Origin of the sequence: Sporosarcina sp. ZBG7A, from assembly GCF_000813425.1 — a bacterium.
GTDB lineage: Bacteria > Bacillota > Bacilli > Bacillales_A > Planococcaceae > Sporosarcina.
This window is the reverse complement of the sequence record NZ_JWIB01000023.1, coordinates 1-53,997: the sequence shown is the minus strand read 5'-3', so window position 1 is coordinate 53,997 and position 53,997 is coordinate 1. Positions and strand designations below refer to the sequence as shown.

Genomic DNA, 53,997 nt, shown 5'->3' with positions numbered 1-53,997 from the left:
CCAACATTTGATTTAGAACCATTTTTTCAAAATCCTTACTTCTTCGTCTCCATAAAAACTCACTTGAAAACACCTCTCTCAAACAACGTCTTATCTGTTCGTTTGTGATATACTTATAGGAATGAATGAAGCGAAAAGAAAGGGGAGCGGACGGTTGAGTTATCAAGCTTTTTACCGGGTATACCGGCCTCAGACATTCCACGAAATGTCAGGACAGAAACACGTAAAACAAACACTTCAAAACGCTCTCCTCCATAACAAAACGACCCACGCCTACTTATTTTCAGGTCCCCGCGGAACTGGAAAGACGAGTGCCGCTAAAATTTTTGCGAAGGCATTGAATTGCGAGAACGGACCCGCCAAAGAACCGTGTAACGAATGTGAGACGTGCCGAACGATCACAGAAGGATCGAATACAGATGTAATTGAATTTGACGCAGCGTCCAATTCTCGTGTTGAAGAGATGCGGGACATCATTGAAAAGGTCCGATATGCACCGGCTTCTTCCAAATATAAAGTCTACATTATCGATGAAGTGCATATGCTTTCCAATTCAGCCTTCAATGCGTTGTTGAAAACGTTGGAGGAACCACCTGCACATGCGGTGTTTATCCTAGCGACAACGGAGCCGCACAAACTGCCGCTCACAATTATTTCTCGCTGTCAGAGATTCGACTTTAAGCCTATTACAGCCGTTGAAATTGTGGAGCGCATGACGCACGTTTTAAAAGATGCAGACATTGAAGCTGACGCCAGCGCACTAAAAGTAATCGCGCAAGCAGCTTCAGGTGGGATGCGGGACGCACTCAGCATGCTGGACCAAGTTGTCTCTTTCAGTGGTGATCGAGTCACTGCAGAAGAGGCGCTACTCGTCACAGGATCTGTTGGGGAAGATATCTTCCACCAGCTTGCAGAAGCTTTGCTCACGAAAGATGCTGGTGCTGCACTGACATTGTTGAATCGTCTCATTGCAGAAGGAAAAGATGTCTCACGTCTAGCGGAGGATTTAATTACGTTCTTCCGAGATTTACTGTTATTGCGGACGGCGCCTGATCTTACAGACTTACTGGAAGTCGTTTCGGGTGATGAACGTTTCGTTGCCTTAGCACAAGCATTTGAGCCAGATACTTTGTACGCTTATATCGACATTCTAGGAGAAACCCAACAAGAAATGCGTTTCTCTAATCATGCGAAAGTGTATATTGAATCTGCATTATTGAAGATGGTGCAAACGCGCGGCACTTCTAATTCAGGAACAAGCGGAACAGCAGCTTCTCCTGAACTGGAGCAAAAGATTGCTACACTGGAACGGATTGTTGGAGAATTGCAGCAACAACTTGCTAACGGCGCGGGACATGCTGCACAAGCGGGCGAGAAAGCACCAACTGCACGCAAAAATTCATCCAATAATGCCCGTGCATATAAGATTCCGACCGGTAAAGTCCATCAAGTACTCAGTTCTGCGACTAAGCAGGACATTCAAGTGATCCGGGAAGAATGGGCACGCATGATGCAGACGATGCAACGTTCGCATTCCGCACTTCTAGAAGAAACAGAGCCAGTAGCAGCATCGGATAGCGCGTTTGTGTTAAAATTCAAATATGAAATCCATTGTCTCATGGCGTCTGAAAATGCATCCCTCCGTTCAGGTCTTGCGGAAGCGTTGCGTCAACAAACAGGCAAAGCCTACGACGTAGTTTACGTCCCTGAAGAGGGATGGCTTAAAGTTAGAGAGGATTTCATCCGTAAGAGTGGGATGTCTAAGCAATCATCTCAAACAGAGGAGAACTCCGCGACTAGCGGTGAACCAACTGATGTTTCAGGGTCTGAAGAACCCCCGGCGTTCCTTGATGGCGCCGAACTGACACAAGAAGACCCGGTCGTGTCGGAAGCAGAAAAAATATTTGGTAAAGAATTTATTACCGTCCATGACGAGTAACTTAACTTAAAGAGGAGGAAACAAGAATGCGTGGTATGGGAAATATGCAAGGTATGATGAAGCAAATGCAAAAGATGCAAAAGCAAATGGGTGAAGCTCAAGAAAAACTAGGTGAAGAGCGTTTAGAAGGTGCAGCAGGCGGCGGTATGGTGAAAGTGATCGTCTCAGGCGACAAAAAAGTTGTCGAAGTCATCGTGGACCCATCAGTCATCGATCCTGAAGATGCTGAAATGTTACAAGACCTGATTGTTATTGCAACTAACGATGCAATGGAAAAGGCAGAAGAATTAACGAACTCTACGATGGGACAATTCACGAAGGGATTGAACCTTCCAGGGATGTTCTAGGAGGCAAAACCATGCATTATCCTGAACCGATATCTAAACTGATTGACAGTTTTATGAAACTGCCAGGCATCGGCCCGAAAACTGCGGGCCGGCTGGCATTTTTTGTGTTGAGTATGAAGGAAGATACAGTGCTCGACTTTGCGAAAGCATTGGTTGATGCCAAACGTAATCTAAGATTTTGCTCCGTGTGCGGACATATTACAGACATCGATCCGTGTCATATTTGTCAGGACCAGTCGCGAGACCGCTCCCTCATTTGTGTAGTCCAAGATCCGAAAGACGTTATTGCCATGGAGAAAATGCGTGATTACAAAGGACTTTATCATGTTTTGCATGGTGCAATTTCGCCAATGGATGGTGTGGGCCCAGAAGACATTAACGTCCCCGACTTGCTGAAACGTCTACAAGACGAGGAAGTCGAAGAGCTAATTCTTGCAACAAATCCGACGATTGAAGGCGAAGCGACTGCTATGTACATTTCGCGCCTCGTGAAACCGTCTGGCATTCCAACGAGTCGAATCGCTCACGGGTTACCAGTTGGTGGAGATCTGGAGTACGCCGATGAAGTGACGCTGTCTAAGGCATTAGAAGGGCGGCGCCAACTGTGAAGCGGTCCGGTGGACTATTCCGTCGGAAGCACAAGTTAAAACGAGAATATGATGAAAAGTTACGGACATTGATGGTAGATACACGAGAAGAGTGGGAACAGGCGAAATCGATTGAAAAGTATGCGGATGATTTCGATCAGGAAATCGTGATTCGAAAAAAAATCGCTGAAAGCAATCATTTCTATTTGTACAAAGAAGCTAAAATTAGAAATCTTGGCATCGAGTGAACTAAACAACGATTGCTTTGCATAGACTGCTAGTAGTCTATTGTAAAGGGGGCAACTTCTGCTATGAAAGTTGCTATAATTCTTGCACTCGGTGTTGTCCTGCTCTTCGTTCTGCGTTTGACCAAGCCCCAACTGCAAACAGCGGCTGAAAAACTGTCCATTTTATGGTTTAGACTCGCTTTTGCGTTTTTAATTCTATTCATCCTCAACATCGCAGGCGGGTTTGTTGGGTTGTACGTGCCGATTAATATTGGATCAGGCTTTTTACTGGCAGTGCTTGGTATTCCAGGATTGGCTTCTTTACTAGTCCTGGCAGTTTTCCTGTAAGGATGAATAGTTGAAAGATGTCCTACCACGAAGTCAGCCAATGTGTGCTGACTTTTTTTACATAGAAGATGGAGCAGTATCTCATGAGGAAGGAGGAGAAACGAATGGATCATACAAAAAAACCTGTAGTGGAAGCACTACAGACCTTTCTAGGGTCACAGCCTGTATCTTTTCATGTACCCGGACATAAGCACGGCTTGCTTTCTGGACTACCTGAGGATCTTAAAGCTGCACTACGATACGACGTAACGGAATTGACGGGGCTGGATGATCTGCACGCACCTACTGAAATGCTCGCAGATGCACAAATGATGTTGGCGGATGTATATGGAGCGGATCAAAGCTTTTTCCTAGTAAACGGTTCTACAGTTGGCAACCTTGCAATGATCCGCACAGTTTGTGCACCGGGGGATACATTGCTCGTACAACGCAACGCACACAAATCCGTGTTTCATGCAGTAGAGTTGGCAGGTGCACAAGCTGTTCTGCTTACACCGGAGTGGGACGAAGCAACTTGCACAGCAGGCGCAGTTTCAGCAGCAACTGTTGAAGAAGCGTTAGAACGGTATCCAGATGCAAAAGGCGTAGTGGTTACATACCCGACCTATTACGGAACAACAGGTAGTGACTTGCAGACAATTGTTGAAAAATCGCACGAAAAGGGTATACCTGTACTGGTAGATGAAGCGCATGGTGCGCATTTTGTAGTAGGTACTCCATTTCCTGCACCTGCGCTTAGACTCGGTGCAGATATTGTTGTTCAATCGGCGCACAAAACATTGTCCGCGATGACCCAAGCATCTTTTCTACACGCAAACTCACAGCTAGTAGATATAGACCGATTGACGCGCATACTTTCCATGCTACAAACAAGTAGTCCATCGTATGTGTTGCTAGCATCTCTTGACGATGCCCGGGCGATGATTGCTACCTATTCAGAGGATGACAAGCAAGCATTTCTCGTATGGCGTGGTGAATTTATCGATCAGCTCGGTAAGATTAAAGCGCTTGAAGTGATCGAGACAGAGGATCCATTGAAAATTCTGCTACGACAAAAAGAAGCATCCGGCTATACACTTCAGCATTCATTGGAAGAGGTGGGGGTCTATACAGAACTCGCAGACGAACGACAAGTGTTATTCGTACTTCCTTTGCTACCTGAAGCGATTTCATACCCAATTCAATCCATTTGCGAAGCAGTCGAGTCAGCGGTACAACTTTTGGAAAGAGACTCTGTGCAGGTTCCTGAAAAGGATGAATCGAATGAGGAAGAGTCACGTAAGTTGATAATTACAACGAGTTCCCATTCAAAAAAAGATACGGAATGGGTGCCTGCAGAGTCTGCAAATGGATTTCAAGCAGCTGCAGCAATTATTCCCTACCCACCAGGAATTCCACTGGTCTTAAGCGGAGAGCAATTGAATGCACAACTAATTCAAGAGGTATGTCATATGATGGATTCAGGGGCAAAGTTTCAAGGAGCAGTTCGAGTAAATGGACCAGCAACGGAATTTGAAGTGTTGAGTGCACAAGGAGAAGATTGGAATGGCTAAAGGATTATTCATCACATTCGAAGGACCAGAAGGCGCAGGGAAAACGACGGTCATTAAAGAAATTTATAACCGTTTGCAACAACAAGGAAAATATTCGGTTTTAACACGGGAGCCTGGCGGAATCCGAATTGCAGAGAAAATCAGAACGATTATTTTAGATAATGATCATGAAGAAATGGATGGTCGGACAGAGGCGTTATTGTACGCAGCTGCAAGACGACAACATCTTACCGAAAAGGTCATCCCTGCTCTGGAAGAGGGTGCGATTGTCCTTTGCGATCGGTTCGTTGATAGCTCTCTCGCGTACCAAGGGTATGCAAGAGGTCTAGGAATCGATGAAGTGCTCGCGGTTAACGAATTTGCGATTAATGGACTCATGCCTGACCATACAATTTACTTTGACTTATCCCCGGAAGCCGGTTTAGCAAGAATTGCAGCGAGTGGTGACCGGGAGCAAAATCGTTTGGATAATGAAAAGCTGCAATTTCATAAAGACGTCGCAGAAGGTTACCGTCTCGTACAGAAACGGTTTCCAAAACGGATTCAACCCATTGATGCCAGTGGTTCAGTAGAAGAAGTTACAGAAATTGTCTGGAAAACGATTGCATCATTCATTTCTTAAGGCATTTCATGATATAATAAAAGAAAGCGGAAAAGGAGAGATACCTCGTGAAACTTATAGTGGCAGTAGTACAAGACCAAGACAGTAATCGACTTTCATCGGCATTGACGAAAGGTGACTTTCGTGCAACGAAATTGGCAAGTACAGGCGGATTTTTGAAATCAGGGAACACGACGTTTTTGATCGGTACAGACGATAGTCTTGTCCCGAAAGCGTTGGACCTCATTCGAGATAACTGTCGTTCGCGTGATCAAATGGTAGCTCCCGTCTCACCAATGGGCGGAAACGCTGACTCCTATATCCCATATCCAGTTGAAGTTGAAGTCGGTGGCGCAACGGTTTTCGTTCTGCCAATTGAACAATTCCGTCATTTCTGATTCATATCGGAGTGAATTTTAATGAAAGTTAATAATGAGTATCGCACGGGTCTCGATAAATTGCGTAACGACCCGTTAAAGTCTCCTCAAGGTGGGGAGCGATTTGGTCAAATGGTTCAAAAACAGGAATCACGCCTGCATGGAGAACAGATTACTCGCCTACTTGGCGACATTTCCAGCGCAGGTGACCGGCTTGCCCGGTCTCGTAACTTGCGGGATATGGCTAAATTTAAAATGCTCGTCAAACGTTTTCTAAAAGAGTCTGTCGAAACCGGTCTAGGTCTGAAGCAGTCACATACGTGGAACCAGTACGGAGAAGGACGGCGGCTGAAAATTGTTGAGACAATTGACCAGAAGCTAATCGAATTAGCGGAACAATTGCTTCAAGATGAAGAGTCATCCGTGGAACTTCTCGCTAAAATTGGTGAAATCAAAGGACTTCTCATCAATCTATATACATGAGGACGTTTTCTGATACATAAGAAAACGTCTTTTTTATACGAAAGGGGGCAGCCGTATGGAAAATCAGTTAAACAGTCGAATCGCTACCGAACAGCCGGCAGTTGCTGCTAGATTCAGTGCTGCCTACCGCAATCATCGGATTGGTCATGCTTATATATTTGATGGTGAAAAAGGGATTGGGAAACAAGAGGCTGCATTATACTTCGCCCAATTATTATTGTGTGAGCAACCAAACGAGAATGTTCCATGTGGAACATGTAGCGCCTGCAAGCGCGTTGCTTCAGGAAATCATCCAAACATTTTAACGATTGAACCTGATGGTCAAGACATAAAAAAAGAACAAATGGCAGGATTACTCTCAGTTATGACGAAAAAGGGATATGAGAGTGGACGCCGTATTTATATGATTGATTATGCTCATCGAATGAATACAGCCGCAGCTAATGCACTTCTCAAATTTTTAGAAGAACCTGAAGGAGATGTAACGGCAATACTGCTGACAGATGCCTATCATATGGTATTGCCTACAATTCAGTCTAGATGTCAGCGTATCTCTTTCCTTCCACCACAGCGGGAACAGCTGTTGGAAACCTTGAAAGCTGAAGGGGTTTCTCCATCACTTGCAGCTACGGTAACTTCACTTACTGCAGATTCAACCCGTGCTGCTGAACTGGCATTAGACGAGCAGTTTGTAAGTTTGCGAAAAACAGTGGTAAAATTAGTTCAAGCCATCGATTTGAACGTGACAGATGCATTATTACTCATCCAGTCTGAATGGGCACCATTCTTGAAAGAAAAAGTAGATACCGAGATGGGGCTGGACTTGCTTCTGTACATGTACCGTGATATTGTGGCGAAGAAAGCGGGACTGTCTGCAATACCCGCATACCCGGATTTAGATGAATTCATAACCAGTCTAGCAATGAAAATGACTTATGATCAGTTGTCCACAATCTTGGAATCAGTTTTGCAGGCAAAAAAGCAATTGCATCGCAATATGCACCGGACGCTTTTAATGGAGCAATTGGTGCTCAGTATGCAGGAGGGGTTATTCGTTGTATAACGTTGCAGGAATCCGCTTTAAAAAAGCGGGTAAAATACATTATTTTGACCCAATGGACTATGACTTGAAAGTCGATGATTACGTAATCGTCGAATCTGCACGTGGTACAGAGTATGGGAAAGTGGTTAGCATGATGGTGGATATGGATGGTTCAGACTTAGTTCTGCCTTTAAAGAAAGTGATTCGTCCCGCCAGCAAAGAGGATAAGGATAAGGTGGAAGAAAACCAACTGGATGCCCAAAAAGCATTTACTACATGTGTCGCCAAAATCCAAGAGCACAAACTTGATATGAAACTTGTCGATGTGGAATATACATTTGATCGTAATAAAGTGATTTTCTATTTTACAGCTGAAGGTCGAGTCGATTTCAGAAACTTGGTGAAGGACTTAGCATCTATCTTCAGAACTCGGATTGAGCTACGCCAAATCGGTGTAAGAGATGAAGCTAAAATGCTTGGCGGAATTGGTCCTTGTGGCAGAATGCTTTGTTGTTCTACATTTTTAGGTGATTTCGAACCGGTTTCTATTAAAATGGCAAAAGATCAAAATCTATCATTGAATCCTTCAAAGATTTCGGGGTTATGTGGAAGATTGATGTGCTGTTTAAAATATGAAAACGATGAATATGAGGAAGCCAAAGCACTCATGCCTGATATTGGTGCACGTATTGAAACGCCAGATGGCTCAGGGAAGGTTGTCGGTCTAAACTTACTTGAGCGTTTGCTGAAAGTGAAGTTAACCGACCAAGACCAAACACTTGAATATGCTTGGGAAGAACTGTCGAAGAAGACGGGACAGCCCGTCAATTGATGAAGTGATGAGGTGACAAAGTTGAAAGAAGGGAACTTTCTCGATAAGGTAATCGAATACGAACAACAACTCGACTCTATGCACAAGCAATTCCGTGAAATAATCGGTTTTGTTGCCAAGATGACGGAAGAAAACCATTCACTTCAACTTGAAAATCATCATCTGCGCGCACGTCTGGACGAGTTGGATCAACAAGCTGCTACTGACAAAAAAAACGCAGAACGCTCGCAACGGGCAGACGTTGGCGAAGGCGTAGACAATTTGGCTCGTATTTATAATGAGGGATTCCACGTGTGCAATGTCCATTATGGAAGCACCCGTAAAGGTGAAGATTGTCTGTTTTGTCTCTCGTTTCTAAGTAAACAAAATTTGTGAATTTTAGCCGATCCCTATTACTATCTAGGTGTCGGTTTTTCTATATTATGAAGTCACTATTCTCTTAAAGGAGTATCCGATGGAACCAATTGAATTACGAGGTGACGAACGCCTCGATTACTTACTTGCAGAAGATCTGCGAATTATCCAGAGCCCATCTGTTTTTTCATTTTCACTAGATGCTGTACTTCTGTCACGTTTTGCTTATATGCCCATAAGACGCGGAAAAATCGTGGATTTGTGCGCAGGTAATGGCGCAATTCCGCTGTTTTTAAGTGCACGAACCTCAGCGGATATTATAGCGGTGGAGTTGCAAGAACAACTAGCGGATATGGCAAGTCGTAGTATTGCTTATAATCAGCTGGAGCAGCAGATTACAATGCTATGTGACGACGTCATTGGTATCGCCTCTAAAATAGGGTTTGATCAATATGATGTAGTGACATGCAATCCACCGTACTTTAAAGCGTATGAAAATAGTGAACAAAATCAAAAAGAACCGCTGACCATTGCTCGGCACGAGGTAAAACTGACTCTCGATCAAGCGGTTCGTTCTGCGAGTGAATTACTTAAGCAAGGCGGGAAAGCAGCATTTGTCCATCGTCCAGGAAGGTTACTGGATATTATAACTTCGATGAGAGCGAATCGGCTGGAGCCGAAGCGTATTCAATTTGTATATCCGAAAGAAGGAAAGGAAGCGAATACGTTGCTAATCGAAGCGACGAAAGATGGGAAGCCTGATTTGAAGATACTTCCGCCGCTATATGTTTATCAACAGGACGGTACGTATACTGAAGAAGTGAGGAAATTGTTGTATGGAACAGAAGCATGACCATCTGTTTTATGTACTTGAATGTAAGGATGGTTCCTACTACGGAGGATACACAACGGATATAGAACGTAGGGTTGCCATGCATAATTCAGGTAAAGGAGCAAAATATACGAGGGCAAGAAGGCCTGTTCGTTGCATTCATCACGAAAAGTTTGAGACGAAGCGGGAAGCGATGCAAGCTGAGTACCGTTTCAAACAGTTGACGCGACCCGCTAAAGAACGGTATTTGGAACAAGAGGAGGCAGGGGAATGATCACACAAAAAAGTGCGGAATACGAGAAGGGTGTACTGTATTTAGTTGGTACACCAATTGGGAATTTGGAAGATATGAGTTTTCGTGCTATCCGCATTTTAAAAGAAGCAGACATGATTGCGGCTGAGGATACTAGAAATACTGTGAAGTTATCGAATCACTTTGAAATTGACACGCCTTTCATGAGTTACCATGAGCACAATCTAGAGGTGGGGGGGAGAAAGATTTTAGAGTTGTTGGCAGATGGTAAAACCGTTGCGCTCGTGAGTGATGCCGGGATGCCTTGTATTTCAGATCCTGGTGCTGATATTGCAGAAAAAGCAATCGCAGACGGTTATGCAGTCGTACCTGTACCTGGACCGAATGCAGCCATTAGTGCATTAGTTGCGTCGGGTATTCCTGCGCAGCCCTTTTTGTTTTTCGGTTTTTTAGATAGACAGAAGAAAAAACGTCGTATTCAGTTGGAAGCGTTACAGAATCGACAAGAGACTTTACTCTTTTACGAGGCCCCTCATCGACTGAAAGATACGTTGCGTGCATTGAAAGAACAGTTTGGACCGAATCGGCGTATTACACTTGCGAGAGAACTAACAAAACGTTATGAAGAATTTGTTAGGGGTACAGTTGAAGAGGCACTTAACTGGGCAGAGTCAACAGAGATTCGCGGAGAGTTTTGTTTAGTCGTAGAAGGCACAGATGAGGTGAAATCAGAAACTGAGGAAGTATGGTGGAGTGCGTTAACTCCGGTTGAACACGTTGAACAATTGATAGAACAAAAAGGATATACATCAAAAGAGGCAATTCGTGAAACCGCAGCCGATCGGGGTGTGAGTAAAAGGGAGATTTACCAGGCATATCACGTTGAATAAAAAAATAACATTTGTGCCTACTTGAATAGGCACAGATGTTATTGAAATAAAATCATTAAATCAAGACATTTTGTCTTCGATTTCAGCAATAAGTTGCTTAGCACCTTCAGGACTAAGAATCAGTTTACCATCGATGAGTGTTAAGTTGTCATCTGAAACTTCTCCAGTTACTGAGCATGTCATGTTAGGCATGTATTTCTTCAAGATGATTTTGTCGTCATCCACATAAATTTCTAGTGCGTCTTTTTGAGCTATGCCGAGTGTCCGACGTAATTCGATAGGGATAACTACACGACCAAGTTCGTCGACTTTACGTACGATTCCAGTAGATTTCATATCAGGTTTCCTCCTAAAGTAAAATGGTGATTCGTCAGATTTCGACATTTTTCTCTTGTCTGTCTATTATCATACCAAGTCTTCCAATTAACGTCAATAGCGAAGCCTATAAACTATTTAATGAATAATAGATACATGAAAAACGCACATAAATGTGAATGAAAGTTGCAGATTTTGAGTGGCTAGAAAGTATTTTACATAAAACTTTCTTAAAATTAAAAAGAGGTTGACTTTCCGTGTTACTCACTTTATAGTTGAAAATAATTCTTGCACAATCGAATAGCAATACATCACTTTCTTATCCAGAGAGATCGAGGGGCAGGCCCTATGACATCTCGGCAGCGGGTTCATTACACATGAACACTGTGCCAATTCCTGCAAATGCTTTATGCATTTGGAAGATGAGAACGGAGATGGTTTCATATTATATTGAAGCCCTCTTTTTTCTCGTTCTAATGAGAAAAAAGAGGGCTTTTTTCGTTCAACCAAAAGAAAGTTCGATGACTGCGCTCATTGCTGCACAGAATCATTACAGTAAGAAAAGGGGGCCCAGCATGATTGAATTTAAACAGGCGGTTAAGACATTTAAACTAGGAAAGCGAGAGGTGACGGCGGTTAAGGACGTGAGTTTGTCCGTTGCACAAGGAGAAATCTTCGGAATTATCGGGTTTAGTGGTGCAGGGAAAAGTACATTGCTTCGACTCGTTAATATGCTGGAGCGTCCGACCACGGGTTCTATACAAGTACAAGGAGTAGACCTAGCAACACTTTCTCAAAAAGATCTAAGAAAGCTTCGTCGTCGAATCGGGATGATTTTTCAGAACTTTAATTTGTTTACATCCCGAACGGTTGCAGGGAATGTGGCATACCCACTAAAACTTGGGGGCGTAGCGAAAAAAGAAGTGACTGCGCGAGTAGCAGAACTATTGGACTTTGTGGGACTGTCTGATAAAGCGAATGATTACCCGGAACAACTTTCCGGTGGTCAAAAACAGCGGGTGGGTATCGCAAGAGCACTCGCTACATCGCCTGATATATTAATTTGCGATGAGGCTACCTCAGCTTTAGACCCGGATACGACAGCTGACATTCTTAGACTACTAAAAAAAGTGAACAAGGAGCTTGGAATTACGATTCTACTGATCACACATGAGATGCATGTCATTCAAGAAATATGTGATCGTGTCGCTGTGATGGAGGATGGAGAAGTGATTGAAACAGGTTCTGTATTCGACACATTTACAAATCCACAGCATCCAACGACAAGACGTTTCATCCAGTCAGTACAACAGGATCGACCTTCAAATGCATTGCTTAAGGAGTGGCGTGCAAAGGGAGGGAAAAAACTGTATCGAGTGATTTTTAAAGGTGAAGTAGCTGGCGATCCAGTTCTCTCAAGGCTCACTCAAAAGTTTGGTGTGAATTTCAACATTGTTTATGGATCCATACGTGAACTGCAGGAGAAGTTTTTTGGGAATTTGTTAGTTTCATTCGATGGAGATGAGCAATCTGTAAGCCTACTAATTGCTTCATTGAAGGAAAGCGTAGAGATTGAGGAGGTTGCTGTTCATGAAAGTTGATTGGACCACATTTTGGCCAAGAATTATAGAGTCGACCGGTGAGACAGTTCTCATGGTCATTGCAACGCTCATCTTTGGCTCAATATTAGGAATAAGTATCGGTTTACTGCTTTACGTAACGAGAAAAGGAAATATTTTAGAAAAGCAATGGGTGTTTCAAACATTGAATATCCTCATCAATATCATTCGCCCGATTCCCTTCATTATATTCCTTGTTGCATTAAGTCCTGTTACAAGGGCAGTTGTAGGTTCCACAATCGGAACATGGGCGGCTATCTTTCCAATGACGATTGCAGCCTCTTTTGGAATCGCTAGGATTGTGGAAAATAACTTGGTAGGAATAGATCCTGGTGTTGTGGAAGCAGCTAAAGCGATGGGTGCAAGCCCTTTTCAAATCATTTTTACAGTTCTAATACCAGAGGCTCTCGGTCCTCTAATTCTTGGTTTAACATTTGTAACAATTAGTTTAATCGACTTCTCAGCAATGGCAGGTACCGTCGGAGGAGGGGGATTGGGACACGTCGCAATGACATACGGATATCAGCGTTTCGATGGAAGTGTCATGTTGGTTACGGTAGTCATTCTAATTATCCTTGTCCAAGTCGCTCAATGGATAGGAAACACGTTTTCCAGAAAGGTTATGAGACGTTAGTTTTTTGATCAAACACATACTTGGAGGAGATTATAAAATGAAGAAAGCAATTATCTACTTAGGAACTATTTTACTGTTATTAACACTTGGAGCTTGCAGCCAAAAGACATCGGGACAAGAAAAAGATTCGAAAACGGTGAAAATTGGTGTGACGGGGTCAGATGGTGAAGTATGGCCAATCCTTAAAGAGAAAGCTAAAGCAGAAGGAATTGAAATTGAACTCATCGAGTTTGCCGATTACACATTACCGAACCAGGCTTTAGCAAATGGAGATATTGACCTAAACTCATTCCAGCACATTGCATTTTTAAGTCAGTTCACAAAAGAGAATAATGCAGACTTAACACCAATTGGTGCCACAATCATTGCTCCGATGGGGATTTACTCAGAAAAGCTGAAGTCAATTGACGATATTGAAGATGGAGCACGTATCGCAATCCCAGATGATCCATCTAACCAAGCACGCGCTTTGAAATTACTAGAATCCGCAGGCTTGATTAAACTAGCAGATAATTTCGGATTGTTCGGAGATCCGTCGAAGATTGTCGAAAACCCAAGAAAACTCGACATTTACCCAATAGTAGCCCAACAAACTCCGCGCGTACTGCCTGATGTTGCCGCGTCTGTCATTAATAATGGAGTAGCTGGGCAAGCAGGGTTTGATCCGGTGAAAGATCCTATCTATTTAGAAGACAGCAGTGATGAAAATACATTGCCGTATGTAAATATCTTTGCAGCTAGGTCAGCAGATAAGAACAATGAAACCTATCAGCGAATTATTGAGCTGTATCATGAAGAAGATGTGAAAAAAGCGGTGGAGGCAGATACAAATGGCGGTTCTGTCGTAGTTGATATTTCAAAGGAAGAGTTACTAAAAGTCTATAAAGGACTATAAGGGAGGAAAACTATTATGAGCACAATTATTTCTAATCGTGATGTTATTGTAAATTCAATTGAATCGAACCGGGATCTATACATTCAAACGAGTCAAGAAATCCATGCCACACCTGAAATCGGCAACCAAGAATTCTTTGCTAGTGAGAAACATGTCAAGCTATTAAAGGATGAAGGTTTTGAAGTTACAACGGCTGTTGCTGGACATGAAACATCATTTTACGCGGTGAAAGACAGTGGTGTTCCAGGACCCACCATCGCTTTTCTTGCAGAATACGATGCACTCCCGGGATTAGGCCATGCGTGCGGGCATAATATTATTGGTACAACTAGTGTAGCTGCTGGGATTGCTTGTTCAAAAATACTATCCGAGAGTGGAGGACGGATCGTTGTGTTGGGGACGCCTGCTGAAGAAGGAGGCCCGAATGGAAGTGCAAAAGGAAGTTTCGTCAGACATGGCTACTTAAAAGGTGTCGACGCAGCACTTATGATTCATCCATCTGGGAAAACAGCATTGACGAGTGAGACATTAGCTGTTGACCCGCTAGACTTCCATTTTTACGGAAAGTCTGCACATGCATCAGGTTCACCTGAAAAAGGAATCAATGCATTGGACGCGGTTATTCAACTCTTTAATGGAATAAACGCACTTCGTCAGCAGCTTCCATCGGATGTAAGAATCCACGGAATCATTACACATGGTGGAGATGCTCCTAATATAATTCCGGAATACGCATCCGCACGATTTTTCATCCGAGCGGAAACGTGGTCAAAAACCGAGGAAACTTCTGCTAAGGTTCGAGCTATAGCTGAGGGTGCAGCACTTGCAACAGGAGCTAAAGTTGAAATAAAACGATTCCAAAATGAAGTCAAAGATTTTGTATTGAACTCTGTATTAGATGAAGTTTTACATGAGGAATTAGAAACGTTCGGTGAAGTCGTTCATACTGATAAGAAAATAGGTAAGGGTTCTACAGATGCCGGGAATATTAGTTATGAGGTTCCGACTGCGCATCCTTATATAAAGATTGGCCCAGATGACTTAGTTGCCCATACGGATGAGTTTAGAGAAGCCGCAAAATCACCTGTTGGAGATGAAGCGCTCATAAAAGGTGCAAAGGTTTTGGCGTCAACGGGCTATAGACTGTTAACAGACGCTGAGCTTCTGCATCGTGTTAAGAATGAATTTGAAAAAAGTTTGAAAGAAAAACAATAAGGTCACTTATAAGAAATTCATCTGTTAAATTGAATCGAGACTAACAAACAGTTTATTCTTCCTTATTCAGGGAAAGAATAAGCTGTTTTTGAATTGGAGATAGTTAATAGTAAAGGGAAATCCGCTCTTTATTTCAAAAAAGGTCTGGATGTGTCAAGGGTTCAAGGATTACATTGCCCAGAATAGTATTTGAAAAACATTTAAATGATAGTGAAGGTACGGATTTTCTGTGAAATCGATACAATCTTTACACACCTCACCATAGCTAAATTATCAGAAGTTCGATAAAATGAAATAATCGATAAGGGTACAGGAGGAATTGCAGTGGCTGAACAGAAAAAGACATTTTATATTACAACACCGATTTATTATCCAAGTGGTAAATTTCATATTGGTACGGCGTATACAACCGTGGCATCCGATGCGATGGCACGTTACAAAAGACTCCGGGGATACGATGTACGCTTCTTGACGGGAATGGACGAGCACGGACAAAAGATTCAAGAAAAAGCAGAAGAAGCAGGACGTCCTCCTCAAGAATACGTCAACGACATCGCTGACTATGCAAAACGTATATGGAAGTTGATGGACATTACGTATGATGACTTCATCCAAACAACAGAAGAGCGTCATAAAAAGACTGTCCAGAAGATTTTCCAAAAGTTTCTCGATAATGGAGATATCTATAAAGGGGAATACGAAGGGTGGAAATGTATTCCGTGTGAATCCTATTTCACTGAAGCGCAGCTAGTGGATGGGAATTGTCCAGATTGTGGGCGTCCTGTAGAACGCATAGCTGAAGAGTCATATTTCTTTAACATGAAAAAGTATTCCGATCGCCTTCTTCAATATTACGAAGAAAATCCAGGGTTCATCGAGCCGGAATCTCGTAAAAACGAAATGATTAATAACTTCATTAAACCGGGTCTTGAGGACTTATCCGTGTCGAGGGTTTCCTTCGACTGGGGCATTAAAGTGCCAGGAGATCCGAAGCATGTCATTTACGTATGGGTCGATGCGTTAACCAACTACATTACATCACTTGGATACTTGTCGGATGATGATTCGCTATTTAACAAGTACTGGCCAGCTGACGTTCAAGTGGTTGGTAAAGATATCGTTCGATTCCACACGATTTACTGGCCGATTTTCTTGATGGCATTAGACTTACCTCTGCCGAAGAAAGTATTTGCACACGGATTCATCATGATGAAGGACGGTAAAATGTCCAAGTCTAAAGGAAATGTCGTCTATCCAGATATGCTTGTAGAACGTTACGGCCTGGACGCGACTCGTTACTTCCTATTACGTGAACTACCGTTTGGTCAAGATGGAACGTTTTCTCCAGAATCATTCGTTGAACGAACAAATTATGATTTAGCCAATGACTTAGGAAACTTGTTGAACCGCTCAGTTTCTATGATAAACAAATATTTTGATGGTGTGGTGCCTGTTGAACTCACAGAGCCAACGGAGTTTGATGAAAGTCTTCAATCCGCAATGACATCTACTGTGCAAAAGTATGAAGAGTCTCTTGAGAAAATGCAGTTCAGTATTGTGCTTTCCGAGCTATGGTCACTCGTATCCCGAACGAATAAATATATTGACGAAACGTCACCTTGGGTTCTTGCAAAAGAAGAGGCAGATCGCGGAAAGCTTGCCTCTGTAATGGTCCACTTAGCACAGTCACTACGCCATATCGCGGTGATGTTACAACCATTCATGACTGAGTCACCGAAAAAGATTATAGAGCAACTCGGCTTAGACGAATCCCGATTGGCATGGGACACGTTAGGCGATTTCAATACTATTCCAGAAAACACGAAAGTTATTGAAAAGGGCGTACCAATTTTCCCTAGACTGGATAATGAAGTTGAAATTCAATACATTAAAGAACAAATGGCGATTACCGCTCCTAAAGAAGCAGAAAAAGAAGAGCCTAAGGAAGAAAAATTGGTGGAGGAATCTCCTGAAATTACAATTGACTCATTCAATGCCATCGATTTGAGAATTGCAACGGTAACTGCGTGTGAAAAAATACCGAAAGCGGACAAATTGTTGAAGTTGCAAGTCGACTTAGGTTATGAGCAGCGACAAGTAGTTTCAGGTATTGCTGAACATTACGATCCAGACCAATTGGTTGGACAAAAAGTAATTGTGGTAGCTAATTTAAAACCCGTTAAATTGCGGGGCGAATTGTCTCAAGGGATGATATTAGCTGGTACGTCAGACGGAGTGTTAAAACTCGCTACAGCAGACGCATCTCTTGCAAATGGATCGCGTGTAAAATAATATAGGACAGCGGCTTTCTTCGGAGAGCCGCTGTTGTCTTTTGTTTGTAACCGTTTTGTAATGAAACTGCGATGTTTGTGTAAAGACAGGACAGTACACTATAACTTATGTGAGGCGATAGAAATGTTAATAGACACGCATGTCCATTTAAATGATAACCAGTATGAACAAGACATAGACCAAGTTATTCAGCGCGCACTTGACGCAGGTGTTGAACGAATGGTTGTTGTCGGTTTTGACCGCCCCACCATTACCAGAGCAATGGAGCTTACAGAAAAACATAGCTTTATATACGCGGTGGTCGGTTGGCATCCGGTTGATGCAATCGATTGTACCGAAGAAGATTTACAATGGATTGAAGAGTTAGCGGCACATCCGAAAGTTGTTGGAATCGGAGAAACTGGACTCGACTATCATTGGGATAAGTCACCGAAAGAGGTTCAGCAAGAACTGTTTCGAAAGCAAATACAACTTGCTAAAAAAGTGAATTTGCCGATTATCATTCATAATCGAGATGCAACAGCGGATGTCGTACAAATCTTGCAAGAAGAAGAAGCCGGAACAACGGGTGGCATTATGCACTGCTTTAGTGGAAGTGTAGAAACTGCTAAACAATGCATAGATATGAACTTTATGATTTCTCTCGGAGGCCCGGTGACATTCAAAAATGCCAAGATGCCGAAACAAGTTGCGACTGAAATTCCTCTCGAGTATTTGCTTGTAGAAACAGACGCACCGTATCTCGCACCCCATCCACATCGTGGTAAAAGAAACGAACCTGCATATGTTGCACTAGTTGCAGAACAAATCGCAGAACTAAAAGGAATATCACTCAAAGAGGTAGCTCAAATTACTACTCAAAATGCTATGAAATTATTTGCCATCAACTGACTTGATTTGCCGGGAGAATCACCCATTCTTTGAAGATAGGTGACTTCCGGCATTCCTATGCGGGAAAGTTAGAACGGTTGACAGCGTGAAATTGAGCCTATATAATCAGCCGAGTGAATAAGGAGGAGATTTTTTTCATGACGAAACGTACCATGGGAAACCAATTCTTTCAATCACTGAGGATACAAAAAATCGCAGCTGGCATAGCGATACTAGCGATTTTTATAACTGTTCTTTCTTTTGCTTTCTACGAAGGCACGAAGAAAAACATCACGCTTGAAGCGGGTGGCGAAACAGTAGAATTTAAAACACACGCGAAAACAGTTAAAGATGTACTGGCACAGCGTGATATAGAGATTGGGTCCCACGACGTAATTTCACCCTCAGCAACAACATCCATCAAAGATGGAATGACGATTGATTGGAAACAGGCAAAACCCGTTGCAATAAATATGAATAACGACTCAACGACGATTTGGACGACCAAGTCTACAGTAAAAGACATCCTTAATGAAGCGGGTGTGGAACTGGGAGATCATGATTCAGTTGAACCAAGCCTAGAGAGTAGAGTTGGTAATTCAGATGAAATATCGATTGACAAAGCCTTCCAAGTTACACTTAAAGACGGTGAGAAGTCTACAAAAGTATGGTCCACTTCGACTACGGTCGCTGACTTTTTAAAGAACGAGAACATTCAACTTAGTGAGTTGGATCGATTGGAAAGTGATAAGGAGCAAATGCTGCTACCGAAATCTGTTGTCTCAATTGTTCGTGTGGAAAAGGTCACCGATGTAGTGGAAGAGCCGACGGATTTTGACGTGAAAACACGTACTGACGATAGTTTACTGAAAGGACGAGAAAAGGTTGTCCGAGAAGGTGAAAATGGTAAAGTCAGAAAGAGATTCGAAATCGTCAAAGAGAACGGAAAAGAAGTATCACGTAAGCTTATGCGTGAGCACGTTGTCGCACATCCAAAAACTAAAGTAGTTTCTGTAGGTTCGAAAGTTGCGCTTGCAAGTGCAGCACCGAAATCTTCTACTGTGAAGACTAGTGTTTCACGTGGAAATGGAAGTGAGTCCGGCAAAGTGATGTATATGAACGCAACTGCTTATACAGCACATTGCACGGGATGTAGTGGGATTACGGCTACTGGCATTAACTTAGCTGCCAATCCGAACTTGAAAGTCATAGCAGTCGATCCGAGTGTCATTCCACTCGGTTCAAAGGTATGGGTTGAGGGCTACGGCTACGCAATTGCTGGCGATACAGGTGGTGCTATAAAAGGCAATCGTATCGATTTGCACGTACCTAATGACGCTGTTGCCAAAAAGTTCGGTAGACGTCAAGTAAAGATCAAAGTATTAAAGTAATAGCACGCCGCACATTCTATAGAGGTAGGTCCAACAATCCGCATGGCTTGAAACAAGCCATGCGGATTGTTGTGGTATTTACGTATTCTGTACAATAATGGGTACAGCCGTTAGAATTGAAGAAGACTTATTTTCAGGAAAGAGGAATACAGTGGATATAAAAGAAGTTATCGTCGTCGAAGGAAAGTCTGACACGATTGCCATAAAGCGGGCAACTGGAGCAGATACCATCGAAACTAATGGTTCAGCAGTCAGTCAAGAAGCCCTTACTAAAATTCGTCATGCTCAAGATACTCGTGGGGTTATTGTATTTACGGATCCGGACTATCCTGGTAGAAGAATCCGAGCAATCATCGAACAACAAATTCCAGAAGTTAAGCATGCCTTCTTAACAAGAGATCATGCGATTGCGAAGAACGGAAAAAAAGTTGGAATTGAGCATGCCACGGATGAGGACATTAGAACTGCTCTCCAAGCCGTCTACACAGTTGATACAACTATAATAGAAGAAACACCGCGCGAACTACTAATTGAAGCACGTTTAATTGGGCATCCTGAAGCTAAAAAGCGCCGTGATCGCTTAAGTGAGCTTTTGAAAATTGGTCATGTGAATGGTAAAGGACTCCAAAAACGGCTTACCATGTTTCGGATTAGTGAAACTGTGCTCATGCAGGCACTTTTAAAGATAGACGAGGAGGAACAAGAATGGTGAAAGACATCGCAACCCCCGCAAGAACAAAGGAAATTCTGGAAAAGCACGGATTTTCTTTTAAAAAAAGTTTAGGGCAGAACTTTTTGATCGACCCGAATATATTAAAAAACATCATTTATCATGCTGGTATCGATAAGCGATCGGGTGTCATCGAAATTGGACCGGGTATTGGTGCACTTACAGAACATATTGCACGTGCAGCAGGTAAAGTTGTCGCTTATGAAATAGATGATCGTTTGCTACCAGTTTTAGAAGATACTCTTTCTCCCTACTCAAACGTCACAGTCATTCATCAAGACATACTTGACGTTGATTTAAACGCGGCTATTGACGAACAATTCTCAGATGTTGATGAAGTGACCGTCGTTGCAAACCTCCCATACTACGTCACGACGCCGATCATTATGAAGTTTTTGATGGGCAAGGTACCCATTGAGCGAATGGTCATTATGATGCAACGCGAGGTGGCTGATCGTATCACTGCTGTTCCGGGCACAAAAGCGTATGGATCTCTCTCGATTGCGATTCAGTATTATATGGACGCAGAGGTTTCGATGGTTGTCCCAAGAACGGTGTTCATGCCACAGCCTAACGTAGAGTCTGCTGTCCTTCGTTTGTCGAGAAAAGCACACCCACCTGCTTCAGTTATTAATGAAGAATTTCTATTTCAAGTGGCGAGAGGATCTTTTGTGCAACGACGAAAGACCATCTTAAATAACTTACAAACATCTCTTCCTCAAGGAAAGGCGAAGAAGGAAGCAATCATAGCTGCACTCACTGAAGCAGGAATAGATCCAGTCAGAAGAGGAGAAACTCTTTCTATTGAAGAATTCGCGAACCTGTCGAATGCTTTGTATGAGGAGTTTTATAGTAGCGAAAAGTAAGGCATCCTGAAGTTATGACTATTTTAAGAAAAAAAGAATGTCGAAAGGTGAGAAATTGCTATAAAAGGATTGACAAAGAGGATTTCAACCTGTTAAAATTTAAATTTTAATTGACAGAACTTTTTAACTGTGTTATGATAATACACAGTGAGGTGGAAGCGACGTGCCAAAAACATTAGCGGACATTAAAAAGTCATTGGATGCTCACTTAGGAAAACGTCTGCACCTTCGTGCAAACGGCGGTCGTAAAAAAACGATCGAAAGAGCTGGAATCCTTCGTGACACGTATCGTGCGGTATTTGTAGTGGAACTTGATCAGGACGAAAATGCGTTTGAACGGGTATCATACAGCTATGCGGATATTTTAACTGAAGCAGTTGAAATAACGATACTGGACGGTGGAGACACCACAGCGTTTGAGATTAAATAGCACTTTTATCATTTTTGATTTATTTTTAAACAAAACACCTCCTACTTTCCTTTGAAAGTAGGAGGTGTTTTTTTGTGGTTCATGTTCATACTACACTTGTCAGCCAAGAAGGAGGAAACCTAAATGGCGAGAAGAAACGGCGTAATGTCTGAGCAACTTAAAGAAGAGATTGCAAAAGAACTTGGATTTTACGATGTGGTTCAACGTGAAGGTTGGGGAGGCATCAAGTCTCGAGATGCGGGCAACATGGTGAAGCGCGCAATTGAGATGGCAGGACAAGGTATGGCGGATAAAGATCGACCACAATAATGTTCATTGGACCTTGTACGACCCAAATCCAACGTAAGGCTGACAAAAGGGGCTGTTGCTATGCACACTGTGTGCCTTGCACGGCTCTTTTTTTGTATTCAACCATTGTTTTTTTATCGAATCTAGGCACTTTTAAACCCTCCTATGGTAAAATAGTGAGCAATGAAGTTTGAATGGAGGCAGCCAGATGAGTATGGTATCTGAAAAAGCGCCAGCTAAAATAAATTTAACGCTCGATGTCCTACAAAAACGTCCGGACGGTTTTCATGAAGTTGAAATGATAATGACAACAGTGGACCTAGCAGATCGTATTTGGTTAAAACCTTTAGATCGAGGCATTACAATCCGTTCTTCGGAACGGTTTGTACCGAATGATAAACGCAATCTAGCGTGGCAAGCAGCAGACATTCTAAGGAAAAAATTTGATATCCGAAGTGGTGTGGAAATCACTCTCGACAAAAACATTCCGGTTGCTGCAGGCTTAGCGGGTGGTAGTTCCGATGCAGCTGCTACCTTAAGAGGATTAAATAGATTGTGGAATCTTGGACTCTCATTGGACGAGTTAGCGGTACTCGGTGCAAGTATTGGTTCGGACATCCCGTTTTGTGTGTATGGCGGAACAGCACTTGCTTCCGGACGCGGTGAACAAATTCAACACTTACCCGTTCCACCGAATTGCTGGGTTGTGTTAGCAAAGCCTCCTATCTCAGTATCGACTGCAGATATTTATGGGGGTCTGGACATTCGAGGTATTCAGCATCCTGATACTGCGGGCATGATGCAGGCACTCGCTTCATCCGATTATCAAACGATGTGCAAGAAGGTAGGCAATGCATTAGAGCCGGTCACGATGCGTCTACATCCCCAAGTAAGTGTACTAAAAGATCAAATGTTGAAGTTTGGAGCGGACACAGTACTGATGAGTGGAAGTGGTCCTACGGTGTTCGGACTCGTTCAACATGAATCCCAGGTCGCTCGTATTTATAATGGACTAAAAGGATTCTGTCCCGAAGTTTATGCAGTTCGAATGATGGGGGAACGTATCAACCTTGCTTGAAAACGGACGATTGTGGTAGTCTGAAGTTATAATATTCGGGTTTTAGGAGTTGTTGGATATGAAATGGAAGAGGAGTGAACGTCTCGTTGAGATGACACGCCATCTGTTGGAGAACCCTCATCAACTCATTCCGCTAACGGTTTTCTCAGAACGTTTTCAGGCCGCAAAGTCATCAATTAGTGAAGACCTGACGATTATCAAAGAGACATTTGAAGAAAGTGGAACCGGAAAGCTATTGACAGTTTCTGGAGCTGCTGGCGGGGTGAAATATATTCCGTTGATGTCTGATCGAGCGGTGCGAGAGGTGATCGCACAAATGATCGAAGAATTGAGTCACTCTGACCGGTTATTGCCGGGAGGATACTTATATTTGACTGATTTACTTGGGAATCCGCAGCTGATGGACAAAGTAGGGCGAGTGTTTGCCTCAGCTTTCTCGAATCACAAAATTGACGTTATTATGACAGTAGCAACGAAGGGTATCCCAATTGCCCAAGCGATTGCCCGTCATTTGAATGTTCCTGTTGTGATTGTGCGGAGAGACAGTAAAGTGACAGAAGGATCGACAGTTAGTATTAATTACGTTTCCGGATCGACCCGAAGAATCCAAACAATGGTGTTGTCAAAGCGTAGTATGAAAAGCGGACAGCGAGTCTTATTGACGGATGATTTCATGAAAGCTGGAGGTACAATGCTCGGTATGCGCCACTTGGTTGAAGAGTTTGACTGTGAACTGGCAGGTGCTGCCGTACTCGTTGAATCTGAACACTCAGAAGAGGTCCTTGTCGAAAACTACCGATCTCTCGTGAAGTTGTGCAAGGTGAATGAGAGAAATCGAACAATTGAGCTGGAAGAGGGAAACTACTTTTTGGAAGGTGGAGATGAAAGATGAATTATGTAGCTACTGATCAAGCACCGAAAGCGATTGGACCTTATGCACAAGCAGTGAAGGTGAATGGTTTGGTTTACACGTCTGGCCAAATTCCGTTGCAAACAGATGGGGAAATTGCAGGGACGACGATCGAAGAGCAAACGAACCAAGTGTTTGAAAACTTGAAAGCAGTGCTTGCAGAAGCGAACTCATCTCTATCTCAAGTGGTCAAAGCTACGGTTTTCATTAAAGACATGAATGAGTTTGGCGCACTTAACGAAGTCTATGCAAAGCATTTTGGAGATCACACGCCAGCGCGTTCAACAGTAGAAGTGGCGCGACTTCCTAAAGATGTAAAAGTTGAAATTGAAGTTGTTGCAGTTACAGCAGAATAATAGAAAACGTTCCTTTAAGGGGACGTTTTTTTGTGATTCAATGAAATTTTAAATTATCCGAAAAATTTAAAATTGCAAAAAGGGATTTTAAAAGATTTGTAGAATGGTTACAGCATACAGTTTTCACGAAAGGGGAATGGGAACGAGTATGCAAGTTACTAATGTTCGCTTACGTAAGATAGAGACCAATGGGAGAATGCGCGCAATCGCTTCAATTACATTTGACGAAGAATTTGTCGTGCATGATATACGAATTATTGAAGGGAATGACGGTCTGTTTGTTGCAATGCCAAGCAAACGAACGCCGGACGGAGAGTTTAGGGATGTAGCGCACCCTATTAATCCTGCATCGCGGACAAAGATTCAAGATGCCGTTTTAGATGCATATTTTGCAGATGAGAAAGAACCAGCTTTAGAGGAAGTAACTGTTTAAAAGAGAAACTGTCGATGAATTGTCACAGAGCCGCCGCCATTTTGCGCAGCGGCTCTTTCCACGCGATTCTGACTAACTTTAAATAGAAAAAGATATTAATAATAGAATATTGACTTCAACTTGTCAAGTAGGAATAGTTGAAAAATCCAACCCACTCAGCTATAGTCATATATGAAAAAATAGATGGAGGACGACTCATGACACATACATATGCAATTGTTTTGGCGGCTGGTCAAGGCACACGCATGAAGTCCAATTTATATAAAGTGCTTCACCCCGTTTGCGGTAAACCTATGGTTGAACACGTGATTGATCACGTAAAAGGTATAGGGGCAGACCGAGTAGTAACTGTCGTTGGCCATGGCGCGGAACTCGTTGAAGAGACGCTAGGTCAAAAAAGTGAATATGTCCTTCAAGCTGAGCAGCTTGGGACGGCACATGCAGTTCAGCAAGCAGAAAACCTATTAGGTGACTTGGAAGGAACTACACTCGTTATTTGTGGAGATACACCGCTAATCCGTTCTGAAACAATGGAGGCACTTGTGAGTAAACACAAAGAACTTGGTGCGAAAGCGACTATTCTTACTGCGATTGCAGATAACCCTACTGGATACGGCCGAATCATCCGGGGCGACCAGGGACAAGTCCTTCGCAATGTGGAGCAAAAGGATGCAACACCTGAAGAACAAGCAGTCACTGAGATCAATACCGGGACGTATTGTTTTGATAACCGCGCTCTTTTTGAAGCACTCAAGAAAGTGAAGAATGACAATGCGCAAGGTGAATACTACTTACCGGACGTAATGGGCATACTTCAATCTGAAGGAGCACTTATTGGTGCTCACGTTTCAGACGATTTCAGCGAAACACTTGGTGTCAATGATCGTGTCGTACTTGCGCAAGCCGAATCAGTTATGCGCCATCGCATTGCAGAGAAGCACATGCGGAATGGAGTTACAATAATTGCTCCTGACACAACAGTGATTAGTGCAGATGCGATCATCGGTCGAGATACGGTTATTCAACCAGGAACAATTATTGAAGGCCCGAGTGTAATTGGTGAAGAGTGTACCATTGGACCGAATAGCCACATTGTGAACAGTGAAATCAGTAATCGGACATCGATACATTCTTCTGTGGTCAAGTCGAGCAAAATCGGATCGGATACAACAGTGGGACCGTTTGCCCACATCCGTCCAGAGACAGATCTCGGTGATCACGTGAAGGTCGGAAACTTCGTTGAAATTAAGAAATCTTCATTTGGACATGGAAGTAAAGTATCACATCTAAGTTATATCGGGGATGCGGAAGTTGGATCTGCTGTTAATATTGGTTGCGGCTCTATTACGGTTAACTACGATGGAAAAAACAAGTTTAAAACGACGATTGAAGACGAAGCATTTATCGGCTGTAATTCGAATTTAGTAGCACCTGTCACAGTAGGAAAAGGCTCTTACGTTGCTGCAGGTTCAACGGTTACTAAGGATGTTCCACAAGATTCACTTGCAATTGCACGGGCTCGCCAGGAGAATAAAGAAGGATATGCAACAAAACTAAATTCTAAACGATAAAACAGGAGGTCCATCATGGGCAATGAATATCCGAATCACAAACTGAAACTTTTTACGTTGAACGCAAACGAACCTTTAGCGAAAGAGGTAGCTGATGTAATTGGACGACCACTCGGCGAATGCTCTGTAAAGCGTTTCAGTGATGGAGAAGTTCAAATTAATATCGAAGAAAGCATCCGGGGCTGTGATGTTTTCGTAATTCAATCGACATCGTATCCTGTAAATGACAACTTAATGGAGCTCCTTATTATGATTGACGCATTGCGTCGAGCATCTGCCCGGACGATTAACGTTGTTATGCCCTACTATGGTTACGCACGTCAGGATCGTAAAGCTCGTTCACGTGAGCCGATTACAGCGAAACTTGTTGCAAACTTGCTTGAAAAAGCTGGAGCAGATCGCGTAATTGCAATGGACCTTCATGCACCACAGATTCAAGGATTCTTCGATATTCCTATTGATCATTTGGTTGCAGTACCTTTGCTATCAGATTACTTCAAAAACCAGGGATTCAAGGGTGACGATATCGTGATCGTTTCGCCAGATCATGGAGGAGTAACACGAGCTCGTAAAATGGCAGACCGTTTGAAAGCTCCAATTGCAATTATCGACAAACGCCGACCAAAGCCGAATGTCAGTGAAGTGATGAACATTGTTGGGCAAGTAGATGGTAAAATTGCAATCCTGATCGATGATATCATTGACACAGCGGGTACAATCACTGCAGGTGCAAATGCAATTATTGAAAGCGGAGCTAAAGAAGTATATGCATGTTGTACACACCCAGTGTTGTCAGGACCTGCTATTCAACGCATTAATGACTCAAAGATTAAAGAACTAGTCATTACAAATACGATTGAACTTCCAGAAGACAAGAACTCACCAAAAATCAAGCAACTATCTGTTGCAAAACTTATGGCTGATGCAATTGTACGTGTCTTTGAAGAGAAGTCGGTCAGCACTCTATTCGACTAAGCCGACAACATAGCTAACTGTGAACGTGCATGAAATGTTTTGGAACGTCTTGTAACGGGTATTTACTATGTAAGAAAACTTTTATATACAAAGGGGATTAAACATATGAGTACAGCATTACAGTCAAAAAAACGAGAATCTGCACCACAATCAGCATTGCGTCAATTACGTCATGAAGGAAAAGTTCCTTCTGTCGTATACGGTTTTAAAACAGAGTCAACTTCAATCACTGTTGAAGAACGAGACCTCATTAAAACGATTCAAGAACATGGTCGTAATGGAGCGTTCAAATTAGACGTTGATGGGAAGAAAGTAGACGTCATCTTAAGTGACTTTCAGGCAGACGCATTAACAGGGAAAGTCGAACATGCTGACTTCTTGGCAATCAACATGTCTGAAGAACTTGAAGTAGACGTTACAATTCACCTCTCAGGAGAGTCTGTTGGTGAAAAAGCAGGCGGCGTTGTTCAGCAGCCACTTTGGGAAGTGAAAGTGAAAGCGAAGCCTTCTGATATTCCAGAGCACATAGATGTGGATGTATCTAAATTGGATATCGGTGAAGCTATTCAAATTTCAGACTTACGTGCAGGCTCGAATTTTGAAATCCTTAACGAAGACGAAGAAACAGTCGTTCTCATTTCTGCTCCACGGACAGCTGAAGAACTAGAAGCGCTCGATGAAGATACTGCTAGCGAAACTGCAGAACCTGAAGTTGTAAACGAGAAGGATGAAGACCAAAAATAATCACCAAGAGCGCACGGCAACCCGTGCGCTTGTTTTTTCGTTTGTCGATTTTTTCTAAAGAAAGTGAGTAATTAGATGAAAATGATAATTGGACTCGGAAATCCGGGCAAACAATATGCGTCGACCCGCCATAACGTTGGATTTCAAGCAATCGATTTATTGGCAGAGCAATTAAATGCACCTGCTATGCAAACAAAATTCAATGGAATGATCACTACAGTTCATGTGGGATCGGAAAAAGTCATGCTCGTAAAACCATTGACGTATATGAACCTATCCGGTGAATGCGTACGCCCTCTTATGGACTATTACGAAATAGATGATGACGAGATTGTCGTCATTTATGATGATCTAGACCTGGCGCCTGGAAAGTTACGTCTTCGTGCGAAGGGTGGTGCGGGTGGACATAACGGTATGAAATCTTTGATTGCCCATATAGGAACAAACGAATTCAATCGAATCCGTGTCGGTGTCGGCAGACCTGATGGACCTATCAGTGTCGCAGATTATGTACTAAGTGCATTTAGCAAAGACGAACAGCCGCTCATTCAGGAGGCTGTGGTGAGAAGCGCATCCGCTTGTCGTGCGTGGTTAGATCGCCCGTTTCTTGAAATAATGAACGAATATAATGGAGCTTAAGCATAAGTCATTCCATCCATGCCTATACTTGTACAAAAAGAGAGGCGGTCTACTGGGTGATTTCTTATCGTTGTAAACATTGCCAAACGGAAATCGGCTCGATTCCGTTCGCGTCCGTCGAGGAAACGATCCGAGACTTATTGAAGGCTGATGAAACGAACGAGGAGCGCTTTGTCGAAGTATCTCATCATGGCGGGCTTGAAGTTCGTTGTATTTGCGAACAGTGTGAGCGTGTGATGCATGCGACTCCAGAGTATTATACAGTTGAAAAATGGCTTCAATAAGAAGCCGGGCTTTGGCACCTCTTCGAGGGTGTGCAAAGCTTTTTGTGCTTATGCATTTCAGGGAGAAAGGGACGGATTCGAATGGATTCACTAGTAAACTATTACGAAACGACTTCGGGAATTGAGCGATTGACGAGCGAACTGAAACAAGGACGAGATCGTCAATTGCTGACTGGGTTGACGGGCGGTGCAAAAACGCTTCTATTCAAAGCACTACAAAAAGATACGAGCCGTCCAATGCTCATCGTCTCGCCGAATATGTTGCAGGCACAGCGTACATATGAAGACCTTGTCAAGCTGTTGGGCGAAACCCAAGTCCATTTATATCCCGCAGAAGAGCTAGTTGCCGCTGACTTTGCTTTTGCCAGCTTTGAACTGCGTGCGGGACGAATTGACACACTCAATCATTTGGCAAAACACCGTGAAGGCATTTATATCACACCTGTAGCGGGTCTGAAAAAAATTGTTCCTTCCAAGGAACGGTGGGAAAGCAGCACGTTATCTGCAGCAATCGGTGATTCGATTCAAACAGAGGAATGGCTCCGGCGCTTGATAAGTATGGGATACTCCCGACAAGATATGGTCACGGCGCCGGGTGAATTTGCCCTCCGTGGCGGTATTTTAGACGTCTACCCACTCACTACGGAAGACCCTGTACGGATAGAGTTATTTGATACGGATATCGATTCTATTCGTACGTTTTCAGCTGAAGATCAGCGCTCGACAGGAAAACTAGACCAAGTGACTCTCTTACCTGCAACCGAGTTCACCTGGTCTGAAGAGGATCTCAAGCAGATTGCAGACAAGCTTGAGGGAGCTCTTTCAAAAAGCTTGAAGAAAGTAAAAGATGAACATGTAAAAGAGAACTTACTGCTATCTATCTCAGGAGATATAGAACTGATGAGAGCCGGAGTTCAGCCGGAGAATATGGTAAAGTATGCTGGTTTTGCGGGAGACCAAGTAGCGGAACTTGGGAGTTATCTGCCTGAAAATGCGCTTGTCATATTTGATGAAATCAATCGCATACAAGAAACAGCTGCAACTCTTGAAAAAGATGAAGAAGAATGGCGCATGTCTCTGTTGGAAGAAGGAAAAATCGTTCATGATGCTAAACTCTCGGTATCATTCATCGAAGCCCATGCAGCGCTGAACACAAAAACTATATACATGTCTCTATTTACAAGAAGTCTGCCTGGAATTACGGTGAAAGAAATCATTTCCTATTCGTGTAAACCGATGCAGCAATTTCATGGTCAAATGAATTTGTTAAAATCGGAAATGGAACGTTGGCAGCAAAATCAGTTCAATGTTTTCATCCTTGCTGAAGGGAAGGAACGTGTCGATCAGGTCCACTCAATATTGAGCGATTACGATATAGATGCGACAGAGAACGGGGTTGCGACAAAAGAAGGAATGATCACTGTTCTGGATGGAAGTCTGCATGCGGGCTTTGAACTTCCGTTGCATCGCCTTGTGGTTCTTACGGACGGGGAGCTATTTAAAGGGAAACCTAAACGGAAAACACGTCCACAAAAAGCATCGAATGCAGAGCGTATTAAAAATTATTCCGAAATCCAACCTGGCGATTACATCGTTCACGTCAATCATGGTATTGGTAAGTATTATGGAGTCGTCACACTGGAAGTCAGTGGGATCAGTAAAGACTACCTCGATATTCGGTACCGTGGAGAAGACAAGTTGTTTGTCCCTGCCGATCAAATTGACTTAATCCAAAAGTATGTTGCTTCCGGTGATAAGGAACCGAAACTCCATAAACTAGGCGGAGCAGAATGGAAAAAGACGAAAACGAAAGTCACTGCCGCAGTTAAAGATATTGCGGATGATCTCATTAAGCTCTATGCCGAACGTGAAGCACAAAAAGGATACGCGTTTTCAGAGGACGATGACCTTCAACGGTCGTTTGAAAATGCTTTTCCTTATGACGAAACCGAAGATCAACTTCGCTCGATTGTTGAAGTGAAGAAAGATATGGAAAAAGAGCGCCCGATGGATCGGTTATTATGTGGAGATGTAGGATATGGCAAGACGGAAGTTGCAATTCGTGCTGCTTTCAAAGCAGTATCAGACGGCAAACAAGTTGCCTTTCTTGTACCGACGACTATCTTAGCGCAGCAACACTACGAGACTATGAAGGCCAGATTTGCAGATTTCCCGCTAGAAGTATCGTTGTTAAATCGCTTTCGTTCCAAGAAACAACAAACCGAAACGAAAAAAGGACTTAAAAATGGAACAATCGACGTAGTAGTTGGAACCCACCGACTACTTTCTAAAGACGTGGCCTATCAAGACCTAGGACTGCTGATTGTTGATGAAGAGCAGCGGTTCGGTGTTACGCATAAAGAAAAACTGAAACAGTTAAAGACGAATGTTGATGTCTTAACGCTAACTGCAACTCCTATTCCACGGACGTTGCATATGTCGATGATTGGGGTCCGAGATTTGTCCATTATCGAAACCCCACCTGCAAATCGTTTTCCAGTTCAGACGTATGTCATGGAAAATAACCTTGCGTTAACACGTGAAGCGATAGAACGTGAGATGTCTCGAGGGGGACAGGTATTCTATTTGTATAACCGTGTGGAGGATATGGCGAAGAAGGTCGATGAAATCCGTCAACTTGTCCCTGAAGCGCGCGTTGGATTTGCTCATGGTCAAATGGGGGAAGCGGCGTTAGAAGAAGTCATTCTTAGTTTCTTGGAGGGGGAATACGACGTTCTCGTTACCACAACGATTATTGAAACGGGAATCGATATCCCGAACGTCAATACGTTACTCGTTCATAACGCAGATCGAATGGGATTGTCACAGTTGTATCAGCTAAGAGGGCGAGTTGGACGTTCGAATCGGGTAGCGTATGCGTATTTCCTATATGAGCGTGACAAAGTCCTAACGGAAGTTGCTGAAAACCGCCTTCAAGCGATTAAAGAGTTTACGGAACTAGGGTCTGGTTTTAAAATTGCAATGCGTGATTTGTCTATTCGAGGAGCGGGTAACTTACTTGGCTCCCAGCAACACGGATTCATCGACTCTGTCGGATTTGACTTGTACTCGCAAATGCTTCAAGACGCGGTTGAGGAGAAACAAACGGGTATCTCCAAAGAGGATCGTCCTGATCTAGAGATATCGCTCCCAATCAACGCCTATCTACCGGATACGTATATTAAGGATGGCTATCAGAAAATCCAAATGTATAAACGTGTCAAAGCAATTGAGGTGGAAGAAGACTTTAATGAGTTGTGGGATGAAATGACGGATCGTTTCGGAGATCTGCCATTTGAAGCCGAATTATTGCTTCGTGTTGGTCGTTTCAAGGCATGGGGGAAAGCAGCAGGAGTGGTGTCGATCAAAAAACGACAAACTATGATTGAAATTCGCTTTTCATCTGAAGGAACCGCAAAAATAGATGGAGCCAAACTTGTTTCGGAGACGCTCAATTACGGTCGAGCTGTCGGTTTCACAATGGATAATGGAACTTTGCTCATTACAGTCGATGATCGACGATTAGGACAGCACACGGAGTTCGATATATTGGAAGCAATTATGCAACTTTTACAAGATGCATCGAAGGAAACAACTGAAGTTGATGCCGAATAGAGCCACCCCTGCATAAAATGCCCATGTATGAACCATACTGAAACCGTAGCGCGGATTTCATATGGAAAGTGAGGCATCATGCATGAAGGCAACCGGTATCGTCCGCAGAATCGATGACTTAGGAAGAGTGGTCATCCCGAAAGAGATTAGACGAACACTTCGGATACGAGAAGGAGATCCACTCGAAATTTTTACAGACCGTGATGGGGAAGTCATTTTAAAGAAGTATTCCCCGATTTCAGAGCTCGGCCAGTTTGCAGTAGAATATGCAGAAACCCTATATCAAACACTTGGGACTCCCACACTCATCAGTGATCGGGATGAAGTAATTGCTGTAGCGGGGCTTGCGAAAAAAGAATACATGAATCGGCAAATCTCCGCCGATGCAGAAGAAATGTTAACTAAGCGTACAATGATCACTGAAAAGATGGAGAAGACCGTTGAATGGGTACCTGGACAAACCGAACAGGTAAAATCGTATTGTGTGACTCCCATTGTCGTAAACGGCGATACGATTGGGGCCATTTACCTTCTCTCGAAAGTCCATTTCATTGGTGAAGCGGAACAGAAAACTGCTGAAACGGCAGCTCTGTTTTTATCGAAGCAAATGGAACAATAATGCACCTGCACAACCTGAGTACATCGGGATGTGCAGGTTTTTTTGTGCGTATCTTGTCATGCTGTCGTTTCAAGCTTCGAATGGTATAATGGACACCATCTACAAGACGAAAGAGGATTCAGTATGGCAGCATCGGAATGGAATATGAAAACATTCATGAAAGGTGCCTCGATTTTAACAATATCTGCACTGATTGTGAAACTACTTGGGGCTGTCTATCGCGTACCTTTTCAAAACCTGGTCGGGGACAAGGGATTTTATATTTACCAACAAGTGTATCCTTTTATCGGGATATTCATCATCTGGACAACGTATGGAGCAGCAGTTGCAATCTCCAAGTTACTGGCGAGTACTCAACTTCCAGAAGAACGACGTGCCATTTTAAAGTTATCTTTTGTATATTTAGGCGTGTTGAGTATCGTCGCTTTCATCACTCTGCTTGCGGGCGCGTCCTGGATAGCCTCTTTGATGGGGGATCCTGAGTTAGCACCTCTGTTACAAACTGGCGCATATGTACTGCTTATTATGCCGTTTCTAGCGATATATAAAGGAACCTTTCAATCCCGTGGAGAAATGGTACCTATAGCAGTGTCTGGTGTCGGGGAGCAAGGAATCCGTGTTGCGATTATTCTTATCGGCACATGGATGGCAGTTCAATCAGGCGCATCGCTATACGAAACTGGGACGATAGCCGTTTGGGGAGCGGTCATCGGTCAAACAGCTGGGGTTGTACTGCTTTTTTTATGGAGCCGCAAGTCGGTGAAGGCGCCGGCTATCGCATTTCCTATTGATAAGCGAAAAGTAATAAAAGAGCTCACGCTGATCAGCTTAAGTGTCAGTGCAAGCTCACTTATTTTACTGCTGTATCAGATGGCGGATGCGTTTACAATTTTGAATTTATTGACAAATCATGGTGTTCAAGAAGAAGCTGCTATGACAGTAAAAGGTGTGTACGATCGTGGGCAACCCCTCGTTCAGCTCGGTAGCCTCATTGCTACAACGCTAGCAATGGCAATTGTTCCGCTCATTTCACACCATACAACGATGTCTGGCGGACGAAGCGCATGGCCATTTGTTCGTTTGACCTTCCGTGTAGCAATTTTGTTTGGGTGGGCAGCGGCAGTAGGACTCGCAGCTCTGTTACCGCAAGTAAACGTGTTGCTATTTGAAACGAGCGAAGGATCATTTGCACTTGCTGTGTTTTGTGTACAGATATTCTGGCTGTCGCTTGTGTTGCCGTTATGTGCAATCTTGCAAGGGGCGGGTTTAGGAAAAGTACCAGCAGGGTTACTACTTGTTGGGCTTGCTATGAAAATCGTCGCGAACGTTCTGCTCGTTCCCTTATATGGAATAACGGGGGCTGCATTCGCTGGAAACATTGGATTTGCTGTGACTGCAGCAGGGTTGCTCGTCTACTTTAAGCGCATGTGGCCAGAGCGGCTAGCCCCTGGACGTTTTTACGGCTGGATTTCACTTGCAACGATAGCCATGGTTGGTGTGGTTGAGTTGTGGTTATGGATTAGTAGCACTTTCACTCTAGGTGAAAGCGCGAGGCTAGCTGCAGCACAGTCTGCATTTCCTGCAGTGGTGCTAGGGGCGACGGTGTTCCTTATAATCATTATGAAGTCTCGTGTCCTCGCAGAAAAGGACTGGTACTTACTGCCGTTCGGAAAGCGATTGGCACGAGTGCAATTATTATTGACGAAAAAGAGAAGGTGAAGGCATGTATCCAATTACGATTGTAGGACTTGGTTCAGGTGAACTGGATCAGCTGTCTGTGGGAGTTTATCGGAAACTAAAGGCTGCACAGACACTCATTGTTCGTACAGATCAGCATCCAGCTGTGGACGAATTGAAGGCAGAAGGCGTACAAATGACGAGTTTTGACAGTGTGTATGAGTCCCAAGATGCGTTTGAAGCCGTTTATGATGAAATCGTTGCGAAGTTACTAGTGATGGCAAAAGAGAAGCCAGTCACTTACGCAGTGCCCGGTCATCCGCTTGTTGCGGAGCGTACGGTTCAATTGCTCATTGAGCAGGAAAAAGCGGGACAGGCTGTACTCGACATTGCAGGAGGGAATAGCTTCCTAGATCCAATATTTGCTGCGCTTCGAATTGATCCGATTGAAGGATTTCAGTTAGTAGACGGCACAGAATTACGTCAAGACGATGTGCAGATGCGTCAGCACGTGCTGATCGGCCAAGTGTATGATGCGTTTGTTGCTTCTGATGTAAAATTAACGCTGCTTGAAAAGTATGGAGTTGACCACCCCGTCACGATTGTGACAGCTGCAGGGACGTCTGCTGAAGAAGTGCGTACCGTTCCTCTAGTTGAACTAGACCGAGAAACACGTATCGATAATTTAACGACCGTTTACGTGCCGCCTGTTGTTGAACAGACGGATCGTTTGAAAGAATGGCAGACATTCCGCGAGATTATTGCAAAACTACGGAGTCCTGAAGGATGTCCTTGGGATCGCGAGCAGACACATGAATCGTTGAAGCGATTCATGATTGAAGAGGCACATGAAGTGTTGGATGCGATCGACCGTGAAGATGATAACGACCTAATTGAAGAATTAGGGGATGTTTTGCTGCAAGTATTCTTGCATGCCCAAATCGGCGAGGATGATGGATACTTCACGATGGAGGACATTTTGCAGGCGGTTGGCGATAAGATGATTCGCAGACATCCGCACGTCTTCGGAGAAATTGAAGTGGCGGATTCTGATGAGGTCTTGAAAAACTGGCAAGACATTAAGAGTGAAGAGAAACCGAAGAAGAATTCATTGCTAGACGGACAAACGTTGTCCAGTTCTTCTCTACTAACGTCTTTCAACTACCAGAAAGCCGCTGCGCGAGTCGGATTTGACTGGCCGGACGTTGCTGGTGCATTCGATAAGTTTGAAGAGGAATGGCAAGAATTCAAAGACGAAGTGGTAGGCGGAACTCAGGACTCGCGGACAGACGAGCTAGGGGATGTCTTTTTCACACTTGTGAACATCGCACGATTCTTAAAGTTGTCTCCAGAAGAAGCGATGCAACACGCCAATCAGAAATTTAATAATCGTTTTTCTTATATTGAACGTTCTGTAGCTGCAGGTCGTGGGTCGTTTGAAGATTATACGGTGGATGAACTTGAAGAATTTTGGCAACAAGCAAAACGATTAGGGGGAAACTAGAATGAGACTCGATAAATTTCTAAAGGTGTCAAGGTTAATCAAACGTAGAACTCTTGCGAAACAAGTAGCTGACCAAGGTAGGATTACAATTGATGGAAAAGTAGCGAAAGCATCGTCGGACGTTGCACCGGGGAATGAACTTGCGATTCGCTTCGGCCAAAAGATCGTTACAGTTAAGGTAAACGAGTTGAAGGCATCTACGAAAAAAGAAGATGCGGCGATGATGTATACGATTGTGAAAGAAGAAAAACTTGAAAAAGTCGATCCGGAGTTCGTGGATGACGAAGACTAATTGGACATGACAGGAAACTTCCTGTCATGTTTTTTGTTGTACGTGCATAGGATGGCAGTGTACAAATCAGACAGGGGGACAGACTATGCAAACTCAAACTGAAAGCCCAGCTTACACAATTCCATCCGGTGATCACGTTGTGACCATGCGGAACCGTAAACGAATGGATCTTACATCTGTTAAAACGATTGACCGGTTTGACCAGGAAGAGTTCTTAGTCCGCACATCGCAAGGGATGCTTACCATTAAAGGAGAAGAATTACGCATCGTTCACTTGGATGTGGACAAGGGACTTCTCACACTCGAAGGCTCTGTTGCCACGCTTCAGTACGATGAAGAAGAGACTGGTTCACGTAATTTCCTCCATAAATTGTTCGGATGAGCATATCCGCGCAGTTTGTGAGCTTACTTGCAATGATTGGAACAGGAATCATTGCAGGTGCATTCATGGATATGCTTGGAACGGGTATTGCCAATACAGGGAAAGCGTCCATTATTCGCAGAAGAGCCATTTGGCTTGAAACAATTGGGTGGTTACTTGCCGGATGCTTCGCATTTGCTGTGTTGTTCGTCTTTCGAGATGGGGCGTGGCGGATGTACGACCCGCTCGCCCAGCTGTCGGGATTGTTGTTGTATGCAACAGTATTCCACAAACCTTTTAGACTCCTTGGGAGAATTATTATTGCCTTGCTCATTCGGCCAGTCCTAATGGTTTTTCGATTGATTTTCTGGTTCATCAGATATGTATTGCGAGTGATTCGTGCAATTATTTTGCTTCTGTCACAGCCCTTTCGATTCATCTATCATAGATTTTTCAGATATCACTTCAAAAAAAAGCCAAAGTAACGTATACTAGATAATTATGATATCTGTAAAATTGTAATTGAGGGGATGTGCAGGAGATGGAGCAAAAGGGTAGGAAGTTCACTTCCTCATCGGTTGCATCGATTGAAACTGAATATGTCCGCTCCATGCAACGAAAAGAGGACTGGCGACGCAAGCAAAAGAAGCGGCTTAAAGTGAAGCTGCTCATTTTTGCAATGATTGTCGTAGTCACATTCGGAGGCATTGCGAGCTACAATCACCAACAGAAAAAGATGTTGGCCTCAAAACAACAAGAAAAACAGGAACTGGTTGAACAGCTAGCTGTAAAAACTAGTGAGCAAGAACAACTCAAGAAGCAGTTGTTGAAACTGGATGACGAAGAGTACATTGCAAAGCTTGCACGTAAGGAATACTTTGTATCGAACAAGGATGAAATCATCTTCTCTCTTCCAGAAGGGAAGAAAAAATTAAACAAAAAAGACGACGGAAAAGAGTAGTCTTATTGACACTCTTTTTTTGTTGGATATAATGAAAGTAGGAATCTTGCGCAGGCAAGACCCGTAAAAACGGTTGCTAGGCTTCTGAAACAGGAGCCCGCTTAAATTCTAAGGAGGAGCATTTTTTTTATGTCAATTGAAGTAGGCAGCAAGCTAGAGGGTAAAGTGACAGGGATTACAAATTTTGGGGCATTCGTTGAATTGCCGACCGGCGTAACAGGACTCGTCCACATCAGTGAAGTGGCAGACAACTACGTCAAAGATATTAATGACCATTTAAAAGTCGGCGACATGGTTGAAGTGAAAGTCATGAACGTCGGTTCTGATGGCAAGATTGGTTTGTCGATCCGGAAAGCAAAACCGGAATCGGAACAACGGCCGCAGCGCCCGCAGCGACCGTCACGCCCTCGTCAGGGAGGGGGACGTCCTCCTGAGCGTCCAGAGAATTTCGAGACGAAAATGGCGAAATTCATGAAGGAAAGCGAAGAAAATCTAACAACACTTAAGCGAGCAACTGAGTCGAAACGCGGAGGACGCGGAGCACGCAGAGGCTAAAAGTGCTTTAGAACGGTTGGAAACGACCCTTTTGAGCTGTTTCAATGCAGGAAAAAATGTCTTATAGATGAAAGCTGAGGATGCGCGTTGCGTGCACTCAGCTTTTTTTGTTGGGTTAAAATGAGAAAACTGCTGGATTTGATGGAGGATCCAGTTCTGATCGGATTCGATTGTTAGTGCAAAGGAGACTTCTCGAAAAACAAGCGAAGCGCTACCAATTAATGTCCTAAATCGGTTGAATTGTGTCCCGTTTTCGAGAAATTCCACGTTGTGTCGGAGAAATTCATAGATGTGATTGAGAAACTTTCCTCTCTGATGAACAAATTGTTCTCAGTGTCGGGCAATACCTCACGACTGAAGGAGAAAGTTAACTGGTGAGTGATGGAGTTCTCTTTGTGAGCGGAAGATAGATTTTATGATCACAAATCGAGGTTTATGAGCGGAAAGCAGAGTTTATGATCACAAATCGAGAGTTATGAGCGGAATGCAGAGTTTATGATCACAATTCAAGAGTTATGAGCGGAATCCAAAGTTTATGATCACATTCCCAGATATATGATCATCCCTCGCAATACCAGGATCCGTAAGCACAAAAAAGGACTTGTCCAAGTGGACAAGTCCTTTCCAAAACATTTTTATGGCGGCAGAGGGGATCGAACCCCCGACCTCACGGGTATGAACCGTACGCTCTAGCCAGCTGAGCTACGCCGCCGTATTAGGGTGCGTCAACATGTTGTTCACGACCTTATTCATCATACAGATTATTTTTCAATCTGTCAACGGTTTCTAAAAACTTTGTGTGGCATAGAAAGTTGCTCGTAGTCATCATCGTCCACTTACTGATCTTTCCCTATTGAAAACATCCCCGTAAACCGTCGAAATGTTTTTAGGACCAGGTGTCAGAAACAGACAAATTATTAGACAACGGGCCTGTATACTAACGGCAATAGGTCATAGGGGGAATGAGATGATGAAGATGATCAGTAGTAATACAGAGAGATCACTGTGGCAACAAGTTCAAGGTGTAGTAGGGTCAATCTTACAACGGAAAGTCCACTTGCTGACAACGTTTCTATTCACGATTGGATCGTTCTTTCTATCACAAGCCGTGTTGTTTGACGCGGCGGTACCATTTTTCTTACCTGTTTGGGCCCTAGCAACGATGCGCTATCCTAAGTATATGTTACCTGTATTCATCGGGGGAATCAGTGGAAGTTTGTTCGTCGGTTTGGGACAATCTATTATTTTCATTTTGCAATTGCTTTTATTTAACTTGGTCATTCGACATCCGTTTACGAGAAAGTCCATACCGCTTACTGTCGCAGGTACCGTTATTTTCACACAAGTGTTTTGGCAATTGATTATGTATGCAGGACAACCACCGCTCACCGTACAGGTTGCGATTGGATTTGAAGCATTGCTTGCCTTACTTATGACAGTCTTTCTTTTCATCGCATTTCCGCAAGTGGATAAGTTGCTGTATACGCCATGGCGAGCAGAACAACTCGGGGCAGCGTGTATCGTAGCTGCTATGGCAACAACAGGCATGAACAATCTGATTATTGGGTATATTTCAGTCCCGGGGTTGTTACTGTATACAGCTATTTTGATTGCGGCTCTTGCTGGCGGCGTGTTATTTTCAACGACAATCGCCATGCTGATTGCCGCGATTACAGGGATGGCAGAACTGTCGTTCACCGGAATGATGACGGTTTACGGAATGACTGGATTCGCAGCTGGTTCTATGAAGGGATTCGGAAAGCTAGGTGTCGCAACGGGAGGCATCTTTGCATCTGTCTTCTTCCTATTATATGACTTGACGTTGCCTCTTGATGAAACACATTTTGCGACAATAGGTGCCGCGACGCTCCTATTTCTTCTTATTCCGTCGAAACGACTCGCCTCCGTCCGCGAAGTACTCGTTCCAGAGCAACAGGATTTATCAGAAAAACGTCAGCAATGGTTGGCGCGACGGTTGGATGAACAACTCACGGACTTCCAACAATTCGCCTCCTTTATGTCGACAATGGTGAATGATCAGTTCCCTGTTCAAGAATCGCGTCAATTGGAACAGGTACAAGAAACGCCGAGTGCGTGTCGATCTTGTTTCCGCTACTCTAAATGCTGGGCATCAGATGATGACAGTATTCCGAATTTACTTTCTGAGTGGGAATCGACGTATTCTGCTACGAAAAAAGCAGCGCGTCATAGGGTGGAAGAGAAAATTAGATACAAGTGTGTACGTCATACGGGATTGCTCGAAGAATTGGAAGAGCGTGGTGCAGACCGGTTGCTGATGGGACAATTGCAACACGGAAGAAAAATGCTCGCTTTACAGTTACGGGATATGAGTACGCATCTAGAAAATATGATGAATGAGATTAAAGAAGATGTGACGATTTATCGCCCATCTGAAGAAGAACTTGGGAAAAATCTACGAGCACAAGATATCGATTTCTTCCAAATCGACATTTTGTCTGAAGAAAAAGGAGCCATGCGCATTGTGTGCTCCATTCCAGAAAGACGATCCTCCTTTGAAACAGATACCACTGTTGCAGAAAGGCTTATTCTACCGATTCTTGAAGAGATGTATCAGGAGCCGTTCCAAGTTGAAAAGGCACTTATGCGAGAGCAGCCATTCGCCCATTTGCAGCTAACATTTACATCAGCAGTTCGTTTTTCGATGCAGTATGGTGTTGTCGCAACCGCAGGAGGGGGATCGTTTTACGCGGGTGATGCGTATGAGGTGTTCCCGATCCATGATGGGTTAACTGCAGTGTTGCTATCAGATGGGATGGGACAAGATATGAATGCCTACTATGAAAGTCAGAAAGTAATCCGATTGATGCGCGAATGTTTGGATCGTAAAATGGGGCCTGAGACAGCGATGCATACCCTCCACTACATGATGGCGTTAAACGGTTTGGATGATATGTATGCGACGCTTGACTTGGCGCTTGTCGATTTACAGGATGGGAGACTGTGGTCGTGGAAAGCGGGCTCTATGAGTACCTACATTAAAAGGGGAGAAGAGTTTTTACGTGTAGATAGTAAAGCCGTTCCATTCGGTTTTCTACCATCATTTACAGTAGAAGCAAAGAACGAAGAGTTGAAGTCTGGGGATATTATTGTGATGATGACGGATGGAATGTTTAACGGGGACGTCCTATTAGAACAGCAGGAGAAGACGTTATGTCAAACTCTTTCGCACCATGCAAATCTCGAGTGTGATGCGCTAGCGGATCGAATTATGGGGGAAATGGAGCGTAAATATAAAACTACAGCAGATGACCGTACCGTGTTAGTCATGAAAATAGACCATATTGTTCCAAGATGGTCTAGTGTGAAAGTACGCACACCCTCACTATTTCGTCAAAAAGTGGTAGGATGAAGATAGAAAATGGCGGAGGTGGTTAAGATGAAGGATAAGCTATACAAAAAGGTTCTGGCCTTCATCCGCCAGGAACGTTTGTTGAATAAAGGTGACCGAGTGCTAATTGCATGCTCAGGAGGAGTCGACTCGGTCGCCCTATTACATTTTTTAAGCTCGCAACACGAGAGACTGGAAATCGAAATAGGGGCCATCCACGTAGATCACTGTCTTCGAGGAGAGGAATCTGCACTCGATGGTGAAGTTGTTCGGATACTTTGCGATAGTCTTCAAGTACCGTTTTACGGAACTGCCTTACCGGTTCCGGATTTACTGGAAGCACATGGGGGAAATGTTCAAGAAGTTTGCCGCACCGGACGCTACGCGTTATTTGAAGAAACGATGCAGAATGAAGGATTTACTGTTCTTGCTGTTGCTCATCATGCAGAAGACCAACTAGAAACGATTTTAATGCAGCTTGCTAAAGGGAAAAGACCACAAGGAATGCCTGTTTCCCGTCCTTTTGGGGAGGGACTTCTCATCCGACCGTTTTTGTCGCTTATGAAAACAGACTTGTATGAGTATGCTAGGTTACACAAGCTACCGTTTAGAGAAGATCCAAGCAATGAAAAAGATGATTATACCCGCAATCGGTACCGTCATCACATCGTCCCTGTAATGTTAACTGAAAATCTCATGACCGCTGAGAATTCTGTACGTATGGCGGCGACACTTCAAGAAGAGGATGAGTTTCTGGAAGGACTGGCAAAAGAACATCTGGAAGGCCTTTTAACCTTTACGGATAAAGGGGTGCCTGTTATCCATTCAGCTACATTCCGTACCATGCACCCCGCTTTACAAAAGAGGGCAGTTCCTCTACTATTAAAGTATCTTTACAATGGGGAAACTATACCTGCAATTTACAATGCCGACTTGTTGAATCAGCTCATTCGTCAGTTGTCTGCTGACACGGGGAGTGCGTCAATTAGCCTTCCGGAAAAGTGGTCGTTACAAAGAGACTATGGAGTTTCAACGTTTGTTTGTGAGGAAGAAGAGCCGATGAACCAAATCGTCCCATTTCCACCGAACGAATGGGTTCAATGGGGACAGATGAGATTGCGTTGGTGCAAGTCCTCAGCTGTTGAACCAGCCACGCTAGAAGGTGTGACCGACTGGCGTTATTTCCAATCGGAAGAAGGGGAGTTACCTTCTGGAATTCGATCGAGACGATCTGGAGACCGGATCCGATTACGTGGAATGGAGCACCCTAAACGGTTGAGTCGTCTGCTGATTGATGAGAAAGTCAAACAATCGGAACGAGACAGACTTCCTGTCGTCGTATCTGAGCAGGGTGACATCTGTGCAATTCCCGGCGTGCGATACAGCGAATCATTTACTAAACAAACGTCTTCTGATCAGGCGTACATACTGATGATGGTTTGGCAGCAATAACAGCAACTGCTGACATTTGTACAGACCTACACACTTTAGGAGGAATTTTTTCATGTTGGAAAAAGATATTCAAGAAGTTCTGATTTCTGAAGAACAGTTACAAGAAAAGGTTGCAGAACTTGGAAAGCAGTTAACAGAGGAATACCAAGACAAGTTTCCGCTTGCTATTGGTGTGCTGAAAGGCGCTTTGCCGTTCATGAGCGATCTTATTAAACGGTTCGATGCATACATAGAACTCGATTTCATGGATGTTTCTAGCTACGGAAATGCAACAGTCTCTTCAGGTGAAGTTAAAATTATCAAAGACTTAAACGCTAGTGTAGAAGGTCGTGACATTCTGATTGTCGAAGATATTATCGACAGTGGAAAGACGCTTAAGTATCTAGTGGAACTGTTTAAGTATCGTAAAGCAAAATCGATTAAGATTGTAACTCTACTTGACAAGCCGACTGGCCGGAAAGTTGACTTGAAAGCAGATATGGTAGGTTTTGAAGTGCCGGATGCTTTTGTTGTCGGTTACGGACTTGACTACGCAGAAAAATATCGTAACCTCCCGTATATCGGTGTCTTGAAAAAAGAAATTTACACAACGTAAGTGCTTTTTGAACCCTTTAGAGAAAGAGCGTTATAAGACTTTTTTCTTAAGGCATTTTCTTTGTGATTCAAATTGCATATGTGATAAGATTGTCAATAGTTTTCTGTTGAAGAAATGAGGAGGCTTGGGATGAATCGAATATTTCGATACTTTCTATTATATGGGCTGATTTTTCTAGCGATCATGGGAATCTTCAGTTCGCTGAACAATCCAAACCCTAAGATGGAAAAGATCCGTTATGACGAATTTCTCACGGCATTAGAACAAGGGAAAGTAGAGTCTGTCGAAATTCAACCTGTCCAACTAGTATTAGAAGTAAAAGGACATATGAAAAACGCCAAAGACGATGCAACTTTCACTACAAACGTTCCGATGAATGATGAGATGACAATGAACGATATTCGCGATATTGCACTTGCAAAGAACGCGAAAGTAGAAATTTTGCCAGCGCCTGAAACAAGCGCGTGGGTTTCATTCTTCACCGGCCTAGTGCCGTTTATCATTATCATCATCTTGTTCTTCTTCTTGTTGAACCAAGCTCAAGGTGGCGGTGGTGGCGGAAAGGTTATGAATTTCGGGAAAAGTAAAGCGAAATTGCATACCGATGACCGCAAGAAAGTTCGTTTTACAGATGTAGCAGGTGCGGATGAAGAGAAACAGGAACTGGTCGAGGTCGTCGACTTCCTGAAGGATCCTCGTAAGTTCGCTGCCGTTGGTGCACGTATTCCTAAAGGTATCCTCCTTGTAGGACCTCCAGGTACAGGTAAAACTTTGTTGGCTCGTGCAGTTGCTGGTGAAGCAGGCGTCCCATTCTTCTCGATTTCAGGTTCTGATTTCGTTGAAATGTTTGTCGGTGTCGGTGCTTCCCGTGTTCGTGATTTGTTTGAGAATGCAAAGAAAAATGCACCATGTATTATCTTCATCGATGAGATCGATGCTGTTGGACGTCAACGTGGCGCGGGCCTTGGTGGCGGACACGATGAGCGTGAACAGACGTTGAACCAGTTGCTAGTTGAGATGGATGGTTTCGGTGAAAACGAAGGAATCATTATCGTAGCAGCAACAAACCGTCCGGATATTCTAGATCCAGCATTACTACGTCCAGGTCGTTTTGACCGTCAAATCACTGTAGGTCGTCCAGATGTTAAGGGTCGTGAAGCAGTACTTAAAGTACATGCTCGCAATAAGCCGCTTGACGAAACGGTCAACTTGAAAGCACTAGCTCAACGGACACCAGGTTTCTCGGGTGCAGATCTAGAGAACTTGCTGAACGAAGCAGCGCTTGTTGCAGCTAGACGCAACAAAACAACAATTGATATGTCGGACATCGACGAAGCGACAGACCGTGTTATTGCAGGTACTGCGAAAACGAGTCGGGTCATTTCTGAGAAAGAGCGTAATATCGTTGCGAACCACGAAGCAGGTCACGTTGTCGTCGGTTTAATACTTGACGATGCAGAGATTGTGCACAAAGTTACAATCGTACCTCGTGGGCAAGCAGGCGGTTATGCTGTCATGCTACCTAAAGAAGATCGATACTTCATGACTAAACCAGAACTCCTCGACAAAATTGCTGGACTTCTTGGTGGACGTGTATCTGAAGAAATCGTCCTTGGCGAAGTGTCTACAGGTGCCCATAATGACTTCCAACGGGCAACCGGAATCGCACGCTCCATGGTGACGGAATACGGAATGAGTGATAAGCTCGGACCGATGCAGTTTGGTCAAGCACAAGGTGGAAACGTCTTCCTGGGCCGTGACTTCAATTCCGAACAGAACTATTCAGATTCAATTGCTTATGAAATTGACCAAGAAATGCAGTCGATTATCAAAGGCGAGTATGAGCGTACAAAACGGATTCTTACCGAAAACCGTAGCTTGCTCGATTTGATTGCGAAGACGCTTCTAGAAGTAGAAACGCTCGATGCAGAACAAATCAATCACTTGAAAGACCACGGCACACTTCCGGACCGCCCTTATGAGCGAAAAGAAGTTGGCGAAGGTGCTGAAAGTGAGGCGAATCCTGATGTTACTGGAGCTCCAGCAGATCCTTCTGTAGGTGATTTACCGAGTAGCGAAGGAACAAACGAGCCGCTAGATTCGATTGACGAAAAACGAAGAGATTAATAATAATCAGCTGACTGTCCGTTAAAAGACAGTCAGCTGTTTTTTTTGAAATGATATGTGGTATGATGTGAGGGAAAAAAGACTATTGACGTTAGTGAGGAATCAGTCATGCTCTTAGTTTTAGATACAGGGAATACGAATATTGTACTTGGTGTTTATGAAGGCACGGAGTTAAAACATCATTGGCGGATGGAAACATACCGACAAAAGACAGAAGACGAATACGCAATGCAAGTGAAGGCATTATTTTCGCACGTTGGACTAGAATTCACGGATATTGATGGGATTATTATTTCATCTGTTGTACCACCAGTTATGTTCCCGTTGGAGCAAATGTGCAAAAAGTATTTTAATCAGGAACCAGTCATTGTGGGTCCTGGAGTGAAAACAGGACTCAACATTAAATATGAAAACCCGCGTGAAGTGGGAGCGGATAGGATTGTCAATGCAGTAGCAGCGATTAGCGAGTATGGAAGTCCACTCATAATTGTCGATTTCGGTACAGCGACTACGTATTGCTACGTTAACGAACATGCAGAATACATGGGTGGTGCAATTGCTCCAGGCATTAACATCTCCATGGAAGCGCTGTTTGACCGTGCTTCTAAATTGCCACGCGTGGAATTGACACGTCCGGAACACGTCGTTGGGAAAAATACAGTGTCTGCGATGCAGGCAGGTATCTTATACGGGTATGTCGGACAAGTCGAGGGACTTGTGGGGCGGATGAAGGCCGAAAGTAAGAAAGTACCTACTGTTATCGCAACTGGAGGACTTGCTCCTCTAATTGGCAAAGAGACGGATGTAATCGATGTTGTGGATGACTATCTCACATTAAAAGGGTTAAAACTGATTTATGAACGTAACCAGCAAGGAGAGAATGGTAAATGAATGATTATCTTATAAAAGCACTAGCGTTTGACAGCACAATTCGTGCGTATGCTGTTACAACTACAGAAGCAGTAGGTGAAATGCAACGTCGCCACTATTCATGGCCGACTGCAACAGCTGCGATTGGTCGTACGATGTCAGCGACAGTCATGATGGGCGCTATGATGAAAGGCGAAGAAAAGTTAACGGTGAAAGTGGATGGAAACGGCCCGCTTGGTGCGATCGTTACAGATGCCGATGCAAAAGGGCACATTCGAGGCTATGCGCTTAATCCACAAACACACTTCGACTTGAATGAACAAGGGAAATTGGATGTCCGTCGCGCTGTCGGAACCGAAGGGATGCTGACGGTCGTGAAGGACCTTGGTTTACGGGATATGTTTACCGGCCAAACTCCTATCGTATCTGGAGAAGTTGCAGAAGATTTCACGCAGTACTTTGTTGTTTCCGAACAAGTACCTTCCGCTGTTGCGCTAGGCGTTCTTGTTAATCCGGATAATACAGTAAAAGCTTCAGGTGGGTTCATCCTGCAAGTGATGCCGGGTGCTACAGACGAAACCATTACAGAATTGGAGCAGCGCATCAGTCAGATGGAACCGATTTCTAAAATGATTGACCGTGGTCTAACGCCGGAAGAAGTTTTAGAAGAGGTTCTTGGGGAGGAAAATGTCCGAGTTGTCGACCAAATGGAGGTCAACTTTGATTGTAATTGCTCGAAAGAACGTTTTGGGACTGCTATAAAGAGCTTAGGTGAAGAAGAAATTCTTACAATGATGAGTGAAGATGGCCAGGCCGAGGCGGAATGTCATTTCTGCCTGGAAAAGTACGTCTATTCAAAAGAAGAGTTAAAGGAATTTGTCGATGAAATCCGGTCTGGATCGTAATCGGGGAGGGAACGAACCTCCGAAGCGCCGGTTAAAAGCCAAACCACTCGTTATGCTGATTGCGATTTTAGCGCTAGGGAATCTCTTGTGGTTCATCGGCTGGCTCATTCCGGACAAAGCGGAAAGTCCATTTCAAGCTGGTGAAGAAGTGGCATCCGTTGCGGGAAAGCCGATTACGCGAGAAGAGTGGATGACCGCGATGGAACAAGAGGTCGGTCGTGAAGTGCTACTTGACCTGGTAAATGACAGGGTCATGGAAACCGCTGCGAAAGAGTACAAAATCGACGTTTCTGATGAAGACGTTGACCGTGAATTGGCATTGCTCTCTTCTCTTGATGGTAAAGCATATACAGGACTGGATGCCGATCAAATGCGTAGAAAAGTTCGTTCTGAACTCATTCTGAACCGTGTGTTAACAAAGGATATTGTAATTGAGGACAAAGCGGTGAAATCGTATTATGAGAAGAATGAAGATCAGTTCGAAATTCCGACCACTTACCGGACTTCTTTACTTGTCGCATCCACGGAATCAGATGCGAATCGGGCGCTCGAGGAATTGAAAGACGGGTCTAGTTTTGATGTTCTCGCTAAAGAACGTTCTGTCGATTCGTCCTCTGCTTCTATTGGAGGCGATCTTGGGTATATTAGTAGTCGAACGGAAGAAGTTGACCAGTCGATTCTAAAGACAGCGAAGAAGTTGAAAGAAGACGGTGTTAGTGATGTGTTTAAACTTGAAGAAGGTACGTATGCAATTATTCAAGTGCGCGACATTCTGAAAGGTCGTTCATTTAAGTTCAAAGAAGTTAAAGAACATATACGTAGTGAATTGGCTCTGCAGCAACTTTCCCAATCGGTGTCTCCGGAAACGTTTTGGAAAGAATTCGATGCACACTGGTTTTATGGAAAGTAAAAGCTTCGCTCTTGTAGCGGAGCTTTTTGCTGTTTTGAGGCGATTGGTTTGGTTTGACAAATGGCACATTTCTTCTGTAAACTGAATACATTATAAAACCTACCTATTAACTAAGGATTGGAGTGTTGGAAATGAAGAAAGTAGGAAACTCTGTTGCGGATTTAGTCGGTCAAACACCGCTGGTAAAGCTGAATCGCCTTGTAGGACCCAATGATGCTGACGTCTATTTGAAACTGGAATACTTCAACCCGGGCTCCAGCGTGAAAGATCGTATTGCACTCGCGATGATTGAAACGGCTGAAAAGTCAGGAGAACTACAAGAAGGCGGTACCCTGATTGAACCGACGAGTGGAAACACGGGAATTGGGCTTGCGATGATTGCGGCTGCAAAAGGTTATAAAGCAGTACTCGTGATGCCAGATACGATGAGTTTAGAGCGGAGAAACCTATTACGCGCATACGGCGCTGATCTGATTTTGACGCCAGGCTCTGAAGGGATGAAAGGTGCCATTTCGAAAGCCGAACAATTGGCGAAGGAAAACGGATGGTTCCTCCCGCAACAATTTAACAATGAGGCGAATCCGGAAGTTCATCGACTGACAACGGGACCTGAAATTGCAGATGCACTAGACAAGGTAGATGCATTCGTTTCTGCAGTCGGCACAGGTGGCACAATTACTGGTGTAGGTAGCGTCCTAAAAGAACGTTTCCCGGATATTAAGATTATTGCAGTAGAGCCGACAGATTCTCCTGTACTTTCAGGAGGGCAGCCGGGACCGCATAAAATTCAGGGAATCGGCGCAGGATTCATTCCCGGAGTACTCGATACCGATATTTACGATGAAATCACACAAGTGACAAATGAAGAATCCTACGAATATGCGCGCAAGATGGCGAAAGAAGAAGGAATCTTAGGCGGGGTTTCATCCGGCGCAGCTGTGTTTGCAGCACTTAAAGCCGCAAAGGAACTGGGAAAAGGAAAAACCGTCGTTGCGATTTTGGCTTCGAATGGCGAGCGTTACTTGAGCACGCCGCTCTACCAGTTTGAAGAAGAGTAATGAAGAAGCAAGAGGGAGCGTATGCTTCCTCTTTTTTATATCGTTCCAGTAGGAAAATGAGAGAGTAACCGGTAAACTGATACAAAAAGCTGTTTTAGGATGAACGGCAAGGAAAGAAGTGTGCACAGTGGAATTGGATTATGCAAAAGCACCGTACCGGCTAGGCGGGACGGACATCGACTTTTCAAAAGAAACGGTCGTTATGGGGATATTGAATGTAACACCGGATTCATTTTCTGACGGTGGACGATATAGCCAAACGGACGCCGCGCTTCGTCGTGCAACAGAAATGCTGAAGGACGGTGCGAAAATTATCGATATTGGCGGGGAGTCTACACGGCCAGGGCATACGCCAGTTTCGTTAGAGGAAGAACTAGAACGTACGATTCCTGTAATCGAAGTGCTATCTAGGGAACTGGACTGTGCGATATCGATTGATACATATAAAGCAAGTGTTGCTGAAGAGGCGATGAAAGCGGGTGCTCATGTCATTAATGATGTATGGGGGGCGAAGCGTGAGCCGCGGATTGCAGAGGTTGCGAACCAGTACGGAGCTCCAATCATTTTGATGCACAACCGGGAACAGGCGATCTATGAAGGGAACTTTGAGGATGAATTACTTGCTGATATCGAAGAGAGTATTATGATTGCGCGGAATGCGGGGATAGCGGAGCATAATATTTGGTTGGATCCAGGAATCGGGTTTGCAAAAGATATTCACGAAAACATTGAAGCAATGCAAAGTTTGGATCGACTATCGGCGCTAGGGTACCCCGTGCTGCTCGGGACATCGAAAAAGTCGTTGATTGGAAAAGTGCTAGACTTACCTATAGATGAACGAATGGAAGGAACAGGGGCAACCGTTTGCTATGGCATCGAACATGGTTGTCACATTGTGCGCGTCCATGATGTGAAAGAGATTGCTCGAATGGTCCGGATGATGGATGTGCTAACGAGAAAACAGAAACTTACAATCTAGGGGGAATACAAATGGATTTCATACATTTAAACGAAATGCAGTTTTACGGCTATCACGGTGCACTAGCAGAAGAAACGGTTTTGGGACAACGGTTTACGGTGTCGGTATCAATGGCTGTCGATTTGGCTGAGGCGGGAACAAATGATGATTTATCCAAAACAGTGAACTATGCTGAAGCTTATTCCGTTGTTCAGTCTATTGTGGAGGGGGAACCTGTTAAACTCATTGAAGCGGTTGCGGAGCGGGTTGCTGGGAAACTACTTTCCGATTATAAGGACCAAGTTTCGGGGGTTCGCGTGTTGATCGTGAAACCAGATCCTCCGATTCCAGGACATTATGCGTCTGTGTCAGTAGAGATTGAACGAGGTAAGTTGTCATGAATACAGCGTTTTTGTCGGTTGGGACGAACATGGGAGATCGCGAAGCGTATTTAAAGTTGGCGATTGCTTCCTTGAGGGAGATGGAAGGAATCCAATTGGTTGAAACATCCTCAATCTATGAAACCGCGCCGGTAGGAGTTACTGATCAAGCTGACTTTCTAAATATAGTTGTCCGTTTAGCAACCACGCTTGCACCGCTGGAACTACTGGCGGTCTGTCAACGAATCGAGCAGGAGCTGGGCAGGGAGCGGACGATTCGTTGGGGTCCTAGAACGGCAGATCTTGATATTTTACTATATAATGACGACGCTATTGAATCGGAGACGCTTTCCGTTCCTCATCCTCGGATGCGGGAGAGAGCTTTTGTGTTAATACCTTTAACGGAACTGGCTCCAGAGTGTACAGATCCGGTTACGGGACGTCAATTTCGAGATGAGCCTGCAATGCAAGAAGGCGGGGTAGCATTGTGGGGATCATTAGAGGTGGGGCGTCTGTAATATTCATTGCAGGGGGTGTACCCTCCATTCTAGTTAGCGATAACAGAATTTGGTGCGGGTCTCGTGATTGGTAATAAAAGATATCATGTGAAATGCTAATTAGCGGGGGAGCAAATGTGTGTTTGTTTTGGAGGGTGTACAAGTAAGGTGGTTCACCGTAAATTCATCAACGTCTCTGATCTTCGCAGCTGCAATGACGGAGTGTGATCAGGCAATGTAGAGAAGCGTTGTGGAATGGATTTTTAAGGCCGCTAACTCAGCGGCTTTTTTTACATGATGAAATTGTGTACAATAAGGTTATAATAGGCGGATAGCGCATTAGAATTTAGAGGAGTGAACAGGATGTCGAATATAGAAGAGTTGAATGACCAACGTCAAGTGAGACGTCAGAAGATGGAAGAGATACGTAACGGTGGATTGGATCCATTTGGTGCACGGTTTGAGCGGACTCATTTATCAAACGAGTTGATAGAAGCGTATAGCGAACTATCTAAAGAAGAGTTAGACGAAACACCACACGTTGCTAAAATTGCTGGGCGTATAATGACGAAGCGTGGTAAGGGGAAAGCTGGATTTGCACATATCCAGGATCTCGGTGGCCAGATTCAAATTTACGTCCGTCAAGATGCGATTGGAGAAGATTCGTATAAGCTCTTCACGATGGCTGATTTAGGAGATATCGTGGGAATCGAAGGAACGGTATTCAAAACCAAGGTTGGGGAACTCTCTATTAAAGTGACAGAGTTCACGTTTTTATCAAAAGCACTTCGACCGCTTCCTGAAAAGTTTCATGGATTACAAGATATTGAACAGCGTTACCGTCAGCGCTACTTAGATTTGATTTCTACTGAAGGTAGTAAAGAGACATTCATCTTACGTAGCCGTATCATTCAGTCTATGCGTCGCTATTTAGATGGACAAGGTTTCTTAGAAGTAGAGACGCCGATGCTGCATTCTATTGCAGGTGGTGCTTCTGCCCGTCCATTTATCACTCACCACAACACATTAGATATGACATTATATATGCGAATTGCGATTGAGTTGCACTTGAAACGTCTGATTGTTGGCGGATTAGAAAAAGTATATGAAATTGGTCGTGTGTTCAGAAACGAAGGAATCTCGACGCGTCACAATCCGGAGTTCACGATGATTGAGTTATATGAAGCTTACGCGGACTATAACGACATCATGGCATTAACGGAGAATATGATCGCTCATATCGCTGAAGAAGTGTTAGGCACAACGAAGGTGCAATACGGAGAAGACATTATTGATGTGTCACCTGGTTGGAAACGTCTGCACATGGCGGATGCGGTTAAGGAGTATACAGGCGTAGACTTCTGGACGCAAATGACGAAGGAAGAAGCGCATGCACTTGCTAAGGAACATGGCATAGATGTACAGCCGACGATGGAAGTCGGACATGTGCTGAATGAATTCTTTGAGCAAAAAGTGGAAGAGCAACTTATTCAGCCGACGTTTGTCTACGGACACCCAGTTGAAATTTCACCACTTGCGAAGAAGAATCCTGAAGACGGTCGCTTTACAGACCGATTTGAGTTATTCATCGTACGTCGTGAACATGCAAATGCTTTTACTGAGCTAAATGATCCGATTGACCAACGTCAACGTTTCGAAGCTCAACTTGTGGAAAAAGAACAAGGTAACGACGAAGCGCATGAAATGGATGACGACTTCATTGAAGCATTAGAGTATGGTCTTCCACCAACAGGCGGACTAGGAATAGGTATTGACCGTCTCGTTATGCTATTAACAAATGCTCAGTCGATCCGTGATGTATTGCTATTCCCGCAAATGCGTTCGAAAGACTAAGTGTGAATGAAAGAGTGTATCTCGCTTGTCGAGGTACACTTTTTTTATTTGAGAATAAAGTACTTGCATTAGTTTCTCATGCGTGGTATATTTGAACACGTTGCTTTTGACATAACTATTTATGTACTACATCTTAAGCGAAACAAACTTTTAAAAAAGTGCTTGACGCGGATTATACAGTGTGGTATTATATAAAAGTTGCCAAAACAACTTGAACACAAAACAGAAACACTATGA

At 43.8% G+C, this 53,997-nt stretch carries 57 protein-coding genes, 1 tRNA gene and 1 riboswitch; of the genes, 56 read left to right on the top strand and 2 right to left on the bottom strand.

The window, feature by feature from the left end; all coding sequences use genetic code 11:
- Positions 1-154 precede the first annotated feature (154 nt).
- The 15 genes from dnaX (at position 155) to rsmI (ending at position 10,665) form a co-directional block, all read left to right on the top strand.
- Positions 155-1,939 (top strand): DNA polymerase III subunit gamma/tau, encoded by a 1,785-nt coding sequence (gene dnaX, locus RL70_RS09465; protein ID WP_039043169.1) that lies wholly within the window; start codon positions 155-157, stop codon positions 1,937-1,939.
- 26 nt (positions 1,940-1,965) lie between these two features.
- On the top strand, positions 1,966-2,286 hold the full coding sequence (locus RL70_RS09460; protein ID WP_039043168.1) for a YbaB/EbfC family nucleoid-associated protein: 321 nt from the start codon (positions 1,966-1,968) through the stop codon (positions 2,284-2,286).
- An 11-nt stretch (positions 2,287-2,297) separates the two neighbouring features.
- Positions 2,298-2,894: a recombination mediator RecR gene (gene recR / locus RL70_RS09455; protein WP_039043167.1), complete on the top strand. Its 597-nt coding sequence runs from the start codon at positions 2,298-2,300 to the stop codon at positions 2,892-2,894.
- Positions 2,891-3,121 carry a YaaL family protein gene (locus RL70_RS09450; protein ID WP_039043166.1) on the top strand — a complete coding sequence of 77 codons (231 nt, stop codon included), beginning with the start codon at positions 2,891-2,893 and terminating at the stop codon, positions 3,119-3,121. Before recR ends, RL70_RS09450 begins: the two co-directional genes overlap by 4 nt.
- A 63-nt stretch (positions 3,122-3,184) precedes the next feature.
- Entirely contained in the window at positions 3,185-3,448 is a 264-nt protein-coding gene (locus RL70_RS09445) for a pro-sigmaK processing inhibitor BofA family protein (RefSeq protein ID WP_025783659.1), read from the top strand.
- Positions 3,449-3,552: 104 nt separating this feature from the next.
- Complete coding sequence (locus RL70_RS09440; protein ID WP_039043165.1) at positions 3,553-5,001, top strand: aminotransferase class I/II-fold pyridoxal phosphate-dependent enzyme; 1,449 nt, start codon at positions 3,553-3,555, stop codon at positions 4,999-5,001.
- Positions 4,994-5,623: a dTMP kinase gene (tmk, locus tag RL70_RS09435; RefSeq protein ID WP_039043164.1), complete on the top strand. Its 630-nt coding sequence runs from the start codon at positions 4,994-4,996 to the stop codon at positions 5,621-5,623. Before RL70_RS09440 ends, tmk begins: the two co-directional genes overlap by 8 nt.
- A gap of 47 nt (positions 5,624-5,670) precedes the next feature.
- On the top strand, positions 5,671-6,000 hold the full coding sequence (locus RL70_RS09430; RefSeq protein WP_025783662.1) for a cyclic-di-AMP receptor: 330 nt from the start codon (positions 5,671-5,673) through the stop codon (positions 5,998-6,000).
- A 21-nt stretch (positions 6,001-6,021) separates the two neighbouring features.
- Positions 6,022-6,462: a YaaR family protein gene (locus tag RL70_RS09425; protein WP_039043163.1), complete on the top strand. Its 441-nt coding sequence runs from the start codon at positions 6,022-6,024 to the stop codon at positions 6,460-6,462.
- Between the two features lie 55 nt (positions 6,463-6,517).
- A complete protein-coding gene (holB, locus tag RL70_RS09420; RefSeq protein WP_052245888.1) occupies positions 6,518-7,525 on the top strand; it encodes a DNA polymerase III subunit delta' in 1,008 nt (335 codons plus the stop codon).
- A complete protein-coding gene (locus tag RL70_RS09415) occupies positions 7,518-8,336 on the top strand; it encodes a stage 0 sporulation family protein (RefSeq protein WP_039043162.1) in 819 nt (272 codons plus the stop codon). Before holB ends, RL70_RS09415 begins: the two co-directional genes overlap by 8 nt.
- Positions 8,337-8,357: 21 nt before the next feature.
- Positions 8,358-8,711 (top strand): DNA replication initiation control protein YabA, encoded by a 354-nt coding sequence (gene yabA, locus RL70_RS09410; RefSeq protein WP_025783666.1) that lies wholly within the window; start codon positions 8,358-8,360, stop codon positions 8,709-8,711.
- Positions 8,712-8,790: 79 nt separating this feature from the next.
- Positions 8,791-9,543, top strand: coding sequence for a tRNA1(Val) (adenine(37)-N6)-methyltransferase (locus tag RL70_RS09405; RefSeq protein ID WP_039043161.1), 753 nt, complete (start codon positions 8,791-8,793; stop codon positions 9,541-9,543).
- Positions 9,527-9,796 carry a GIY-YIG nuclease family protein gene (locus RL70_RS09400; protein WP_039043160.1) on the top strand — a complete coding sequence of 90 codons (270 nt, stop codon included), beginning with the start codon at positions 9,527-9,529 and terminating at the stop codon, positions 9,794-9,796. Before RL70_RS09405 ends, RL70_RS09400 begins: the two co-directional genes overlap by 17 nt.
- Positions 9,793-10,665: a 16S rRNA (cytidine(1402)-2'-O)-methyltransferase gene (gene rsmI / locus RL70_RS09395; RefSeq protein WP_039043159.1), complete on the top strand. Its 873-nt coding sequence runs from the start codon at positions 9,793-9,795 to the stop codon at positions 10,663-10,665. Before RL70_RS09400 ends, rsmI begins: the two co-directional genes overlap by 4 nt.
- Positions 10,666-10,725: 60 nt before the next feature.
- On the opposite strand, the gene RL70_RS09390 is transcribed toward rsmI, so the two are convergent.
- Positions 10,726-11,001, bottom strand: coding sequence for an AbrB/MazE/SpoVT family DNA-binding domain-containing protein (locus RL70_RS09390; RefSeq protein WP_025783670.1), 276 nt, complete (start codon positions 10,999-11,001; stop codon positions 10,726-10,728).
- A 295-nt stretch (positions 11,002-11,296) separates the two neighbouring features.
- Positions 11,297-11,409, top strand: a riboswitch (SAM riboswitch).
- 146 nt (positions 11,410-11,555) lie between these two features.
- Here RL70_RS09390 and RL70_RS09385 point away from each other — a divergent pair.
- The 29 genes from RL70_RS09385 (at position 11,556) to RL70_RS09245 (ending at position 38,784) form a co-directional block, all read left to right on the top strand.
- The gene (locus tag RL70_RS09385) at positions 11,556-12,581 is read left to right on the top strand and encodes a methionine ABC transporter ATP-binding protein (protein ID WP_039043158.1); all 1,026 of its coding nucleotides are present in this window, start codon (positions 11,556-11,558) and stop codon (positions 12,579-12,581) included.
- Entirely contained in the window at positions 12,571-13,233 is a 663-nt protein-coding gene (locus RL70_RS09380) for a methionine ABC transporter permease (protein WP_039043157.1), read from the top strand. The genes RL70_RS09385 and RL70_RS09380 overlap by 11 nt, the downstream gene beginning before the upstream one ends.
- A gap of 37 nt (positions 13,234-13,270) precedes the next feature.
- Positions 13,271-14,128: a MetQ/NlpA family ABC transporter substrate-binding protein gene (locus tag RL70_RS09375; protein ID WP_039043156.1), complete on the top strand. Its 858-nt coding sequence runs from the start codon at positions 13,271-13,273 to the stop codon at positions 14,126-14,128.
- Positions 14,129-14,143: 15 nt separating this feature from the next.
- Entirely contained in the window at positions 14,144-15,343 is a 1,200-nt protein-coding gene (locus RL70_RS09370) for a M20 family metallopeptidase (RefSeq protein WP_039043155.1), read from the top strand.
- 324 nt (positions 15,344-15,667) lie between these two features.
- Positions 15,668-17,635 carry a methionine--tRNA ligase gene (metG, locus tag RL70_RS09365; RefSeq protein ID WP_039043154.1) on the top strand — a complete coding sequence of 656 codons (1,968 nt, stop codon included), beginning with the start codon at positions 15,668-15,670 and terminating at the stop codon, positions 17,633-17,635.
- 123 nt (positions 17,636-17,758) lie between these two features.
- Complete coding sequence (locus tag RL70_RS09360) at positions 17,759-18,526, top strand: TatD family hydrolase (RefSeq protein WP_039043153.1); 768 nt, start codon at positions 17,759-17,761, stop codon at positions 18,524-18,526.
- A gap of 137 nt (positions 18,527-18,663) precedes the next feature.
- A complete protein-coding gene (locus tag RL70_RS09355; protein WP_039043152.1) occupies positions 18,664-19,896 on the top strand; it encodes a G5 and 3D domain-containing protein in 1,233 nt (410 codons plus the stop codon).
- Between the two features lie 151 nt (positions 19,897-20,047).
- Positions 20,048-20,608: a ribonuclease M5 gene (gene rnmV / locus RL70_RS09350; RefSeq protein WP_039043151.1), complete on the top strand. Its 561-nt coding sequence runs from the start codon at positions 20,048-20,050 to the stop codon at positions 20,606-20,608.
- Positions 20,602-21,492, top strand: a complete 891-nt coding sequence (rsmA, locus tag RL70_RS09345; RefSeq protein ID WP_039043150.1) for a 16S rRNA (adenine(1518)-N(6)/adenine(1519)-N(6))-dimethyltransferase RsmA — start codon at positions 20,602-20,604, stop codon at positions 21,490-21,492. The genes rnmV and rsmA overlap by 7 nt, the downstream gene beginning before the upstream one ends.
- A gap of 163 nt (positions 21,493-21,655) precedes the next feature.
- Positions 21,656-21,922 carry a biofilm formation stimulator Veg gene (gene veg, locus RL70_RS09340; RefSeq protein ID WP_025783693.1) on the top strand — a complete coding sequence of 89 codons (267 nt, stop codon included), beginning with the start codon at positions 21,656-21,658 and terminating at the stop codon, positions 21,920-21,922.
- A gap of 123 nt (positions 21,923-22,045) precedes the next feature.
- Entirely contained in the window at positions 22,046-22,231 is a 186-nt protein-coding gene (locus RL70_RS09335; protein WP_025783695.1) for a small, acid-soluble spore protein, alpha/beta type, read from the top strand.
- 193 nt (positions 22,232-22,424) lie between these two features.
- On the top strand, positions 22,425-23,288 hold the full coding sequence (ispE, locus tag RL70_RS09330) for a 4-(cytidine 5'-diphospho)-2-C-methyl-D-erythritol kinase (RefSeq protein ID WP_039043172.1): 864 nt from the start codon (positions 22,425-22,427) through the stop codon (positions 23,286-23,288).
- 58 nt (positions 23,289-23,346) lie between these two features.
- Entirely contained in the window at positions 23,347-24,180 is an 834-nt protein-coding gene (gene purR / locus RL70_RS09325; RefSeq protein WP_039043149.1) for a pur operon repressor, read from the top strand.
- A complete protein-coding gene (locus tag RL70_RS09320; protein ID WP_039043148.1) occupies positions 24,177-24,554 on the top strand; it encodes a RidA family protein in 378 nt (125 codons plus the stop codon). The genes purR and RL70_RS09320 overlap by 4 nt, the downstream gene beginning before the upstream one ends.
- A 148-nt stretch (positions 24,555-24,702) precedes the next feature.
- Entirely contained in the window at positions 24,703-24,987 is a 285-nt protein-coding gene (gene spoVG / locus RL70_RS09315) for a septation regulator SpoVG (RefSeq protein WP_039043147.1), read from the top strand.
- Between the two features lie 197 nt (positions 24,988-25,184).
- Positions 25,185-26,558 carry a bifunctional UDP-N-acetylglucosamine diphosphorylase/glucosamine-1-phosphate N-acetyltransferase GlmU gene (gene glmU, locus RL70_RS09310; RefSeq protein WP_039043146.1) on the top strand — a complete coding sequence of 458 codons (1,374 nt, stop codon included), beginning with the start codon at positions 25,185-25,187 and terminating at the stop codon, positions 26,556-26,558.
- A 15-nt stretch (positions 26,559-26,573) separates the two neighbouring features.
- On the top strand, positions 26,574-27,533 hold the full coding sequence (locus tag RL70_RS09305) for a ribose-phosphate diphosphokinase (RefSeq protein WP_039043145.1): 960 nt from the start codon (positions 26,574-26,576) through the stop codon (positions 27,531-27,533).
- 105 nt (positions 27,534-27,638) lie between these two features.
- Positions 27,639-28,277: a 50S ribosomal protein L25/general stress protein Ctc gene (locus tag RL70_RS09300; protein WP_039043144.1), complete on the top strand. Its 639-nt coding sequence runs from the start codon at positions 27,639-27,641 to the stop codon at positions 28,275-28,277.
- Between the two features lie 75 nt (positions 28,278-28,352).
- Positions 28,353-28,916: an aminoacyl-tRNA hydrolase gene (gene pth / locus RL70_RS09295; RefSeq protein WP_039043143.1), complete on the top strand. Its 564-nt coding sequence runs from the start codon at positions 28,353-28,355 to the stop codon at positions 28,914-28,916.
- Between the two features lie 56 nt (positions 28,917-28,972).
- On the top strand, positions 28,973-29,200 hold the full coding sequence (locus tag RL70_RS09290) for an anti-sigma-F factor Fin (RefSeq protein WP_039043142.1): 228 nt from the start codon (positions 28,973-28,975) through the stop codon (positions 29,198-29,200).
- Positions 29,201-29,281: 81 nt separating this feature from the next.
- A complete protein-coding gene (mfd, locus tag RL70_RS09285; RefSeq protein WP_039043141.1) occupies positions 29,282-32,815 on the top strand; it encodes a transcription-repair coupling factor in 3,534 nt (1,177 codons plus the stop codon).
- A gap of 82 nt (positions 32,816-32,897) precedes the next feature.
- Positions 32,898-33,434 carry a stage V sporulation protein T gene (spoVT, locus tag RL70_RS09280; RefSeq protein ID WP_039043140.1) on the top strand — a complete coding sequence of 179 codons (537 nt, stop codon included), beginning with the start codon at positions 32,898-32,900 and terminating at the stop codon, positions 33,432-33,434.
- Positions 33,435-33,557: 123 nt separating this feature from the next.
- Positions 33,558-35,153, top strand: a complete 1,596-nt coding sequence (locus tag RL70_RS09275; RefSeq protein ID WP_039043139.1) for a polysaccharide biosynthesis protein — start codon at positions 33,558-33,560, stop codon at positions 35,151-35,153.
- Positions 35,154-35,157: 4 nt separating this feature from the next.
- Positions 35,158-36,615, top strand: coding sequence for a nucleoside triphosphate pyrophosphohydrolase (mazG, locus tag RL70_RS09270; protein ID WP_039043138.1), 1,458 nt, complete (start codon positions 35,158-35,160; stop codon positions 36,613-36,615).
- 1 nt (position 36,616) lies between these two features.
- Positions 36,617-36,907 (top strand): RNA-binding S4 domain-containing protein, encoded by a 291-nt coding sequence (locus RL70_RS09265; RefSeq protein ID WP_025783712.1) that lies wholly within the window; start codon positions 36,617-36,619, stop codon positions 36,905-36,907.
- A gap of 85 nt (positions 36,908-36,992) precedes the next feature.
- On the top strand, positions 36,993-37,289 hold the full coding sequence (gene yabP / locus RL70_RS09260; protein WP_025783713.1) for a sporulation protein YabP: 297 nt from the start codon (positions 36,993-36,995) through the stop codon (positions 37,287-37,289).
- Entirely contained in the window at positions 37,286-37,753 is a 468-nt protein-coding gene (yabQ, locus tag RL70_RS09255) for a spore cortex biosynthesis protein YabQ (RefSeq protein WP_039043137.1), read from the top strand. The genes yabP and yabQ overlap by 4 nt, the downstream gene beginning before the upstream one ends.
- A 56-nt stretch (positions 37,754-37,809) precedes the next feature.
- Complete coding sequence (locus RL70_RS09250) at positions 37,810-38,229, top strand: septum formation initiator family protein (RefSeq protein ID WP_039043136.1); 420 nt, start codon at positions 37,810-37,812, stop codon at positions 38,227-38,229.
- A gap of 129 nt (positions 38,230-38,358) precedes the next feature.
- Positions 38,359-38,784: a S1 domain-containing RNA-binding protein gene (locus RL70_RS09245; protein ID WP_039043135.1), complete on the top strand. Its 426-nt coding sequence runs from the start codon at positions 38,359-38,361 to the stop codon at positions 38,782-38,784.
- Positions 38,785-39,422: 638 nt separating this feature from the next.
- Here the strand turns inward: RL70_RS09245 and RL70_RS09240 are convergent.
- A tRNA-Met gene (locus tag RL70_RS09240) sits at positions 39,423-39,496 on the bottom strand.
- A 255-nt stretch (positions 39,497-39,751) separates the two neighbouring features.
- On the opposite strand from RL70_RS09240, the gene RL70_RS09235 reads away from it, so the two are divergent.
- From RL70_RS09235 to lysS, 12 genes are all read left to right on the top strand, one after another.
- A complete protein-coding gene (locus RL70_RS09235; RefSeq protein ID WP_231567259.1) occupies positions 39,752-42,175 on the top strand; it encodes a SpoIIE family protein phosphatase in 2,424 nt (807 codons plus the stop codon).
- 27 nt (positions 42,176-42,202) lie between these two features.
- Positions 42,203-43,606 carry a tRNA lysidine(34) synthetase TilS gene (tilS, locus tag RL70_RS09230; protein WP_052245887.1) on the top strand — a complete coding sequence of 468 codons (1,404 nt, stop codon included), beginning with the start codon at positions 42,203-42,205 and terminating at the stop codon, positions 43,604-43,606.
- A 52-nt stretch (positions 43,607-43,658) separates the two neighbouring features.
- A complete protein-coding gene (gene hpt / locus RL70_RS09225) occupies positions 43,659-44,201 on the top strand; it encodes a hypoxanthine phosphoribosyltransferase (RefSeq protein WP_025783719.1) in 543 nt (180 codons plus the stop codon).
- Between the two features lie 129 nt (positions 44,202-44,330).
- A complete protein-coding gene (gene ftsH, locus RL70_RS09220; protein ID WP_039043134.1) occupies positions 44,331-46,328 on the top strand; it encodes an ATP-dependent zinc metalloprotease FtsH in 1,998 nt (665 codons plus the stop codon).
- A gap of 108 nt (positions 46,329-46,436) precedes the next feature.
- On the top strand, positions 46,437-47,219 hold the full coding sequence (locus tag RL70_RS09215) for a type III pantothenate kinase (RefSeq protein WP_039043133.1): 783 nt from the start codon (positions 46,437-46,439) through the stop codon (positions 47,217-47,219).
- A complete protein-coding gene (hslO, locus tag RL70_RS09210) occupies positions 47,216-48,103 on the top strand; it encodes an Hsp33 family molecular chaperone HslO (protein WP_039043132.1) in 888 nt (295 codons plus the stop codon). The genes RL70_RS09215 and hslO overlap by 4 nt, the downstream gene beginning before the upstream one ends.
- On the top strand, positions 48,081-49,013 hold the full coding sequence (locus RL70_RS09205; protein WP_039043131.1) for a peptidyl-prolyl cis-trans isomerase: 933 nt from the start codon (positions 48,081-48,083) through the stop codon (positions 49,011-49,013). Before hslO ends, RL70_RS09205 begins: the two co-directional genes overlap by 23 nt.
- 131 nt (positions 49,014-49,144) lie before the next feature.
- Positions 49,145-50,071, top strand: a complete 927-nt coding sequence (gene cysK / locus RL70_RS09200) for a cysteine synthase A (RefSeq protein ID WP_039043130.1) — start codon at positions 49,145-49,147, stop codon at positions 50,069-50,071.
- A gap of 127 nt (positions 50,072-50,198) precedes the next feature.
- Positions 50,199-51,050 (top strand): dihydropteroate synthase, encoded by an 852-nt coding sequence (gene folP / locus RL70_RS09195; RefSeq protein ID WP_039043129.1) that lies wholly within the window; start codon positions 50,199-50,201, stop codon positions 51,048-51,050.
- Between the two features lie 11 nt (positions 51,051-51,061).
- Complete coding sequence (gene folB / locus RL70_RS09190) at positions 51,062-51,430, top strand: dihydroneopterin aldolase (RefSeq protein ID WP_039043128.1); 369 nt, start codon at positions 51,062-51,064, stop codon at positions 51,428-51,430.
- On the top strand, positions 51,427-51,927 hold the full coding sequence (folK, locus tag RL70_RS09185) for a 2-amino-4-hydroxy-6-hydroxymethyldihydropteridine diphosphokinase (RefSeq protein WP_039043127.1): 501 nt from the start codon (positions 51,427-51,429) through the stop codon (positions 51,925-51,927). The genes folB and folK overlap by 4 nt, the downstream gene beginning before the upstream one ends.
- A gap of 342 nt (positions 51,928-52,269) precedes the next feature.
- Positions 52,270-53,760, top strand: a complete 1,491-nt coding sequence (gene lysS, locus RL70_RS09180; RefSeq protein WP_039043126.1) for a lysine--tRNA ligase — start codon at positions 52,270-52,272, stop codon at positions 53,758-53,760.
- The last annotated feature ends 237 nt before the right edge of the window (positions 53,761-53,997 follow it).

Coding starts and splice junctions, on each gene's coding strand:
- RL70_RS09460 (WP_039043168.1), top strand. CDS start 1,966: ATGCGTGGTATGGGAAATATGCAAGGTATGATGAAGCAAATGCAAAAG.
- recR (WP_039043167.1), top strand. CDS start 2,298: ATGCATTATCCTGAACCGATATCTAAACTGATTGACAGTTTTATGAAA.
- RL70_RS09445 (WP_025783659.1), top strand. CDS start 3,185: ATGAAAGTTGCTATAATTCTTGCACTCGGTGTTGTCCTGCTCTTCGTT.
- RL70_RS09440 (WP_039043165.1), top strand. CDS start 3,553: ATGGATCATACAAAAAAACCTGTAGTGGAAGCACTACAGACCTTTCTA.
- tmk (WP_039043164.1), top strand. CDS start 4,994: ATGGCTAAAGGATTATTCATCACATTCGAAGGACCAGAAGGCGCAGGG.
- RL70_RS09425 (WP_039043163.1), top strand. CDS start 6,022: ATGAAAGTTAATAATGAGTATCGCACGGGTCTCGATAAATTGCGTAAC.
- holB (WP_052245888.1), top strand. CDS start 6,518: ATGGAAAATCAGTTAAACAGTCGAATCGCTACCGAACAGCCGGCAGTT.
- RL70_RS09405 (WP_039043161.1), top strand. CDS start 8,791: ATGGAACCAATTGAATTACGAGGTGACGAACGCCTCGATTACTTACTT.
- RL70_RS09400 (WP_039043160.1), top strand. CDS start 9,527: ATGGAACAGAAGCATGACCATCTGTTTTATGTACTTGAATGTAAGGAT.
- rsmI (WP_039043159.1), top strand. CDS start 9,793: ATGATCACACAAAAAAGTGCGGAATACGAGAAGGGTGTACTGTATTTA.
- RL70_RS09390 (WP_025783670.1), bottom strand. CDS start 11,001: ATGAAATCTACTGGAATCGTACGTAAAGTCGACGAACTTGGTCGTGTA.
- RL70_RS09385 (WP_039043158.1), top strand. CDS start 11,556: ATGATTGAATTTAAACAGGCGGTTAAGACATTTAAACTAGGAAAGCGA.
- RL70_RS09380 (WP_039043157.1), top strand. CDS start 12,571: ATGAAAGTTGATTGGACCACATTTTGGCCAAGAATTATAGAGTCGACC.
- RL70_RS09375 (WP_039043156.1), top strand. CDS start 13,271: ATGAAGAAAGCAATTATCTACTTAGGAACTATTTTACTGTTATTAACA.
- RL70_RS09370 (WP_039043155.1), top strand. CDS start 14,144: ATGAGCACAATTATTTCTAATCGTGATGTTATTGTAAATTCAATTGAA.
- RL70_RS09360 (WP_039043153.1), top strand. CDS start 17,759: ATGTTAATAGACACGCATGTCCATTTAAATGATAACCAGTATGAACAA.
- RL70_RS09355 (WP_039043152.1), top strand. CDS start 18,664: ATGACGAAACGTACCATGGGAAACCAATTCTTTCAATCACTGAGGATA.
- rsmA (WP_039043150.1), top strand. CDS start 20,602: ATGGTGAAAGACATCGCAACCCCCGCAAGAACAAAGGAAATTCTGGAA.
- RL70_RS09335 (WP_025783695.1), top strand. CDS start 22,046: ATGGCGAGAAGAAACGGCGTAATGTCTGAGCAACTTAAAGAAGAGATT.
- ispE (WP_039043172.1), top strand. CDS start 22,425: ATGGTATCTGAAAAAGCGCCAGCTAAAATAAATTTAACGCTCGATGTC.
- purR (WP_039043149.1), top strand. CDS start 23,347: ATGAAATGGAAGAGGAGTGAACGTCTCGTTGAGATGACACGCCATCTG.
- RL70_RS09320 (WP_039043148.1), top strand. CDS start 24,177: ATGAATTATGTAGCTACTGATCAAGCACCGAAAGCGATTGGACCTTAT.
- spoVG (WP_039043147.1), top strand. CDS start 24,703: ATGCAAGTTACTAATGTTCGCTTACGTAAGATAGAGACCAATGGGAGA.
- glmU (WP_039043146.1), top strand. CDS start 25,185: ATGACACATACATATGCAATTGTTTTGGCGGCTGGTCAAGGCACACGC.
- RL70_RS09305 (WP_039043145.1), top strand. CDS start 26,574: ATGGGCAATGAATATCCGAATCACAAACTGAAACTTTTTACGTTGAAC.
- RL70_RS09300 (WP_039043144.1), top strand. CDS start 27,639: ATGAGTACAGCATTACAGTCAAAAAAACGAGAATCTGCACCACAATCA.
- pth (WP_039043143.1), top strand. CDS start 28,353: ATGAAAATGATAATTGGACTCGGAAATCCGGGCAAACAATATGCGTCG.
- mfd (WP_039043141.1), top strand. CDS start 29,282: ATGGATTCACTAGTAAACTATTACGAAACGACTTCGGGAATTGAGCGA.
- spoVT (WP_039043140.1), top strand. CDS start 32,898: ATGAAGGCAACCGGTATCGTCCGCAGAATCGATGACTTAGGAAGAGTG.
- RL70_RS09275 (WP_039043139.1), top strand. CDS start 33,558: ATGGCAGCATCGGAATGGAATATGAAAACATTCATGAAAGGTGCCTCG.
- mazG (WP_039043138.1), top strand. CDS start 35,158: ATGTATCCAATTACGATTGTAGGACTTGGTTCAGGTGAACTGGATCAG.
- RL70_RS09265 (WP_025783712.1), top strand. CDS start 36,617: ATGAGACTCGATAAATTTCTAAAGGTGTCAAGGTTAATCAAACGTAGA.
- yabP (WP_025783713.1), top strand. CDS start 36,993: ATGCAAACTCAAACTGAAAGCCCAGCTTACACAATTCCATCCGGTGAT.
- yabQ (WP_039043137.1), top strand. CDS start 37,286: ATGAGCATATCCGCGCAGTTTGTGAGCTTACTTGCAATGATTGGAACA.
- RL70_RS09250 (WP_039043136.1), top strand. CDS start 37,810: ATGGAGCAAAAGGGTAGGAAGTTCACTTCCTCATCGGTTGCATCGATT.
- RL70_RS09245 (WP_039043135.1), top strand. CDS start 38,359: ATGTCAATTGAAGTAGGCAGCAAGCTAGAGGGTAAAGTGACAGGGATT.
- RL70_RS09235 (WP_231567259.1), top strand. CDS start 39,752: ATGATGAAGATGATCAGTAGTAATACAGAGAGATCACTGTGGCAACAA.
- tilS (WP_052245887.1), top strand. CDS start 42,203: ATGAAGGATAAGCTATACAAAAAGGTTCTGGCCTTCATCCGCCAGGAA.
- hpt (WP_025783719.1), top strand. CDS start 43,659: ATGTTGGAAAAAGATATTCAAGAAGTTCTGATTTCTGAAGAACAGTTA.
- ftsH (WP_039043134.1), top strand. CDS start 44,331: ATGAATCGAATATTTCGATACTTTCTATTATATGGGCTGATTTTTCTA.
- RL70_RS09215 (WP_039043133.1), top strand. CDS start 46,437: ATGCTCTTAGTTTTAGATACAGGGAATACGAATATTGTACTTGGTGTT.
- hslO (WP_039043132.1), top strand. CDS start 47,216: ATGAATGATTATCTTATAAAAGCACTAGCGTTTGACAGCACAATTCGT.
- RL70_RS09205 (WP_039043131.1), top strand. CDS start 48,081: ATGAAATCCGGTCTGGATCGTAATCGGGGAGGGAACGAACCTCCGAAG.
- cysK (WP_039043130.1), top strand. CDS start 49,145: ATGAAGAAAGTAGGAAACTCTGTTGCGGATTTAGTCGGTCAAACACCG.
- folB (WP_039043128.1), top strand. CDS start 51,062: ATGGATTTCATACATTTAAACGAAATGCAGTTTTACGGCTATCACGGT.
- folK (WP_039043127.1), top strand. CDS start 51,427: ATGAATACAGCGTTTTTGTCGGTTGGGACGAACATGGGAGATCGCGAA.
- lysS (WP_039043126.1), top strand. CDS start 52,270: ATGTCGAATATAGAAGAGTTGAATGACCAACGTCAAGTGAGACGTCAG.